Origin of the sequence: Paracidovorax citrulli (genome assembly GCF_900100305.1) — a bacterium.
In the GTDB taxonomy this organism is placed as follows: Bacteria; Pseudomonadota; Gammaproteobacteria; order Burkholderiales; family Burkholderiaceae_C; genus Paracidovorax; species Paracidovorax citrulli.
The window spans coordinates 1-55,766 of sequence record NZ_FNEY01000017.1 but is presented as its reverse complement, the minus strand read 5'-3'; the positions used below and the strand labels follow the sequence as shown (position 1 = coordinate 55,766).

At 69.5% G+C, this 55,766-nt stretch carries 52 protein-coding genes (1 of these 52 running past the window's edge); 33 read left to right on the top strand and 19 right to left on the bottom strand.

What is annotated here, in order from left to right; genetic code table 11:
- Positions 1 to 1,255, bottom strand: the 5' portion of a protein-coding gene (locus BLR99_RS12935; protein WP_048857587.1) for an aldehyde dehydrogenase family protein. 218 nt of this gene lie to the left of the window's left edge; only the first 1,255 of its 1,473 coding nucleotides appear in the window; the start codon lies at positions 1,253 to 1,255; the stop codon falls past the left edge of the window.
- Positions 1,256 to 1,547: 292 nt separating this feature from the next.
- On the opposite strand from BLR99_RS12935, the gene BLR99_RS12930 reads away from it, so the two are divergent.
- On the top strand, positions 1,548 to 2,501 hold the full coding sequence (locus tag BLR99_RS12930; protein WP_017439979.1) for an AEC family transporter: 954 nt from the start codon (positions 1,548 to 1,550) through the stop codon (positions 2,499 to 2,501).
- A gap of 66 nt (positions 2,502 to 2,567) precedes the next feature.
- On the opposite strand, the gene pdxH is transcribed toward BLR99_RS12930, so the two are convergent.
- From pdxH to BLR99_RS12915, 3 genes are all read right to left on the bottom strand, one after another.
- Entirely contained in the window at positions 2,568 to 3,245 is a 678-nt protein-coding gene (gene pdxH / locus BLR99_RS12925) for a pyridoxamine 5'-phosphate oxidase (RefSeq protein WP_017439341.1), read from the bottom strand.
- Between the two features lie 41 nt (positions 3,246 to 3,286).
- On the bottom strand, positions 3,287 to 5,470 hold the full coding sequence (locus BLR99_RS12920; protein ID WP_011795891.1) for a hypothetical protein: 2,184 nt from the start codon (positions 5,468 to 5,470) through the stop codon (positions 3,287 to 3,289).
- Between the two features lie 184 nt (positions 5,471 to 5,654).
- Positions 5,655 to 6,305 carry a gamma-glutamylcyclotransferase gene (locus BLR99_RS12915; protein ID WP_017439925.1) on the bottom strand — a complete coding sequence of 217 codons (651 nt, stop codon included), beginning with the start codon at positions 6,303 to 6,305 and terminating at the stop codon, positions 5,655 to 5,657.
- An 18-nt stretch (positions 6,306 to 6,323) separates the two neighbouring features.
- On the opposite strand from BLR99_RS12915, the gene BLR99_RS12910 reads away from it, so the two are divergent.
- Complete coding sequence (locus BLR99_RS12910; RefSeq protein WP_011795889.1) at positions 6,324 to 6,857, top strand: OmpA family protein; 534 nt, start codon at positions 6,324 to 6,326, stop codon at positions 6,855 to 6,857.
- Between the two features lie 32 nt (positions 6,858 to 6,889).
- Positions 6,890 to 7,381, top strand: coding sequence for a DUF2165 family protein (locus BLR99_RS12905; RefSeq protein WP_011795888.1), 492 nt, complete (start codon positions 6,890 to 6,892; stop codon positions 7,379 to 7,381).
- Positions 7,382 to 7,465: 84 nt separating this feature from the next.
- On the opposite strand, the gene gntR is transcribed toward BLR99_RS12905, so the two are convergent.
- Positions 7,466 to 8,506, bottom strand: a complete 1,041-nt coding sequence (gene gntR, locus BLR99_RS12900; RefSeq protein ID WP_011795887.1) for an HTH-type transcriptional regulator GntR — start codon at positions 8,504 to 8,506, stop codon at positions 7,466 to 7,468.
- Between the two features lie 144 nt (positions 8,507 to 8,650).
- Between gntR and BLR99_RS12895 the strand changes: the two genes are divergently transcribed.
- The 7 genes from BLR99_RS12895 to BLR99_RS12865 all read left to right on the top strand — a co-directional run bounded on the left by BLR99_RS12895 (position 8,651) and on the right by BLR99_RS12865 (position 15,210).
- Complete coding sequence (locus BLR99_RS12895) at positions 8,651 to 9,280, top strand: gluconokinase (protein ID WP_046059533.1); 630 nt, start codon at positions 8,651 to 8,653, stop codon at positions 9,278 to 9,280.
- Positions 9,277 to 9,783, top strand: a complete 507-nt coding sequence (locus BLR99_RS12890; RefSeq protein ID WP_011795885.1) for a TRAP transporter small permease — start codon at positions 9,277 to 9,279, stop codon at positions 9,781 to 9,783. Before BLR99_RS12895 ends, BLR99_RS12890 begins: the two co-directional genes overlap by 4 nt.
- Positions 9,784 to 9,793: 10 nt before the next feature.
- Positions 9,794 to 11,074 carry a TRAP transporter large permease gene (locus BLR99_RS12885; RefSeq protein WP_011795884.1) on the top strand — a complete coding sequence of 427 codons (1,281 nt, stop codon included), beginning with the start codon at positions 9,794 to 9,796 and terminating at the stop codon, positions 11,072 to 11,074.
- Between the two features lie 85 nt (positions 11,075 to 11,159).
- Entirely contained in the window at positions 11,160 to 12,176 is a 1,017-nt protein-coding gene (locus tag BLR99_RS12880; RefSeq protein WP_011795883.1) for a TRAP transporter substrate-binding protein, read from the top strand.
- A gap of 273 nt (positions 12,177 to 12,449) precedes the next feature.
- Positions 12,450 to 14,303 (top strand): phosphogluconate dehydratase, encoded by a 1,854-nt coding sequence (gene edd, locus BLR99_RS12875; protein ID WP_011795882.1) that lies wholly within the window; start codon positions 12,450 to 12,452, stop codon positions 14,301 to 14,303.
- Positions 14,294 to 14,947, top strand: a complete 654-nt coding sequence (eda, locus tag BLR99_RS12870) for a bifunctional 4-hydroxy-2-oxoglutarate aldolase/2-dehydro-3-deoxy-phosphogluconate aldolase (protein ID WP_011795881.1) — start codon at positions 14,294 to 14,296, stop codon at positions 14,945 to 14,947. The genes edd and eda overlap by 10 nt, the downstream gene beginning before the upstream one ends.
- A 50-nt stretch (positions 14,948 to 14,997) precedes the next feature.
- Entirely contained in the window at positions 14,998 to 15,210 is a 213-nt protein-coding gene (locus tag BLR99_RS12865) for a hypothetical protein (protein WP_041827473.1), read from the top strand.
- A gap of 28 nt (positions 15,211 to 15,238) precedes the next feature.
- Here BLR99_RS12865 and gloA read toward each other — a convergent pair whose 3' ends face one another.
- Both gloA and BLR99_RS12855 read right to left on the bottom strand, forming a co-directional pair.
- A complete protein-coding gene (gloA, locus tag BLR99_RS12860) occupies positions 15,239 to 15,655 on the bottom strand; it encodes a lactoylglutathione lyase (RefSeq protein WP_011795880.1) in 417 nt (138 codons plus the stop codon).
- 36 nt (positions 15,656 to 15,691) lie between these two features.
- The gene (locus tag BLR99_RS12855) at positions 15,692 to 16,501 is read right to left on the bottom strand and encodes an SDR family NAD(P)-dependent oxidoreductase (RefSeq protein WP_011795879.1); all 810 of its coding nucleotides are present in this window, start codon (positions 16,499 to 16,501) and stop codon (positions 15,692 to 15,694) included.
- A gap of 199 nt (positions 16,502 to 16,700) precedes the next feature.
- Here BLR99_RS12855 and BLR99_RS23130 point away from each other — a divergent pair, with 199 nt between their 5' ends.
- The 6 genes from BLR99_RS23130 to BLR99_RS12830 all read left to right on the top strand — a co-directional run bounded on the left by BLR99_RS23130 (position 16,701) and on the right by BLR99_RS12830 (position 22,160).
- Complete coding sequence (locus tag BLR99_RS23130; protein ID WP_017438123.1) at positions 16,701 to 16,868, top strand: hypothetical protein; 168 nt, start codon at positions 16,701 to 16,703, stop codon at positions 16,866 to 16,868.
- 51 nt (positions 16,869 to 16,919) lie between these two features.
- On the top strand, positions 16,920 to 17,735 hold the full coding sequence (locus BLR99_RS12850) for an ABC transporter permease (RefSeq protein ID WP_228194005.1): 816 nt from the start codon (positions 16,920 to 16,922) through the stop codon (positions 17,733 to 17,735).
- A gap of 246 nt (positions 17,736 to 17,981) precedes the next feature.
- Positions 17,982 to 18,674 carry an SDR family NAD(P)-dependent oxidoreductase gene (locus tag BLR99_RS12845; RefSeq protein ID WP_011795877.1) on the top strand — a complete coding sequence of 231 codons (693 nt, stop codon included), beginning with the start codon at positions 17,982 to 17,984 and terminating at the stop codon, positions 18,672 to 18,674.
- A gap of 9 nt (positions 18,675 to 18,683) precedes the next feature.
- A complete protein-coding gene (locus BLR99_RS12840; protein WP_011795876.1) occupies positions 18,684 to 20,315 on the top strand; it encodes a B12-binding domain-containing radical SAM protein in 1,632 nt (543 codons plus the stop codon).
- Entirely contained in the window at positions 20,302 to 21,066 is a 765-nt protein-coding gene (locus tag BLR99_RS12835; protein ID WP_011795875.1) for a class I SAM-dependent methyltransferase, read from the top strand. Before BLR99_RS12840 ends, BLR99_RS12835 begins: the two co-directional genes overlap by 14 nt.
- A 35-nt stretch (positions 21,067 to 21,101) precedes the next feature.
- On the top strand, positions 21,102 to 22,160 hold the full coding sequence (locus tag BLR99_RS12830; RefSeq protein ID WP_011795874.1) for a class II aldolase/adducin family protein: 1,059 nt from the start codon (positions 21,102 to 21,104) through the stop codon (positions 22,158 to 22,160).
- Between the two features lie 21 nt (positions 22,161 to 22,181).
- Here BLR99_RS12830 and BLR99_RS12825 read toward each other — a convergent pair whose 3' ends face one another.
- A complete protein-coding gene (locus BLR99_RS12825) occupies positions 22,182 to 23,246 on the bottom strand; it encodes a M14 family metallopeptidase (RefSeq protein WP_228194007.1) in 1,065 nt (354 codons plus the stop codon).
- Here BLR99_RS12825 and BLR99_RS12820 point away from each other — a divergent pair.
- Positions 23,245 to 23,979 (top strand): ABC transporter ATP-binding protein, encoded by a 735-nt coding sequence (locus BLR99_RS12820; RefSeq protein ID WP_011795872.1) that lies wholly within the window; start codon positions 23,245 to 23,247, stop codon positions 23,977 to 23,979. The two genes, BLR99_RS12825 and BLR99_RS12820, sit on opposite strands and share 2 nt — an antisense overlap.
- A gap of 181 nt (positions 23,980 to 24,160) precedes the next feature.
- Here BLR99_RS12820 and BLR99_RS12815 read toward each other — a convergent pair whose 3' ends face one another.
- Positions 24,161 to 25,075 (bottom strand): LysR family transcriptional regulator, encoded by a 915-nt coding sequence (locus BLR99_RS12815; RefSeq protein WP_017438128.1) that lies wholly within the window; start codon positions 25,073 to 25,075, stop codon positions 24,161 to 24,163.
- A gap of 99 nt (positions 25,076 to 25,174) precedes the next feature.
- Here BLR99_RS12815 and msuE point away from each other — a divergent pair, with 99 nt between their 5' ends.
- From msuE to BLR99_RS12800, 3 genes are read left to right on the top strand one after another with little or no spacing between them, the layout of a single operon-like run.
- The gene (gene msuE, locus BLR99_RS12810) at positions 25,175 to 25,756 is read left to right on the top strand and encodes an FMN reductase (protein WP_011795870.1); all 582 of its coding nucleotides are present in this window, start codon (positions 25,175 to 25,177) and stop codon (positions 25,754 to 25,756) included.
- 46 nt (positions 25,757 to 25,802) lie between these two features.
- Positions 25,803 to 26,786, top strand: coding sequence for a DUF1852 domain-containing protein (locus tag BLR99_RS12805; protein WP_011795869.1), 984 nt, complete (start codon positions 25,803 to 25,805; stop codon positions 26,784 to 26,786).
- Positions 26,787 to 26,829: 43 nt separating this feature from the next.
- Entirely contained in the window at positions 26,830 to 27,855 is a 1,026-nt protein-coding gene (locus tag BLR99_RS12800; RefSeq protein ID WP_011795868.1) for a methionine synthase, read from the top strand.
- A 78-nt stretch (positions 27,856 to 27,933) separates the two neighbouring features.
- On the opposite strand, the gene BLR99_RS12795 is transcribed toward BLR99_RS12800, so the two are convergent.
- From BLR99_RS12795 to BLR99_RS12785, 3 genes are all read right to left on the bottom strand, one after another.
- Positions 27,934 to 28,596, bottom strand: coding sequence for a phosphohydrolase (locus BLR99_RS12795; RefSeq protein WP_011795867.1), 663 nt, complete (start codon positions 28,594 to 28,596; stop codon positions 27,934 to 27,936).
- A gap of 161 nt (positions 28,597 to 28,757) precedes the next feature.
- Positions 28,758 to 31,262, bottom strand: a complete 2,505-nt coding sequence (locus BLR99_RS12790) for a discoidin domain-containing protein (RefSeq protein ID WP_011795770.1) — start codon at positions 31,260 to 31,262, stop codon at positions 28,758 to 28,760.
- Positions 31,263 to 31,548: 286 nt separating this feature from the next.
- The gene (locus tag BLR99_RS12785) at positions 31,549 to 32,472 is read right to left on the bottom strand and encodes a pseudouridine synthase (protein WP_011795769.1); all 924 of its coding nucleotides are present in this window, start codon (positions 32,470 to 32,472) and stop codon (positions 31,549 to 31,551) included.
- Between the two features lie 154 nt (positions 32,473 to 32,626).
- On the opposite strand from BLR99_RS12785, the gene BLR99_RS12780 reads away from it, so the two are divergent.
- A complete protein-coding gene (locus BLR99_RS12780) occupies positions 32,627 to 34,915 on the top strand; it encodes an AsmA family protein (protein ID WP_011795768.1) in 2,289 nt (762 codons plus the stop codon).
- 1 nt (position 34,916) lies between these two features.
- On the opposite strand, the gene BLR99_RS12775 is transcribed toward BLR99_RS12780, so the two are convergent.
- The 4 genes from BLR99_RS12775 to ppa all read right to left on the bottom strand — a co-directional run bounded on the left by BLR99_RS12775 (position 34,917) and on the right by ppa (position 41,148).
- Positions 34,917 to 38,147: an error-prone DNA polymerase gene (locus tag BLR99_RS12775; protein ID WP_011795767.1), complete on the bottom strand. Its 3,231-nt coding sequence runs from the start codon at positions 38,145 to 38,147 to the stop codon at positions 34,917 to 34,919.
- Positions 38,144 to 39,574 (bottom strand): DNA polymerase Y subunit UmuC family protein, encoded by a 1,431-nt coding sequence (locus BLR99_RS12770; protein WP_041827440.1) that lies wholly within the window; start codon positions 39,572 to 39,574, stop codon positions 38,144 to 38,146. The genes BLR99_RS12775 and BLR99_RS12770 overlap by 4 nt, the downstream gene beginning before the upstream one ends.
- Positions 39,540 to 40,400, bottom strand: a complete 861-nt coding sequence (gene imuA, locus BLR99_RS12765; protein ID WP_011795765.1) for a translesion DNA synthesis-associated protein ImuA — start codon at positions 40,398 to 40,400, stop codon at positions 39,540 to 39,542. Before imuA ends, BLR99_RS12770 begins: the two co-directional genes overlap by 35 nt.
- A gap of 211 nt (positions 40,401 to 40,611) precedes the next feature.
- On the bottom strand, positions 40,612 to 41,148 hold the full coding sequence (gene ppa, locus BLR99_RS12760; protein WP_011795764.1) for an inorganic diphosphatase: 537 nt from the start codon (positions 41,146 to 41,148) through the stop codon (positions 40,612 to 40,614).
- Positions 41,149 to 41,385: 237 nt separating this feature from the next.
- Here ppa and BLR99_RS12755 point away from each other — a divergent pair, with 237 nt between their 5' ends.
- Together BLR99_RS12755 and BLR99_RS12750 are read left to right on the top strand one after the other, a co-directional pair.
- Positions 41,386 to 43,467 (top strand): sodium-translocating pyrophosphatase, encoded by a 2,082-nt coding sequence (locus BLR99_RS12755; RefSeq protein ID WP_011795763.1) that lies wholly within the window; start codon positions 41,386 to 41,388, stop codon positions 43,465 to 43,467.
- A 151-nt stretch (positions 43,468 to 43,618) separates the two neighbouring features.
- Positions 43,619 to 45,004, top strand: coding sequence for a M20/M25/M40 family metallo-hydrolase (locus tag BLR99_RS12750; RefSeq protein ID WP_011795762.1), 1,386 nt, complete (start codon positions 43,619 to 43,621; stop codon positions 45,002 to 45,004).
- A gap of 15 nt (positions 45,005 to 45,019) precedes the next feature.
- Here the strand turns inward: BLR99_RS12750 and BLR99_RS12745 are convergent, their stop codons facing one another.
- Positions 45,020 to 45,556: an Mpo1 family 2-hydroxy fatty acid dioxygenase gene (locus BLR99_RS12745; RefSeq protein ID WP_011795761.1), complete on the bottom strand. Its 537-nt coding sequence runs from the start codon at positions 45,554 to 45,556 to the stop codon at positions 45,020 to 45,022.
- A gap of 124 nt (positions 45,557 to 45,680) precedes the next feature.
- On the opposite strand from BLR99_RS12745, the gene BLR99_RS12740 reads away from it, so the two are divergent.
- Together BLR99_RS12740 and BLR99_RS12735 are read left to right on the top strand one after the other, a co-directional pair.
- Complete coding sequence (locus BLR99_RS12740) at positions 45,681 to 46,400, top strand: Crp/Fnr family transcriptional regulator (RefSeq protein WP_011795760.1); 720 nt, start codon at positions 45,681 to 45,683, stop codon at positions 46,398 to 46,400.
- A gap of 33 nt (positions 46,401 to 46,433) precedes the next feature.
- The gene (locus BLR99_RS12735; protein ID WP_074687265.1) at positions 46,434 to 47,867 is read left to right on the top strand and encodes an aldehyde dehydrogenase family protein; all 1,434 of its coding nucleotides are present in this window, start codon (positions 46,434 to 46,436) and stop codon (positions 47,865 to 47,867) included.
- Between the two features lie 36 nt (positions 47,868 to 47,903).
- Here the strand turns inward: BLR99_RS12735 and BLR99_RS12730 are convergent, their stop codons facing one another.
- Together BLR99_RS12730 and BLR99_RS12725 are read right to left on the bottom strand one after the other, a co-directional pair.
- Complete coding sequence (locus tag BLR99_RS12730) at positions 47,904 to 48,806, bottom strand: ZIP family metal transporter (RefSeq protein WP_011795758.1); 903 nt, start codon at positions 48,804 to 48,806, stop codon at positions 47,904 to 47,906.
- 73 nt (positions 48,807 to 48,879) lie between these two features.
- Complete coding sequence (locus BLR99_RS12725; RefSeq protein WP_011795757.1) at positions 48,880 to 49,512, bottom strand: superoxide dismutase; 633 nt, start codon at positions 49,510 to 49,512, stop codon at positions 48,880 to 48,882.
- Between the two features lie 214 nt (positions 49,513 to 49,726).
- Here BLR99_RS12725 and BLR99_RS12720 point away from each other — a divergent pair, with 214 nt between their 5' ends.
- The 8 genes from BLR99_RS12720 to BLR99_RS12685 all read left to right on the top strand — a co-directional run.
- Complete coding sequence (locus BLR99_RS12720; RefSeq protein ID WP_011795756.1) at positions 49,727 to 50,203, top strand: hypothetical protein; 477 nt, start codon at positions 49,727 to 49,729, stop codon at positions 50,201 to 50,203.
- Positions 50,204 to 50,324: 121 nt separating this feature from the next.
- Positions 50,325 to 51,095: an SDR family oxidoreductase gene (locus BLR99_RS12715; protein WP_011795755.1), complete on the top strand. Its 771-nt coding sequence runs from the start codon at positions 50,325 to 50,327 to the stop codon at positions 51,093 to 51,095.
- Positions 51,096 to 51,244: 149 nt separating this feature from the next.
- Positions 51,245 to 52,387 (top strand): GTP 3',8-cyclase MoaA, encoded by a 1,143-nt coding sequence (gene moaA / locus BLR99_RS12710; RefSeq protein WP_041828005.1) that lies wholly within the window; start codon positions 51,245 to 51,247, stop codon positions 52,385 to 52,387.
- A 13-nt stretch (positions 52,388 to 52,400) separates the two neighbouring features.
- Positions 52,401 to 53,054, top strand: coding sequence for a molybdenum cofactor guanylyltransferase MobA (gene mobA / locus BLR99_RS12705; RefSeq protein WP_011795753.1), 654 nt, complete (start codon positions 52,401 to 52,403; stop codon positions 53,052 to 53,054).
- Entirely contained in the window at positions 53,051 to 53,638 is a 588-nt protein-coding gene (locus BLR99_RS12700) for a GNAT family N-acetyltransferase (RefSeq protein ID WP_017440091.1), read from the top strand. Before mobA ends, BLR99_RS12700 begins: the two co-directional genes overlap by 4 nt.
- A gap of 5 nt (positions 53,639 to 53,643) precedes the next feature.
- Positions 53,644 to 54,990 carry a molybdopterin molybdotransferase MoeA gene (moeA, locus tag BLR99_RS12695; RefSeq protein ID WP_011795751.1) on the top strand — a complete coding sequence of 449 codons (1,347 nt, stop codon included), beginning with the start codon at positions 53,644 to 53,646 and terminating at the stop codon, positions 54,988 to 54,990.
- A 59-nt stretch (positions 54,991 to 55,049) separates the two neighbouring features.
- On the top strand, positions 55,050 to 55,403 hold the full coding sequence (locus BLR99_RS12690; protein ID WP_011795750.1) for a thioredoxin family protein: 354 nt from the start codon (positions 55,050 to 55,052) through the stop codon (positions 55,401 to 55,403).
- Positions 55,404 to 55,520: 117 nt separating this feature from the next.
- Positions 55,521 to 55,766, top strand: a 246-nt coding sequence (locus tag BLR99_RS12685) for a leucine zipper domain-containing protein (RefSeq protein WP_139160163.1), incomplete at its 3' end; no start/stop codon positions are given.

The window sequence follows — 55,766 nt, the reverse complement described above, 5'->3', positions numbered from 1 at the left end:
CCAGGCCGTAGATCGTGTCGTTGGCGATGTCCACGGCTTCATCGACCGTGTCGTAGGGAATGAGGACGAGCACCGGCCCGAAGATTTCCTCCTGGGCGATCCGCATCCGCGGATGCACGTCGGAGAAGATGGTCGGACGGGCGTAGAAGCCGTGCTCCAGGCCCGCCGGACGGCCGGGGCCGCCGCAGACCAGGCGCGCGCCTTCCTCGACGCCGGCGGCGATCATTTCCTGCACGCGGTGGAACTGGGCCCGATTGGCCACCGGGCCGTGCGTGGTCCGCTCCGAACGGGGATCCCCGACGACCATGCGCGACACGGCCTCGGCCGCGAGGCGCTCGGCCTCGGCCAGCCGGGCGCGCGGCACGATCATGCGCGTCGGGGCACTGCAGGACTGGCCCACGTTGCGCATGCCCGCCGCCACGCCGGCCGGCACGGCCACGGAAAGATCGGCATCCGGAAGGATGACATTGGGGGACTTTCCGCCCAGTTCCTGGGCCACGCGCTTGACCGTCGGCGCGGCCGCCTGGGCCACGAGGACGCCGGCCCGCGTGGAGCCGGTGATCGAGACCATGTCCACGTCGGGATGCGACGCGAGCGCAGCCCCCACCTCGGGGCCTTCGCCGGCGACGAGATTGAACACCCCCGAGGGGATCCCGGCGTCCTGCACCGCCTCGGCGAAGAGCATCGCGCTGAACGGGGACAGTTCGCTGGGCTTGAGCACCACGGTGCATCCCGCGGCCAGCGCCGGCCCCACCTTGGCGGTGATCTGGTAGAGCGGCCAGTTCCAGGGCGTGATGAGGCCGCAGACGCCGATGGCCTCGCGCACGATGGCCGTGCCCTCGCGGTGGGTGACGAAGGGATAGCTGGCCGCCAGGTCGCGGGCCACGCGCAGGTGTTCCGCGGCAATCGGCACCTGCGCGCCGCGCGCCACGCCGATGGCGGATCCCATTTCCAGCGAGATCGCCTGGGCGAACGATTCCGCGCGCTCCAGGACCAGGGCATGCAGCCGGCCCAGGAGATCCGCGCGCTGCCGGGGCGTGGTCGCGGACCAGGCCGGGAAGGCGCGCCGGGCTGCGGCGATCGCAGCCGCGGCGTCCCGGGCGTCGCCCAGCGCGATGTCCGCCAGCGGCTGCTCCGTGGAAGGATCGGTAATGGTCGCCCGGGACGTCCCCTCCGGCCGCCGCCAGCCGCCGTCAATGAAGAGGCGATCCAGGCGGCCGTCCCGGGCCAGGCGTTCGATGATGGGAAAGGTCATGGAAACAGTCGTCCTGCCGGTTCCGGGCAGGCTCGGCAACGAGCTTCATTGCAGGCAATTGCACCATGCGCTGCCGCGCGGCCGGTTGGGAAAAACAGGGCGCATCGCGATGAAGCTGCGGTTTTGGGGGGGCTCGGCGGCATGCCGTGCGGCGCACCGGCAGGGGCCGGCCCGTACGGCAGGCGCCCGGCCAGGGCGGCGCAAGGATAATTCCGTGTCCGAGTCCGCCCTCTCTGCATGGCCGCATCACCGCTGTGGTGCACGGCCGTGCGCACCTGTGCCCCTCCCGCCCGTGAACTCCCCCGTCTTCTCCTCCCTCGTCCCGGTCATCCTCTGCATCTCCATCGGCTTCTTCGCGGCCCGCATCGGGTGGGTGCGGGCCGCCGCGATCAAGGACCTCTCCAACATCGTCTTCCTGGTGCTCACGCCGGCACTGCTGTTCCGCACCATGGGTGCGGTGCGGGTGCAGGACCTGAACTTCCAGCCGGTGGCGCTGTACTTCCTGGCGGCGGGCCTGGTGTTCACCGTCACCATGGCCTTCGCGGGCTTTTCCACCCGCTCGGCGGCACGCGGCCTGGCCAACATGTTCAGCAACAACATCATGATCGGCGTGCCGCTGGTCGGGCTGGTGTACGGCAAGGAAGGGCTGGTGACGCTCTTCACCCTGATCTCGCTGCACGCGCTCGTGCTGCTCACGGCCGCCACGGTCGTTTTCGAGCTGGCCGAGGCGCGCGAGAGCCAGCGCTCGGGCCGCAGCGCGCCGCGCCCGGTACTGCACACCGTGCTGCAGGCGGTGCGCAACGGCATCGTGCACCCGGTGCCGCTGCCCATCCTGGCGGGCCTGCTGTTCGGCCAGACGGGCCTCGTATTGCCGGAGGTGATCGACAAGCCGCTGCAGGTGCTGGGCACCGCGCTCGGCCCCATGGCGCTGCTGCTGGTGGGCGTGACGCTGGCCTACACCAAGGTCGGCCACCATGCGCGGGAGGCCCTGGGCATCGCGATGGTCAAGAACATCGCCCACCCGCTGCTGCTGTTCGCGCTGGCCTGGGGCATGGGCCTGTCGGGCCTTTCGGTGGCGGTGATGTTCACCGCCGCGGCACTGCCCGTGGGGGCCAACGTCTTCCTCTTCACCCAGCGCTACGGCACGATGCAGGACGAGGTGTCGGCCAGCATCGCGCTCTCGACCGCGCTGGCGCTGCTCACGGTGCCGTTGATGCTTCTGCTGGCCCAGCGGCTCTGGCACTGAGACGGCAGCGGCCGGCACGGCCCCGTCGCCGCAGGACCGCCGAGCCGGCGGGGCAGGAGAGGGCCGTCAGGGAGCGAGGCGCTCGCGCACCCAGGCGCCCGGCGTCTCTTCCCGGTAGCAGAGCCGGTCGTGCAGGCGGCTCTTGCGGCCCTGCCAGAATTCCCAGCGGTCGGGTTTCAGGCGGAAGCCGCCCCAGTGCGGCGGGCGGGGCGGCTGCAGCAGGAACTGTGCGCCGTACTTTGCCGCATTGGCCACGAGCACGCCGCGGCCGGAAATCACCTCGCTCTGCGGGCTCGCCCAGGCGCCGATGCGCGAATCCAGCGGCCGGCTCGCGAAATACGCGTCGCTCTCCGCATCGCTCACTTTCTCCACCCGGCCTTCGATGCGCACCACGCGTTCGAGCTCGACCCAGTGGAACTGCAGGGCCGCGAACGGGTTGCCCGCCAGTTGCCGGCCCTTGCGGCTCCCGTAGTTGGTGTACCAGACGATGCCGCGCTCGTCGTAGCCCTTGATGAGCACCACGCGGGTGCTGGGGCGCAGGTCCGCGCCCACGGTGGCCAGCGTCATGGCATTGGGCTCGGGCACCTGCGCTGCCACGGCTTCCTGCAGCCACTGGTCGAACTGGCGCAGCGGATCGGCATGCGATGCCTCCTCGCCGAGTTCGGCGCGCTCGTAGCTCTTGCGCAGGTCGGCGATGGAGGACGACAACGGGGAGGAGGGGGAAGACATGCCGCGATTGTGCATGCCTTCCGCCCGCCTCCGTGCCGCGGCAGCGCACGCCGGCGTCACACCGGCGCGGAATGGCGGCCCTGGTCCGCCATGCGCTGCATCAGTGCGTTCACGTCCACCTGCTCCCCGGGGCGCTCAGGGGGCACGCCGCGCAGCGCGCCCCAGCAGCGCGACACCATGTCTGCCACGCCGTTCATCGTGTTGACGATGGTCCGCCCGGCCGGGAAAGTGAGCGCCAGGGAGGGGTGCTCGATGGCCTGCAGCTCCGCCTCGGTGATCTCGATGCCCTGCGCCCCGCCCGACTGCGCCTGCCCGAGCCGCTCGACCGCCTTGTGGGCGATGAGTTCGATGATGCGGCGGTTCTTCTCGGCGTCCGTGGTGAGCTTGCCGCCGATGCCGCCGAGATGGTTGCCGGTCAGGATGCCGGCGCCCAGGCTGAGCACTTCCGTGGGCGTATTGACCATGATGGTGACGATCTTCTGCACCACGGTCGGCAGCACGTGGGCGCGGGCCATGGTGTCGAACGGCAGGAATCCCGTGAGCAGGCTGATGACCGAGCCGATGCCCATCGAGTTGATGGCCAGGCCGTGGCCAGGGGCCGCCTCCAGCGCGCCCTGCGTATCCGCCATGGCGTGGTCGGCCAGCGCGCGCCGGGCCTGGGCCTCGCTGGATCCGGCGGCCAGGGCCACGTCGGGGGGCGGAAAGAAGCCATCATTCTTGCGTTGCAGCACCCCCGTCGCCATTTCGCCATGGGCCGCCGCGACTTCCCGCGGGACCATGGCACCCGAGGTGGAGACCGCGATCTGGTTGGTGACCATGCTGACGGGCTCCATGGCCCAGCGCTGCGTCAGCCCGGCGACATTGTTCGGAATGGATCCGATGGCCGCGATGGTGCCGGAAATCGCTGAATCCTTCAGGTCGTCCATGAATTCCGCGAAGGTTTCCGGCAGCAGGGGCTCATTCTGGAACGTGCCGAGCAGGCGCTTGATGACGAGGGAGTCCACGGTTTCCGCGAACAGGGGCGTGAGCGACGCCAGCAGCACTTCCGTCATGCGGGTGGCGGGATGGTCCTCGCCGAGGGCCGCGGATACCTGGCCCATCACCGCGCCCCAGGCCACGACGTCCAGCGCATACGCCAGCCCGCCGCTGCCCACCAGGCTCGCCAGCATGCTCCATCCCAGTTCCGGCGAGAATTGCTTCTGGGTCAGCACGGCATTGACGGCCTGCGCGCCCATGCGCCCGCGAAGCTCGAGGGTGACGGGATCGCTGGCCCCCAGGCAGCGGTTGACCAGTGCCTGCAGGCCCTCATGGTCCGATTCGGCCCGGTAGCGCACGCCCTGCAGGAAGGCGAACGGGTGCTTTTCCGGGTTGCCCTCCAGCCCTGGAGCCGGCGTGAGGTGGGCGTCCTCGGCTTCGCTGGAGGGTTCCACGTCCTTGAGGCTGACCGGGCGCAGCCGGGCCTCCTCGCCGAAAGCCGCCGCTCCTTTCTTGATCGCTTCTCGCGCCGCATACGTGGAGAGGTCGATGTCGGCTTCCTCCGTGCCGCCGTCGGCCAGGTGAATTTCCCGTACCTTGCAGCCCGCGGAGAACTCCCAGGTGTTCAGGAGGATGTCGGCCTCCAGCGGCAGCCGCAGTTCGGTGGTGCCCTGCAGGTCGAGGCGAGCTGCCTCTTGCGGATGCTTCGCCTGTACGTAGTCCAGCACGGCCTGGATGGCCTTGTCCGGGGAGGCCAGGCGCTGGTCCGGTCCGCGGCCGACGGCGCCCTTGAGCGCCATGGGGTGCTGGAACTGGTCGGTGGAAATCACTTCCTTGAGCCGCGCGACGTAGGCGTCCCGCTGCACGCGGTTCAGCCGCACCTGCAGCACGGCCTGGCGCGCCAGCGTGGTCAGGTTCGCCTGCGTGCGAGCTTCGCGGCGGGCCTGCGTGCCGTGCAGCGCATCCGCCTGCGCGAGGCGCTGGCCCGCGCGGGTGCGTTCCGCGGCCAGCATCTGCCGCAGCACCGCGCCGCGCAGCCGCATATTACGATGTGGCGCGCTGGCCGGGGGGGGCGGAGGCGCCCCGTCCGGCTCTTCAGCCGGACGCTGGCGCAGCAACGGCTCGGTCAGGCCGCCGGAGGCATGCCGGCGGCTGCCGGTGCCGCTGGATGACGCTGGAGACTGCGGCGGCGAGGCCGCACCTGAAGACGAGGTTTCTCCGGCGGAGCTGCTGCGGCGGAGGGCGGGAAATTGCAGGAAGGTCATGGTTTTCTTTTCGGAAGGATCAGGCTGCGGGGCCGGCCTCGTACGAGGCGCCGGGAACGGCCGGACAGGCCGCCACAGCCTTCTGGATGGCCGTTTGCTGCAATCTATTCCGATAGATGAAATCACCCCGTCGCCCGGCGAAGCGATGGCCGACGGTGCGAACAGCGCCGGTGGCGCAGGCCGGTCAGTCCGGGGCCGAGTCCTGCGGGGAGAATTCCAGCAGCCGTGCCAGCGCGCGGTCCTCGATGCCCAGGCGGCGCAGGCCGTCGTAGGTGGCCCGGGCATATTGCAGCGTGGTGCCGTACCGGCCGCTCGCTTCCGAGAAGATGCGCCGGTACTCCGCTTCCGACAGCTCACCCGTGTGGTTCGGGCTGCTGCGCGAGAGCGTGAACGCCAGGGCCCGCACCGTGCCCAGGGGCGTGGAGCAGGGCAGCCAGCGCGGGTCGTACACGCCCGTGGGCATCTCGCGATGCCAGAGGTTGACCATCACCTGCCGCGCATGCGCGCGCTCCACGCGGAACACCATGCCCCGGCAGCTGCCCCCGGGGAACATGCCCAGCACCAGGCCCGGGCATTCGGGCGTGCCGCGGTTCACGCGGCTCCACATCTTCAGCGCGCGGTGCCAGCCGTGCACCCGCGCGAGGCGCTGCTCGGCGAACTCGAAATCGGGCCGCCAGATGAGCGAGCCGTACCCGAAGATCCAGAGGTCCTGCGTGCCGCCCCATTCGGCGAGGGCGCGCTCCAGCATGGGCGCCGGATCGCGCAGCGGCGAGGGGAGGGCGGCCGGGGCCGCGCCACTACAATTCGCGGTTTCGTCCATTCCACCATTATTCATCTACGGAGTTTTCCCATCATGGCCTTCAGTTCCTCCGACGACGACAGCCAGCAACGCTTCGCCCTCGGCTTCCTGTTCGCGATCATCGCGGTCGTGGTGTCCGCCGTGGTGGGCACCGTGGTGGTCCAGCGCGGCATCGCGCGCCCGGCGGCGGACCCTGCACCTGCAGCGGAAGTGGTGGCTCCCGCCGGCACGCTCGACATCGCCGGCAACGAGGTCGCGCGCGTGGTGGTGGACGGCAGCGTGGTGAAGTTCTACTTCGCATCCGGCCGCGCCGACCTCACGGCCGATGCCGCTCCGGCCATCGCCGACGTGGTGCGCGCGGTGAAGGACGGCAACCGCCGCGTGGTGATCTCGGGCTTCCACGACGCCACGGGCGACGCCGCTGCCAACGCAGGGCTGGCCAAGCAGCGCGCCCAGGCCGTGCGCGATGCGCTGGTGGCTGCCGGCGCACCCGAGGACCGCATCGAGCTGCGCAAGCCCGAACTCGCCCAGGGCGACGGCAATGCCGCCGAAGCCCGCCGCGTGGAAGTGACGCTGGCCGCGGCCTGACCAGTTCCGAGCCGGCGCGGGAAACGATCGCGATGACCGCCATCAGGGCATCCAAAGCGCTCCTGGTACTGCTGGTGGCGTTGTTCTGCCTGCTCGTCGGCTACAACAACATCGTCGATTACGGGTCGAACTTCGAGTTCACCCGGCATGTCCTGCTCATGGACACGACGTTCCCCGGCAACCGGCTCATGGGGCGCGCGATTTTCTCGCCGCTCCTGCACCATGCTGCCTACTGGCTCATCATCGCCGGGGAGCTGGTGACCGGAGCGTTGTGCCTGGCCGGTGCCATCGCACTTTTGCGGCAACTGCGCGGTGCACCCCCGGCCTTCGCCCGGGCCAAGACGCTCGCGGTCTGCGGCCTGACGCTCGGGCTGGTCGTCTGGTTCTTCGGCTTCATGACCGTCGCGGGCGAATGGTTCCTGATGTGGCAGTCGCCCCAGTGGAACGGCGTCGAATCCGCCTTCCGCTTCATCGTGTGTATTGGCGTGGTGCTCGTCTACGTTGCGCAGAACGAGAACGGCTAGCCAGCCGCTCCGCGGCCCCGGCGAAATCCTGCCCATCCCCGCCCGGTTCGCCGGGCTTTGTCTCAGGCAGCACGGACCGCGCCGTCAGGTGCTGCCACGCACGACCAGTTCGAAGTCCAGCGACACGCAGTGCCGTGCGGGCGGTGTCCCGTGCATCAGTCCCAGCAGCATCGCGGCGCCGGCGCGGCCGACCTCGCCGCGCGGGGTGCGCACGGTGGTGAGGGGCGGCACCATCTGGTCGCTGCCGGCCAGGTCGTTGAAGCCGGCCACGGCCACCCGTTCCGGCACCGGCACGCCACAGCGGCTCGCGGCCAGCAGGCCGCCCTGCGCGATGTCGTCGTTGCAGAAGAAGATCGCATCCACGTCCGGCGCGCGCCGCAACGTTTCCTCGAAGAGGCGCGCGCCCAGCGCGATGGAGGAGCCTTCGGGGCTCAGCATTTCCAGTTGCGGGTCGTACACCCCGGCCTCGCGCAGCGTGCGGCGGTAGCCCTCGGCGCGCTGCAGCGTGCGCGGGTCGAGCTGGGCGGCGCAGAACGCGATGCGCCGCCGGCCGCGCTCGAGCAGGTGGCGCGTGATGGCGGCGCCCGCCTCCAGCTGCGAAAACCCCACGCAGTACACGCCCGGCGCTTCGCTGGTCTCCATCAGGTGCACGCACGGCACGCCGCTGCGCGCGATCAGCTGGCGGGCGGCCTCGCTGCGGTCGAAGCCGGTCACGAGCAGGCCGGCGGGCCGGTGGGGCAGGTAGGTGCGCAGCAGCACCTCTTCCTCGGCCGCATCGTAGTGGGTCACGCCGATCAGCGGCAGGAAGCCCTGCGGGAACAGCGTGCGGTGCACGGCCTCGAGCAGGTCCACGAACAGCGTGTTCGACAGCATGGGCACCAGCACGAGCACCTGGGTGCTGCGCTGCGAGGCAAGGGCGCGCGCTGCCGGATCGGGCACGTAGCCCAGTTGCTGCGCGGCGGCCTGCACGCGCTCGGCCAGGGCCGGGTCCACGCTGCGCTCGCGACGCAGCGCGCGCGAGACGGTGATCGGGCTCACGCCCGCGAGCCGGGCCACGTCGTCCAGGGTGACGCGGCCGCTGGCGCGGCGGGCCCGTCGGGGGCGGGGCAGGGCGGAATCGTTCAAGGGTTAATCCGGATCGGTCTGGCCGCCATTGTGTTCTAGGATAGCGCTATCTTGCTCAGGGTTAACGACAGGGCAAGGCGATTGACCTCATTCATTCGACGGAGACGACGCGGCAGGCTTCCCCGGGAAGCGTCCGCGATTTTTATGAACTCAACGGATAGCGCTATCCAAGGCAGGCCACTGCCTGCGGTGGTCGTGATGGGCGTGTCAGGCTGCGGCAAATCCAGCGTCGCGGCCGCGGCCGCTGCGCTGCTGGGCTGGACCCTGCACGAAGGCGATGCCTACCATTCGCCCGAGAGCGTCGCCAAGATGCGCGCGGGCCAGCCGCTCACCGACGAGGACCGGGCCGGCTGGCTGGACCGGCTCGCCCATCTTCTGGCGCACGCCGTGCACCCCGCCGATGCTGTCGGGCAGGGGGGCATCGTGCTGACCTGCTCGGCGCTGCGCCGCCGCTACCGCGACCACCTGCGCGCCGCCGCGCCCGGGCTGCGCTTCGCGTTCCTGGAACTCGACTACGACGAAGCGCTCGCGCGCGTCAGCCACCGGCCGGGCCATTTCTTCTCGCCCACGCTGGTCGCCAACCAGTTCGCCACGCTGGAATCGCCGCGAGGCGAACCCGGCGTGCTCGCGCTGGACGCCACGCGGCCCATCCACGACCTGGGTGCCGCCATCGCGCATTGGCTGCACGGCGACGGCGGCGCAGAGGCTGCCGCGCCATTCCCCCACGCCCCAGGCGCCCCTTGCGCGCCGGCCCCTTCCGGAGACACCGCATGAACGACCACCCCGCGCGCGACAAACCCGCGCTCCAGCGCTTCGCGGAGCATTTCATGGTGCTGGCCCTGGCCGGCATGGTCGTGGCCGTGTTCGTGAACGTGGTGCTGCGCTATGCGTTCGGCACGAGCATCGTGTCGTACGAAGAGATCTCGCGCCTGCTGTTCGTCTGGCTGGTGGCCGTGGGCGCCATCGTGGCCGCGTTCGAGGGCAAGCACCTGGGTTTCGACATGCTCACCACGCGCCTTTCGGGTGCGCCGCGCAAGGCGCTGTTCTGGGTGAGCCAGACCCTCGTGGCGCTCTGCATGGTGCTGCTGCTCAAGGGATCGTGGGCGCAGGTGGTGGCCGGCATGGAGAGCTACAGCACCGTGCTGGGCTACCCGCTCGCGCTCGGCGCGGCGGCCACGCTGGTGCTGGCGGCGGGCCTGCTCGCGGCACTGGTGCTGGATCTGGTGCGCGGCCGGCCGGCCGGCGAGGATGCGGGCGGCGACGCCACCATCGAGTGAAGGAGCGGCCATGGTCGTGACCCTGATTTTTCTCGGCGTGCTGATCGGCGGCATGGCCATCGGCATGCCGATCGCCCAGTCGCTGATCCTCACCGGCGTCGCCCTGATGTGGCACCTGGACTTCTTCGATTCCCAGTTGCTCGCGCAGAACCTGCAGGCGGGCTTCGACAACTTCCCATTGCTGGCGGTGCCGTTCTTCATCCTGGCCGGCGAACTGATGAACGCCGGCGGGCTCTCGCGCCGCATCATCGACCTGGCGCGCGCCTTCGTCGGGCACATCCGCGGCGGCCTGGGCTTCGTGGCCATCGGCGCGGCGGTGCTGCTCGCGTCGATGAGCGGCTCGGCCATCGCCGACACGGCAGCGCTCGCCACCATCCTGCTGCCCATGATGCGCCAGCAGAACTATCCGTCCAGCTACAGCGCCGGCCTGCTGGCCTCGGGCGGCATCATCGCGCCGATCATTCCGCCCTCGATGCCGTTCGTGATCTACGGCGTGACCACCAACACCTCCATCAGCAAGCTGTTCCTGGCGGGCGTGTTCCCCGGGCTGATGATGGGCACCTTCCTCATCCTCGCCTGGTGGTGGATCGCGCGCAGGCACCGGCTGCCGGCCATGGAGCGCGTGGCCTGGGGCGCGCGGATGCGCGCGCTGCTGCACAGCTTCTGGGCCATGATGATGCCGGTCATCATCCTCGGCGGGCTCAAGGGCGGCATCTTCACGCCCACCGAGGCCGCCGTGGTGGCCGCCGTGTACGCGCTCATCGTCTCGATGTTCGTCTATCGCGAGATGACGTGGGGCCGGCTCTACGAAGTGTTCCTCGCCGCGGGCAAGACCACCGCGGTGGTGATGTTCCTCTGCGGCGCGGCCACCGTGACGGCCTACATGATCACCCTGGCGGACCTGCCCAACCTGCTGGCCGACAGCTTCGCGGGCGTCATGGGCAACCCCATGCTGTTCATGGCGCTGATGATGGTGTTCCTGCTGGTGGTCGGCACGGCCATGGATCTCACGCCCACCATCCTGATCTTCGGCCCCGTGTGCGTGCCGCTCGCCGTCAAGGCCGGCATCGATCCGGTGTACTTCGGCTTCATGTTCATCTACGTGGGCTGCGTGGGGCTCATCACGCCGCCCGTGGGCACGGTGCAGAACGTGGTGGCCGGCGTGGGCCGGCTGCGCATGGAGACCGTCATCCGCGGCACCACGCCGTTCCTGCTGGTGTACGTGCTGCTGCTGATCCTGTTCGTGATCTTCCCGCAGATGATCACCGCGCCGCTGGGCTGGCTGCATTGAGCCCGGCATGCCGTCCATCGTTCATGCCGATCCGCTTTCCCCTGTTTTTCGCTGCTTTCCCGTTTTATTCCAGGAGACAAACACCATGCGCATCCGTTTCGCCCTCGCCACCCTCGTGGCCGCCATCGCCGCCAGCGGCGCGTCCGTCGCCCAGGCCCAGGACTTCAAGCCGCGCATCGTGCGCTTCGGCTACGGCCTGGTGGACAACTCCAACCAGGGGCGCGCCGTGCGCTTCTTCGCCCAGGAAGTCGAGAAGGCCACGGGCGGCAAGATGAAGGTGCGCGCCATCGGCAACGCCTCGCTGGGTTCCGACACGCAGATGCAGCAGGCGCTCATCGGCGGCGCGCAGGAGATGATGGTCGGCTCCACCGCCACGCTGGTCGGCATCGTGCCCGAGATGGCCGTGTGGGACACCCCCTTCCTCTTCGCCAACGTGAAGGAAGCCGACACGGTGCTCGACGGCCACGTCGGCGAGAAGGTGAAGGCCAAGCTCGAACCCAAGGGCATGGTCGGCCTGGTCTATTGGGAGAACGGCTTCCGCAACCTCACCAACAGCAAGCGCCCCGTCACCAGGCTGGAAGACATGGGCGACATCAAGCTGCGCGTGATGCAGAACAACGTCTTCCTCGACAGCTTCAAGGCCCTGGGCGCCAACGCCGTGCCGCTGCCGTTCTCGGAGCTCTTCACCGCACTGGAGACGCGCGCCGTCGATGGCCAGGAGAACCCGTTCAACACCGTGGTGTCGAGCAAGTTCTACGAGGTGCAGAAGTACCTCACCGTCACCAACCATGTCTATAGCCCGTGGATCGTCACGGTGAGCAAGAAGTGGTGGGATACCCTCAGCCCGGCCGAGAAGAAGGTGCTGCAGGACGCCGCCGCGAAGAGCCGCGACTTCGAACGCAAGGACACGCGCGAGGAAGCCGCCAAGGCGCTGGCGGACCTGAAGACCAAGGGCATGCAGGTCAACGAACTGCCCGCGGCCGAGGCCAACCGCATGCGCGAGAAGCTCACGTCGGTGAACGCCGGCATCGCCAAGTCGGTGGGCCAGGAGACCTGGGACGCGGTGCAGGCCGCCGTCCAGCAGGCCCGCGGCGGCCAGTAAGGCGCGAAGGCAGAGGAGGCGCGTGCGCTGTCGGGGCAGCAGCGCACGCCAGGCGGCAGGACAGGGCCTCATTCGGCCGAACCCGACCGTACGCGTCCGCGGCCCTCGTCTCGGCCTACACTCCCAGGTCATACGGAAGGCGTACGATTTCCGTCATAGGCGCCGCGCTACCGGCCGGCACCGTGCTCCGGCCTGGCGGCCGCTCCAGCAGCCCGCGCGCCTTTTCCGCTCCTTTCCACGTCGATCCTGCAAGGCACCGCCCCACACACCGCCATGCCACTCCACGATACCGTCCATTCCGTCACCGAACGCATCCGCGAGCGCAGCGCGCCCACGCGTGCCGCCTACCTCGCCCAGCTCGATTTCCATGCGCAGCGCGACCGCGGCGCCGACCGCCTGGGCTGCGCCAACGTCGCCCACGCCTTCGCGGGCATGCCCGGCAACGACAAGTTCCGCGTCGTCGCCGAGCGCGCGCGCAACATCGGCATCGTCAATGCCTACAACGACATGCTCTCGGCCCATGCGCCGCTGCGCCATTACCCCGACATGATCAAGGAGGTGGCCCGCCAGCACGGTGCCACGGCCCAGGTGGCGGGCGGCGTGCCGGCCATGTGCGACGGCGTCACGCAGGGCACGCCGGGCATGGAGCTGTCGCTCTTCAGCCGCGACGTGATCGCGATGGCCACGGCCGTTTCGCTCTCGCACGACGTCTATGACGCCGCGCTCATGCTCGGCGTGTGCGACAAGATCGTGCCCGGCCTGCTGATCGGTGCACTGCACTTCGGCCACCTGCCGACCGTGTTCGTGCCGGCCGGGCCGATGACCTCGGGCCTTTCGAACAGCGCCAAGGCCAAGGTGCGCGAGCAGGCCGCGCAGGGCCTGGTCGGCCGCGACGAACTGCTGGCCGCCGAATCCGCCGCGTATCACAGCGAGGGCACCTGCACCTTCTACGGCACGGCCAACAGCAACCAGATGCTCATGGAAGCCATGGGCCTGCACGTGCCCGGCACCGCCTTCGTGAACCCCGGCGAGGCGCTGCGTACCGAACTCACGCGTGAGGCCGCCCGCACCGTGCTCGGCCAGCCGGGTGCGCCGTGCGCGCCCATCGGCCGCATCGTGGACGAGCGCTGCATCGTCAACGCCATGGCGGCGCTGCTCGCCACGGGCGGCTCCACGAACCACCTGATCCACTGGGTAGCCGTGGCCCGCGCCGCGGGCATCGCCATCGGCTGGGACGATTTCGCGGCGCTCTCGGCCGTGGTGCCGCTGCTCGCTCGCGTCTATCCCAACGGCAGCGCCGACGTGAACCAGTTCCAGGCGGCCGGCGGCCCCGGCTACGTGATCCGCGAACTGCTGGACGCCGGCCTGATGCACGAGGACGTACTCACCGTGCGGCCCGGCGGCCTGCGCGAATACACCCGGCTGCCGGTGGAGGATGCCGCGGCCCCCGGCACCGGCAAACTCTCCTGGGCACCCATCGGTGCCAGCGGCGACGACGGCGTGCTGCGCCCCGCGGATGCGCCGTTCAGCCCGGTCGGCGGGCTCAAGTTGCTCGAAGGCAACCTGGGCCGCAGCGTGATCAAGGTGTCCGCCGTACCCGAAGACCACCACGTGATCGAGGCGCCCGCGCGCGTCTTCGCCTCGCAGGCCGAACTGCAGCAGGCCTTCCAGGCCGGCGAGCTGGACCGGGCCTGCGAAGCCCACCCGTCGCACGGGCTGGTCTGCGTGGTGCGCTGGCAGGGCCCGCGCGCCAACGGCATGCCCGAGCTGCACAAGCTCACGCCGCCGCTGGCCGTGCTGCAGGGCAAGGGCTACCGCGTGGCGCTGGTCACGGACGGCCGCATGAGCGGCGCCTCCGGCAAGGTGCCGGCCGCCATCCACGTCTCGCCCGAGGCTCTGGCAGGCGGGCCGCTGGCGCGCGTGCAGAATGGCGACATCGTGCGGCTCGACGCCGTGGCGGGTACATTGAATGCCCTGGTGGAACCGGCGGAATGGGCGGCCCGCGTGCCGGCCAACCAGCCCGAGGAACTGGCCCGTGCCGACGGCCACGGCTGGGGCCGCGAACTGTTTGCCGGATTCCGGCGCAATGCGCTCAGCGCGGAAGAGGGAGCCTGCACATGGCTGTGAACGAACGCAATGCTTTGACCGCGCAGGACGTGATGCGCGACGCGCCGGTGATCCCGGTCATCGTGCTGACCGACGTGGCGCACGCCGTGCCCATGGCGCGCGCTCTGGTGGCCGGCGGCATCCGCATGCTGGAAGTGACGCTGCGCACGCCCCAGGCCCTGGCCTGCATGGAAGCCATCGCCAAGGACGTGCCCGAGGCCGTGGTCGGCGCCGGTACCGTGCGCAGCGCGGCCGATGCGCAGGCCGCCGCCCGGGCGGGCGCGCGTTTCGCCGTGAGCCCGGGCTTCACGCCCGCCGTGGGCCGCGCCTGCCGCGATCTCGGCCTGCCGCTGCTGCCCGGCGTGGCCACCGGCAGCGAGATCATGATGGCGCAGGAAGAGGGCTTCAACGCCCTGAAGTTCTTCCCCGCCGTTCAGGCCGGCGGCCTCGCCATGCTCAAGGCGTGGCAGGGCCCCTTCGGCGACGTGGTGTTCTGCCCCACGGGCGGCATCCAGCCGGGCAATGCGGCGGATTTCCTGGCGCTGGGCAACGTGGCCTGCGTGGGCGGCTCGTGGCTGGTGCCCGGCGACGCGCTGGCATCTGGCGACTGGGCGCGCATCACCGAACTGGCCCGGGCCGCCACGGCATTGCGTCCGGCACGCTGACGGCAGGAAAGGAAATATCGCCAACCTGCGGGGTTGGCGATACTGGCGCCATGAAAACCATCGACGAGATGCTGAACCTCGAGCTGCTTACCCCCGAGCAGCACCACCAGATCGACGCCTGGATCGCCCAGGCCGATTCGCCCGAAGATATCCTGCGCATGCCGGCGCCGCTCTGGCAGGCGGTCGAGCGCGCCAGCGAGGCGATGGGGGTCAATGCGGACCTGCTGCGGCCTCCGGCGGTGGACGCGGGATACGCACCGTGACACGCGCGGCCGGCCGCGCAAGTCCGCGTCAGCGCAGGCCGGTGCCCGCGCCCACGTCGTTCTTGCGTTCGATCAGCTCGATCTTGTAGCCGTCCGGGTCCGTCACGAAGGCGATCACCGTCGTGCCGCCCTTGACCGGGCCGGCCTCGCGCGTGACGTTGCCGCCAGCGGCCTTGATCTTCTCGCAGGCCGCGTAGGCGTCCGGCACGCCCAGGGCGATGTGGCCGTAGGCCGTGCCCATGTCGTAGCTCTCGGTGCCCCAGTTGTAGGTGAGTTCGATCTCGGCCTGGCCCGGGTTGCCGCCGTCGAAGCCCAGGAACGCCAGCGAGTACTTGTACTCGGGGTTCTCGGACGTGCGCAGCAGTTGCATGCCGAGCACCTGGGTGTAGAAATCAATCGAGCGCTGGAGATTGCCAACGCGCAGCATCGTGTGGAGGAATCGCATGCCGCCGATTGTGCCGCGAGATCGAAAACCCGGCGCTCAGCCACCCAAGGGCACGGTGTAGTTGAGCGTCATGCGCCCGCCGTCCACCGTGACGATCTCGCCCGTCACATAGCTGGCGGCATCGCTGGCCAGCCAGGCCACCACGTCGGCGATTTCCGCAGGCTCGCCCAGCCGGCCCATGGGCGTGCGGCTCATGATGCGGGCACGGGCGTCGTCGCTGGTGAGCACGGCCTGCGTGGCCAGCTCCGTCGCGATGGTGCCCGGCGCCACCGCATTCACCCGCACGCCGCGGCTGGCCAGCGCCAGGGCCATGACGCGCGTGAGCTGGTTGATGCCGCCCTTGCTCACGTTGTAGCTGGCGATCGTGGGAATGGCCAGCACGCCGTTCACCGAGCTCATGTTCACGATGGCCCCGCGGCCCGCCGCCACCATCGCACGGGCCACCGCCTGGCCCACCAGGAAGGAGCCTTTGAGGTTCACGCGCAGCACCGCGTCGAAGTCCTCCTCGCTCACTTCCAGGAAATCCGCCGACCGGAAGATGCCGGCGTTGTTCACCAGCACGTCGATGCGGCCGTGGGCCTCCAGCACGCGGGCGACCAGCGCATCCACCTGGGCCTTGTCGCCGACATCGCAGTGCACGTACAGCGCCTGCGGAAGCTCCGCCGCCAGGGCGCTGCCGCGCGCGTCGTCCACGTCGGCGACGACCACCCGTGCGCTTTCGCGGGCGAAGCGCCGCGCGCAGGCTTCGCCGATGCCCTGGGCGCCTCCGGTGACGATGCAGATGCGGTCGGCGTGGCCGAAGGAAACCGCGCCGGGAACGTGAGAGTGCGTATGAGCTTTGTGCATGGCGCGATGTTAGCGGGCGGCATCGCACTGCATGGTGCATCCCATGCCGGGCGGCGCCATCCGTTCCAGGTTCATCGAGATGGCGAATGGTATGCATAACGTTCGCTCTCAACACGACAGTAAGCGGGCGCCCTTTTCGTATCCATACTGGCCACGCCCCATTCATCGGGGTGTTTTTCCAACCGAAAGGAGCAAACGTATGAGCACTAGCTTGGTTTCCAAAGACGACCTGGTCGAGCGTGCCCTGCGCCGTGCGCTGGCTGCATCCGACGTAGCACAGGCCACCCAGCAGCTGCAGGCAGAACTGGACGCCCAGACGCGCCGCGAAGTCACCGACGTCTTCGTTGACGTCGTCACCGGGCCGTAAGCCTGCCGGGATGGGGGCCAACCCCATCCCTTTCATCCATCCACCACATCCGTGCAATCGACCATGCGCCCCCTGCAGGCATCGCTGATGCGCATCGCTGCCATCAGCGTGCGCCACCTGGTGGTGCTGCTGCGGTCCTGGCCACGATTGGTGGAGTCCGTGTACATGCCTACCGCCACGCTGATGCAGTGGGTCATCTTCAAGAACTACCTCAGCGCCCAGTCCCTGCCCACGTTGGGAAGCACTTTGCTCGTTTCCTACCTCATGTGGGAAATCATCTTCAGGTTCAAGCAGGGCACTGTCATGTCGTTGTTCACGGAGATGTGGGGCCGCGCTCTGCCGCAGCTCTTCACAACGCCCCTGACGCCGCTGGAAATGATGTTCGGATGTTTCATCGTGGGACTCGTGCGCGCGGTGCTCGGAATCGGCATTGCCGTGGCCGTCGCCCTGGGAGCAGGCTGGTCGGACTACATCGACCTGCGCGGCTCCGTGCTGGTGGTGACCGTATTCGCGTTGATGTCCTCGGCAGCCGTCTCCCTGATCATGTCCGGCGTCATCCTGCGCTGGGGCATCGCCGCAGAGATCCTTTCGTGGGCGCTGGTACTGACGCTTGCCCCGCTGTCCGGCGTCCTGTATCCCACCTCCGCGCTTCCCCTTGGGCTGCAATGGGTGTCCGCACTGCTGCCGACGACCTACGTTTTCGACTGCGTCAGAGAGCTGCTCGCCACGGGGTCCATCATGGGCGGCACCCTGTCCTTGGTCGCTGCCACCGCCAGTGCCTGGCTTGCCATCGGCCTGGCGCTCTTTCTCATGATGTTCGAGAACACCCGAAAAAGCGGATTGCTGGACGGAGGCCCCGTTGACTAGTTTCAGTCTGCACCATCCCGACCGGGCATGGGGCCTGTCCAGCGGTGGGCGGCGCGTGCGCTCCCTTGCCGAATCCTGCGACCGGCCGGATTTCGCATTTCGCCGACCGGTCCTGCTCGGCATCCGTGCCAGGAATTCCGCTCTGCGTACCGTACGGCACGAGACCAGCGAGTGGACTGCCATCTGCTCAGACGCACCGTCGAATCGAACGGCATGCCAATGCCACCCTGCGCGAGGCTTTGAAAAATGAAGACACCCCCTGACCGGAACAAGGTATTGATTCTCGGAGCATCCCGCGGCCTGGGCCGCAGCCTGCTGGGCGCCTTCGGCGCGGACGGCCATGCCGTGACCGCCGTCGCCAGGCGCTTCGACGGCAGCGAGGCCGAGCAGGCCGGACGCATCCTGACTGCAGATCTCACGCAGGAGGCGGGACTGGCGTCGGTGACCGCCGACATGCAGCGGGCCGACTATGACTGCATCATCTATGTGGCGGGCATCTGGGAGCAGCAAGGCTTCGAGCGCGCCTCGGAACAGGAGGTTCGCGGCATCGTCGCCACGAACATCACGGCACCGCTGATCATCGGCCAGCGGTTGCTCGCGCTGTGCGCTGCAACACCACCTCGCCGGCGCCACTATTTCCTTATCGGGTCAACCAGCGGCCTCGACAACTCCGGTAGCACGTCATGTGCATATGTCGCGTCCAAGTTCGCGTTGCGAGGCCTGACGCACTCGCTGCGCGAACAGGGAAGGCCGTTGCGCCTGCATGTCACCTGCCTTTCCCCGGGATCGATCCGCAGTGACCAGAGCGGCCAGTCGTCCCACCCGGCGCGCATACCGCCGGACGACATCTACCAATTGATCCGCTGCATTCTCTCGCTGGACGACCCGACCCTGGTGAAGGAGCTCGTCGTCCCGGCCATCGAGGACACCGACGTCTAGGAGGATTTCATGCCGAACATCGCCATCATCCGTCCACCGCACACCTATCGGTACAACGATCTCGACGTGCGGGAGGACGCCATCATCTCCTACTGGCTCGGCTACCTGGATGCGACGGGATGCGCGGCTCCCAGGGTTTACGATTTCCACATCGATCGCACGCTGAGCCTGCAGAAGATCATCGAAACCTCTGCCGCGACGCACTACGTCGTTTCCTGCCGGGAAACGGGCGACAACGTGTTCTATGCATTGAGGATCGCCAGCGGCCTGCTGGAGCAGACCGATGCGCAGGTCATCCTCTACGGGCAGACAGGGCGGCTTCCGGATAATGGAGAGTTCCAGCGTCTCGGCACCGCATTCGGGGACCGGCTCCGTACATCGATCCACGACGAGCGGTCGCTTGCCAGGATGCTCGGGATGCCTGATGACGGCCCGGCCTTCGACGGTGATCTCCAGCTCAGGCCGTATCTGCCCACCCAGGCGGTCCAACCCGACCATCTGCCTCGGGTCAAGGCCTCGATCGAGACAACACGGGGATGCCATTTCCCTTGCAAGTTCTGCTTCATCAACTCCGGTGTCAACTACCCGAAACGCTGGACGCGCAGGCCCGTCCCACACGTCCTGGCCGACATCCGGGCCTACTACGACCTCGGCGTTCGCCACTTCGTCTTCAACGACTCGGAGTTCTTCGGCGCCGATCAACGCGACTATCCGCGGATCTCCGAACTGCTGGAGAACATCGCGGCGAGCTTTCCTGCGATCGGCTTCAAGATCTATGCGAGAGCGGACACCTTGTCGAACTTCGGCGACTTCGCGTTGCTGAAGCGCGCGGGACTGGTGAGTGTCTTCATCGGTGTCGAATCGCTCCTCGACGAGGACCTCGCCGTGCTGAAGAAGAAGACCACCTCGGAGATTCTTCGCCGCACGATCCGCCACCTGGCCGACAGCGGGATCTACATGGACCTGAGCTTCATCCTGTTCAACCGGAACACAACACTCGAAAGCCTGGCCCTGAACCTCGATCGCATCGCCGAAATCTACGAGCGCAACCAGCGGTTCCTCGGCATGCCGTTCTTCTCGTTCAGTTTCGAAAGCAGTTGGAAGGCCGAGGATGCACGGCCGATGTCCCCGCGAACCTATGCGGCGCTGGACGTCGCCATCAAGGCGCCTGCCGCGCGCGGAGCGGTTTTCGATCCTGCGTTGGAACCACTCATGGAGATCTATCGACTGCTGGCTTACGAGTGGAGCGCAAAGGTCACGGCGCTCAATGGCCTGCGGCGGCATTGCACGCAGGGCGATCAGCAGCGCATCGAAGACTGGTTCAGCGTGTTGCCCTATTTCTGCCTGGAAGCGATGCAGCACTTCCTGCAGCAGGCACGGGCGCGGGAGCTCACGCTCGACACGCTCAACAGCGCCCGAGACGAACTCTTCGACCTCATCGGCGGCTTCTACCAACGGCTGCTGCCGGCTGCGCTGTGTGCCTTCGCCACCTATGAGGAACACGCGAGCCAACTGGACTACCGCCAGGAGGTACGGAAGCTCGAACCCGCCGAGTACTGGGACGATGTCATCCCGCCCATCCCTGCGGGCTACTGGACGGGACACACTCAAAAATCCATTCCGATCCATGCAGCCCATTGACATCAACGAACTGTACGGCGCCTTCGCCGATGCCTATGCCCGTTTCTCGAAAGACCGCGATTTCACGGCCCAGATCCGGCGCATCGTCGAGATGCACGGTGGCCGTGCGGGCAGCCTGCATGCCCTGGAGCTCTTCGCCGGGCCTGCCGAACATTCCCGGGCGTTCGTTGCCGAAGGCTTCGGAGCGGCGACCGCCATCGACAGCGCTCCCGCGATGGCCGAGCTGGCTGCCGGTGTCGCGCCTTTGCGGTACCTGATCTCACGCCTGCCTTCTCTGCCCGAGGAGGTCAGGGCGGGCTCCATGGACATCGTCATCGCGCCGCGGTATTCGCTGGGCTACCTTTCGAACGATGAAGCAGCGGCCCTGCTGCAGGCCTGCGCGAACGTCCTGCGCCCAGGCGGCCTCTTCGTCGCAGAGCTGCATGACCCCCGCAAATTCCTCAATCACCTGGATGACCTGGACATCAAGACCCGGCGTTTCCACACGGCTTCCGGTGCCCGGGGCAGCGTCGAGTGGCCGTTCGGGCCGGTCCGCCTCCGGCAAGAAGGCTGGATCGCGGAGATGGATGTCCGGCTGGAGGTGGATGACCACCCTGAGCCGCGGATCTTCACATCGGTGGAGCACCTGCATACGCAGGAGTCTCTGAGGTTCGCCTGCCGGGGCATGCCCCATGTCGCGTTCGCGGCGGCGCCTTTGACGGTCGAGGAGTTTCCCGGCTCGTTGCTCGCCGTCTTCAGAAAGATCGCCTGATCCCGCGATCCGTATCCACCACGAAGGAGGAAATCTTGCGATACCAATACGATAGGCCCCTGCATCGCAGCGAAGTCGTTGTTTGCGCGGCGTTCCCGGCCGACGGCAGCCGTGAGCAGTTGCGAAACAAGCTGTTCGAGAACTCCGACAAATACGGGTTCTCATTGTCCACCTGCCTGTTGGGGGAGGGCGGGCAGCCACCACCGCGCGACGTACGCCATTCGCTGGCCATCATCGTTGCCGACAGGCCGTTCGACACCACAGTCGAACCTGTCATCGCCCGCCACCTCGAAAGCTACATGCAGGTCAGCATCGCACTCGCCTACAGGGACGAGGCCGAGATGCTGTCGATACGCGACACGATCGAGGCGGCGAAGGTCAGGTACGCGGATCGCGTGAATTTTCTGCGGCCCGACCGCTTCGACGCATCGCGTGCCTGGGTGTCCGACCAGAAGATCGCGGACAACAGCGTATGCGACTCGGTCCGCATCAAGTATGTGGCGGAAAGGCAGCCCGGGAGCGTCGAACTCACCCCGCGCGAGCGCAGATTCTTCGAGCAGGCGTCCCGCATGTTCGACGAGCACCACCTCTACCACCGGTCGGCCTCGGACGGTTATTTCCTGGTGCGTCGCGGCGGGGGGTTCCTGATCACCGCCACCAAGACGTACAAGGATGGGCTGGATCTGCGGCGGATATCCTGGGTGACCGGCTATGACCGCGCCCGCAACGCCATCCGGTACGTCGGCGATTTCCTCCCGTCCTCCGATGCCGTCGAGGCAGCGGTGCTTCTGGAAAGACGGGCCGATGTGACCGCCGTCATCCACACGCATGCGAGCGACCGCTGGACACGCAATGCCGCATACGCCGAGTGGTGCCGGGTGCCGGAGATGCCTTATGGCGAACCGGCCCTGGGCGACGTCCTCTCCGAGCAGATCACGGCCGAGGGCGAAGGCTTCGTCATCATGGAAGAACACGGAGAAGTGTTCTGGGGCCGCGGCCCCGCAGCCGACACGCGGTTGCTGGACTTCCTCGCCCGCTGCTGCGAGCGGAGCGGGCCGCGCAAGCAGGATGGTCTGCCCAGGGAGGCGCCTTGAGCCGCGCAGTCCGTGAACGTCTCAGCGGTGCGTACCACTGGTGACGCAGATCGCCCTGTAAACGCCATCGGCCAGTTCACCGATCCGGGCGAGCGTGTCGCTTGCGAGCGGTTCGGCCATCACGTCCCGCTGCATCGGGATCTCCAGCACGATCGCGGGGCAGCCATGGGTTTCGTGGACGTGGTAGGCGCCCAGACCACGCGTGAGCCTGCCTGGAGCTTCGTCGTAGGTCGCGAGCGGTACACCACCGAGGGCACGTTCGAGCGCCAGCTTGAACGCGCGCTCGCGCTGCGCCGCCGGCGACGCAGGAGCCGCGTTCGCCGCTCCCAGGTGCAGGTAGGGCTGCGTGCACTGCTCATCGGCATGGACATCCAGGAAGAAGTGGCAGCCCAATTCCCTCATGCCATCGAGCAGGTGGCCTACCTCCCTCGGTTGCCCCGGCACGCCCCAGCACCGGTTCATGTCGATCCCTTGCCCGTTCAGCCGGGACGTGCCGAGGCGGCAGCCTTCCGGATTGGCCACGGGCACGACGGCCCATGTCCAGTGCGGCATGGGGCAGTCGGCTTGAATTCTTGCCTGCAATGCCTCCGCGAAGTGCGAAGCCAGCGTTTCCACGGGGTGCTGCCTGCAGACGATCCAATGGGTGGTCTCCGGCTGGCCGGCCACTCCGCGGAGCACGGAGATCCTTGGCAGGTCGGCTTCCTGCGGCCTGTCGAAAACCCACTGCCACGCCGTGGTGGCGGCAGCGGGCGCGGAGTAGGGGATCGAATGGGCGATCTCGACCTCGTTCGTCTCCTTGTCCAGAGTGAAAGCCAGACCGTCCTGGTCGATGGCCCGGCCGTCCAGGTTCCGCCATTCACCCGCAGGCAGACGTGCCACCACGGTCATGCGGGGTGTCGGTTCCGCAAGGAGCAGCTCGCCCGCGTTGGTCAGGACCACACGGTCGAAGCAGTGGTTGCTGGAAATTCTCCAGTGGAACCAGCGCCGGTCTGCCACGGGCAGGCTCTGCAGCCGGGCAAAGACGGTGCGGCCGTGCTGCGCCATGTGTGATGCGGTGCCATCGAAGCAAAGTCCATTGGAAACCATGACGATACGTCCTATTGTGTTGCGCGGACTCGGAAAGCGCTATGGAAACCACGTTGCCGTCCACGGTCTCGACCTGGAGGTCGATAGCGGCAGGTGCCTTGGACTGATCGGCCACAACGGCGCCGGGAAGACCACATCATTGTGCATGCTGGCGGGCCTGGTCGTGCCTACCTGCGGTACGGCAACGATCCTGGGAAAGAATATCGCGAAGCGGCCGAAGGACGTCCTGGCGAGAATCAATTTCATGTCCGCGTACATGGACCTGCCTGGCGGGCTGAAAGTCCGGGAGCTGCTGCTGCTCTTCGCGCGCCTGTACGGTCTGGATCGCGTCCGGGAGCGGGTGGAGCAAAGCATGAACGACTTCGGGATCGATCCGTCGCTCGGGGGCCGGTTCGTCAACACGCTGTCGGCCGGTCAACGGGCCAAGGTACTGCTTGCCAAGGGATTCGTGAACGCTCCACAGGTGGTGCTGCTGGACGAGCCCACCGCGGCGCTGGATCCGGTAAGTGCCAGATCCGTACGGGCGTCCATCGCCAACGCCAAGCGGATCGGCGGCACCACGATCGTGCTGGCCTCGCACAACATGCGCGACATCGGCGAGCTGTGCGACGAAGTGCTGTTCATCGCGCGAGGCCGCGTCGTCGCTTATGGCGCGCCCGAGGTGCTCAGGCAGCAATACCACTGCGCGGACCTGGACGAGCTCTACATAAGGCTGTCTGCCTCTGCGGCCTAGCCGGCGCCGATGGCGCGGGAGCCGCCCGTCGCAGCGGAGCCCGATGGAAAAGGCCTGGCGCGGCGAGCCGTAGCCGTACTGCCCGCGGGCCGGCGTCACCGCCGGCAAGGCCGACAACGACCTGCATTACCGGTGGCGTGGCGCAATCATAGGGATCCCGCACGCGCCCCTCAGCATCGTCTCATGGCCGCCAGGCTCTTCCCGCAGTGGCGGCCGCAGGCTGGCGCGCCAGCTCGATGAAGGCCCGCACGTAGTCGATGGCGGTGTCCGCCTCGCGCGCGCCCAGGAAGATCTGCTTGGCGATGCCGCGCGCACCCAGCCGCACGGGCACCACGTCCATCCGGGCGGCGTATTCCTCCACCAGCCACCGCGGCAGGGCGGCCACGCCGCGGCCGCTGGCCACCATCTGCAACATGATGTCGGTGGTCTCGATGGCCTTGTGGCGCCGGGGCGTGACGCCGGCCGGCAGGAGGAACTGGTTGTAGATGTCCAGGCGCTCGATGTCCACCGGGTAGCTGATGAGCACTTCCCCGGTCAGCTGCTGCGGCTTCACGTAGGCCGCCGAAGCCAGGGCGTGGCCCCCGGCCACGACCAGCACCTGCTCGTAGTCGAACACGGGCTCGAACTGCAGCCCGGGCTTGTACAGCGGATCGGGCGTGACCAGCAGGTCGATCTCGTAGCCGAAGAGGGCGCCGATCCCGCCGAACTGGAACTTCTGCTTGACGTCCACATCGACGTCGGGCCACGCGGTCAGGTAGGGCGAAACCACCTTGAGCAGCCATTGGTAGCACGGGTGGCATTCCATGCCGATCCGCAGCGCGCCGCGCTCGCCCTGCGCGAACTGGCCCAGCCGCTTCTCGGCCAGTTCCAGTTGCGGCAGCACGCGGTTGGCCACGGCCAGCAGGTACTGGCCCGCCTGCGTCAGGCGCAGGCTGCGGCCTTCGCGCAGCCAGACATCGGTGCCCAGTTGCTGCTCGAGCTTCTTCATGCTGTGGCTCAGGGCCGACTGGGTGAGGTTCAGCACGCCCGCGGCGGCCGTCAGCGAGCCTTGCTTCTCGACCTGCCGGACGATGCTGAGGTGGATGCGCTCCAGCATTTCAATGAGTCGTATTCATGAATGGTTGAAATAAAACCATTTTACTTCATTGATACCGCCCCATACCATCCGCCCGAACCATTGACACGAAGGAAAGAAATGACACGCCCACTTCGTCTGGCAGCGGTCTCCGGCGGGCTGCAATCTCCCTCCAGGACCGCCATCCTGGCAAAGCACCTGATGGACCTGATCGCCCATGCGCTGCCGTGCGAACGGCATCTGGTCGAACTGGGCCGGCTCGCGCCGCAGTTCGCGGGTGCAGTCCGCCGGTCCGAACTGCCCGATGCGGTGGAGCGGGAGCTCGCGGCCGTGGAGCAGGCCGATGCCCTGGTGGTGGCGACACCGGTGTACCGCGGCGCCTACAGCGGGCTGTTCAAGCACTTCTTCGATTTCATCCACCAGGACGCCCTGATCGACAAGCCGGTCCTGCTGGCCGCCACCGGCGGCAGCGAACGCCATGCGCTGGTGATCGACCACCAGCTGCGGCCGCTGTTCAGCTTCTTCCAGGCGCGCACGTTGCCGCTCGGCGTCTATGCGACCGACAAGGATGTCGTGGACTACCGGCTTCGCGACGAAGCCCTGATCGCGCGGGCCCGGCTGGCCGTCGAAAGGGCATTGCCGTTGCTGGAACTGGCGTGTTTCGCCAGGCCGCGTCCGGCCGAAGCACTGGCCGTGGCCTGAAGCACGGACCCGCCCATTCCCCAAGAACCCGGTTACTGGAACCGCGATGCACCAAGAACTCCATTTCACGCTCAAGAGCATCTGTTTCGATGAGGACTACCAGCCATCGGACAGCACGCGCATCACCACCAACTTCGCCAACCTGGCCCGGGGAGCGAACCGGCGGCGGAACCTGCGCAACACGCTGCGGATGATCGACAACCGCTTCAATGACCTCGCGCATTGGGACAACCCGGCGGGCGATCGCTACGCCGTCGCACTGGAGATCGTCTCCGTCGAAATGAACATCGACGCCACCGGCGGCAACGGTACCTTCCCGTTGATCGAGATCCTGAAAACCAGCATGTTCGACAGGCAGGCGAACCGGCGCATCGACGGCATCGCGGGGAACAATTTTTCCTCGTACGTCCGCGACTACGACTTCAGCGTCCTGCTGCCGGACTACAACGCCGGTCGCGCGGAATTCGGCACGCCGGACGACTTCGGGGACCTGCATGGAAAGCTGTTCAAGCAGTTCGTCCACTCGGACACCTACCGCGGGCAGTTCACGAAGCCGCCCGTCATCTGCATCAGCGTATCGACCAGCAGGACCTATCGGCGGACCGGCAACCGGCATCCCGTGCTGGGAGTGGAGTACCTGCAGGACGAGCTGTCCTCGACCGACCGGTACTTCGCCAAGATGGGGATGCAGGTCCGCTTCTTCATGCCGCCGGGCAGCGTGGCACCGCTGGCGTTCTACTTCCACGGAGACCTGCCGAACGACTACACGAACCTGGAGCTGATCGGCACCATCAGCACCATGGAGACATTCCAGAAGATCTACCGCCCGGAGATCTACAACGCCAATTCGGCCGCCGGGGCGATCTACCGACCGAGCCTGGAGCACCAGGACTACTCGCTGACGCAGATCGTCTATGACCGGGTCGAACGCAGCCAGTTGGCCGTCAAGCAGGGGAAGTTCGCGGAGGAGCACTTCATCAAGCCCTACAGGAACGTGCTGGACCGATGGGCGGCCGCCTGCCCGCTCTGAACGCAGCCCTGACCATTTCTCTTTACTTGAAAGGATTCCCCCGATGTTCCAAACCTCCATCGCCGGCAGCCTGCCCAAGCCCGCCTGGCTGGCCGAAACCCACAAGCTCTGGCCCCAGTGGAGGGCCGAGGGCGAGGCGCTGCGCCAGGCCAAGGCCGACGCGACCCTGCTGTGGATCAAGGCCCAGGAAGACGCGGGCCTGGACATCGTGTGCGACGGCGAGCAGTCGCGCCAGCATTTCGTGCACGGCTTCCTCGAGCAGGTCGAGGGCATCGACTTCGAACACAAGGTGAAGATGGGCATCCGCGACAACCGCTACGACGCGATGGTGCCGCAGGTCGTGTCTGCCCTGCGCCTGAAGGGCCGCGTGCATGCCTTCGAGGCGCAACTCGCGCGCGCCCACACGAAGAAGAAGCTGAAATTCACCCTGCCGGGCCCGATGACCATCGTCGATACCGTGGCGGACCGCTTCTACGGTGACAAGATGAAGATGGCCTTCGCGTTCGCGGAACTGCTCAACCAGGAAGCGCTCGCCCTGCAGGCCGACGGCGTGGACATCATCCAGTTCGACGAGCCCGCCTTCAATGTCTATATGAAAGACGCCGCCGACTGGGGCGTGCAGGCGCTCGAGCGCGCGGCGCAGGGCCTGACCTGCACGACGGCGGTGCACATCTGCTATGGCTACGGCATCCAGGCCAATACCGACTGGAAGAGCACCCTGGGCGACGAATGGCGCCAGTACGAGACGGTGTTCCCCGCGCTGGCCCGGAGCCGCATCGACCAGGTGAGCCTGGAATGCATCCACTCCCGCGTGCCGCCCGACCTGATGCAGCTGCTGGCCGGCAAGGACGTGATGGTCGGCGTGATCGACGTGGCCAGCGACGTGGTCGAGACCCCGGAGGAGGTGGCCGACACCATCGGCCGCGCGCTGCAGTTCGTGCCGAAGGAACGGCTGTTCCCCTGCACGAATTGCGGACTGGCACCGATGGGGCGCGACGTGGCGTGGCGCAAGCTGCAGGCGCTGGCGGAGGGCGCGAAGCTGGCGAAGGAGCGATTGGCCGCGGCGTGACCCGTGTTCGACGGGCTGTCCCGGCCGGACAGTCCGGGGCGGAAGAGGGGAGAAGGGCGAGGGAGGGGAGCCGCCCCGCTACGCCTCGTGGGACCGGGAAACGCCGGGCCAGGCCATGCGCCGCCGGGCCAGGGCATCCTCCAGGGCGTGCAAGAAGCGCTGCGCGGCCACGTCGAGTGGCCAGGGCTCCCAGGGAGTCCCGCCATGGCGGGCGGCCAGCGGATCCGTCGCGATGACGGGCGCATCGATGCGCAGGATGTCGCGCACTTCCGCTTGGGTCCAGCCCACGCAGTGCACGGCTTCGCTGGCGGCGGCCGCCAGGTCGGCCTGCTTGTGCAGCCTGTGGCCGTCCGCCGTCCAGGCCGGCAGCGCGTAGCGCTGCGCCACCGCCTGCATGAGGCGGTCGCCCACCGCGCGAAACGGCTCGCCCAGCACGGCCTTCAGCGGTGAGATGCAGTCGAACCCCAGAAAACCTTCCTCCGCGTCGTGCAGGATTTCCAGCAATTCCTCGTCCGGGCTCAGCGGACCCGGTGCGGCCGCGCGCCGCAATTCCAGCACGAGCAACGAGTGCTGCGCGACCGAGAGCGGCAGCGGCCAGGCCGACTCGCCGCCCCAGCGCGCCGTGCGGGACAGCCGTACTGCCAGGTCCATGTCCGTCCAGGCGCCGGGATCGGGATGGATCAGGTCTAGATGGGCGCCGGAGGGTAAGCGCATCCAGGCGCGGGGAAGGCTGGAAAGCATGGGTTGTGATGGGTCGCTGGATGGGAAGCCGGATCGTAGAGGCGGCCAGGATAGCCCATCGTGCGAACGTGATTTGACATAATATACATCGTATCTACTTAGGGAGCGTGGCCGGCACCGGTCGCTCCCGGGCTCCGGCCGCCGCTGTGACCGCCCCGTCACTACCTGCCGGAAGCCAGCAACCCCAGTTCCGAAAGATCCGTGAAGCCGCCGTCCCCGTTGTTGGCCGTGATGTCGAGCCGGTAATAGCGATAAGCGGCCGGCTGTGCGATCGGGTAGGTTTTCGCCTCATAGCGTTCGGCGAACGCCTGGCCGCGCCGCGTGTCCAGGGTCGTCCAGGTCGCTCCGTCGTTGGAGCCCTGGAAGTGCCAGTCCTTCGGATCGCGTTGGACCTTGTCGTTGGAACTGGTCACCACGTAGCGCTCCACGGCCTGCACGCGGCCGAGGTCGTACTGCAGCCAGCCGGTGGCGCCCGGATGGAACCATTGCGTGGCGGAGTTCCGGTCGAAGGCGCTCCTGGCGTTGGCGGCGTTGCCCGCGCTGTCCGACGCGGCTCCTCCGGTGGCGATGTTCGCCAGCGGGCGCGCCGGCGTGGCGCTGTCCGCCGGAGAGCTGGCGCTCGTGCCCGCGGAATTGGCCGCGGTGACGGTGTAGTGGTAGGTCACGCCATTGCTCACGGAGGTGTCCGTGTAGCTGCTGCCCACGACGCGCGGCGCGATGACCTCGTAGGGGCCGCTGCTGGAGGTCGCACGCCTGACCGCGTAGCTCGTGGCGCCGAAGGACGCCTGCCAGCGCAGCGGCACGGCGCCGTCGCCCGGCGAGGCGAGCAGCAGGGCCGGAGCTTCCGGAACGACCACCGGTGCGCCGCCGTCGCCTCCGGTGATCTGGACGTGATTGAACGTGGATCGGTTCAGCGTGCCATTGGCGCCCGAGGAAACGACCAGGCCCACGTAGATCGTCTCGGGCACCGGGGCCTCGATGCGGCCGACATCCGTCGCGGCCCAGTTGGTGCCGTCGGGAGACACGTAGCCGGTGATCATGTTGCCGATGCGCTCGAGCTTCACCCAGTAGGACGACGCCGGTCCGGGAAGGTCGTGGGCCTTGTTCGAGTAGTTCGTCCCGCCGTACACGGCGAGCTTCGTCATGTTCTGCTCGACCTGCTTCCTGTTGGTGACCGCCATCCAGGCACGCGGAGCGCCTGCCTCCAGGCTGGTGCGCATCATCACGCCCACCTTGGCGGCCTGGCCGGTGTTCTGAATCGACTCGACCTTCGCGATGATGGCGCTGTCGCCGGCGAGGGCCTTGTAGATGAAGTGACCGCTGTCGCTCGCGGCCCAGATGCCGGAACCCGCCCCCTGGACGGTCCACCGGCCGTTGGCATAGGTGGCCGTGCCGGGCGGATTGGCGCCACCGATATCCACGCTGCCGAAGCCGGACGTGACCGAGGCGGTGGCGGGAACGGGAAGTGCCGCCGCGGGCGCCGCCCTGGAGGTATCGACGTCCTTGAGGAACATGAAGCTGCTGCCGTCCACCGGCGTCCAGCGGCGCCTCTGCGCGATGAACGGCGCCTGCATGCCCTTGCGCAGCACGTAGGCGGCATGGATCAGCTCGAGCGCGATGTTGCCGCCATTGGCGCCGCGCCAGCCGTGTCCCGTGATGTCGGCGATGTAGTAGCGGTCCGTGGTGCCGAAAGGCAGGGCCGCCGTCGGGGCGAGCTCATTCACCCGCGCGAAATACTCACCCGCCGCGAGCAGGCGGCCATCGAGGTCGGAATAGACGTCGATGCCCTGCTTCCAGAGCGCCTCGGCGAGCATGGTGAGCGACAGGAGCTGGACATGGGCATGTCCCTGGTCCCGCAGGGAATCGCCGAGCATGCCGATGTCGTTGGAGTTTCTAAGCCCGATGTGCGCGAGCGTGCGGACCTGGCTGACGACCTTGTCCAGCGTTTCCGCGTCGTCGTTGAAAATCGCCATCAGCCCGAGGGAAACGAGGGCCAGCGCCCCCTTGTTGGCCGCCCCGAACTGGTTTTCCCCGTAGGGATTCGACGCCGGAATCAGGACGTCGCGGAAATATTTCTTCACCGCGGCGGTGTCGCCCTCCTTCCAGTTCGGCCACGTGCCGCGCAGGATCTCCGCCCCGCCCACGAACATATAGGCGTAGTCGCCCAGGTCGAGCATGGATTCGCGCCCCGAGAACTCGGTCTGGCGGGTGGCCCATGCCAGCAGTATCTCGCGCGCTTTCTGCGCATAGTCTTCGTTGCGGGTGAAGTGCCACATGCGCGACAGGTTCCAGATCGCGACCATGTCGTTGCGCCAGGCCCAGAGATTCTCGTTGGGGCCGCGGCTGACTTTCGCGAACGGGCCTGCCATGCGGTAGGTCAACTGGGCCTTGCCGTCTTTCGCCAGCAGGTCATAGGCGGATTTCCAGGGCTCCCGGCCTTGCTCGACGTACGACTTGAGCGTATCGAGATCCGCGCGGGTGAGCGGCGCGCCGGGGTGCACGAAAACGCGGGCCTGCGCGGCAGGGGCAGCGGCGGTGCTTTTCGACGCGACCTCCAGGGCGCCGGAAGAGCCGGCACTGGCGCTTTCCTGCCCACCGCCGCACCCCGTGAGCAAGGCCGAACACAGCAGCAGAAACGCAGTGGTAACTTGGGTTCCTTGAAACATGGGGCCCTTGTGAATGCGTGTGGATTTTCAGGTTTCCCAGCCATGCAAACTTCCATCGAGGTTTCCATGGATCGCGAGGGGGCATATTCTGGCATCGTTATTGGTGGAAATATCCGTTCGATCCCTTATGCACAGGGAACTTGATTCAAATTATCAAAACGATATTTCAATAAATTCCGGCAATAAAACGCTTCCCTCGCAAATCGATAGGAAAAAATCCGCCCTGCGCGCTGGGCCGGTACCACCGGGCCACCGCCGAGCGCCGGGCGCTCCTCGTGCCCTGGCTTCAGGCGCGGTCCGCCACCGGCCATTCCAGTTGCCGGCCGCTCTCGAACCGGCGCTCCCGGCCCGTGACCGGATCGGTGAAGGCGATCGCCCGCGCCAGCAACTGCAATGGCCGCGAGAAATCGCCCTCCGGCGGATCGTTCACCTCCGGATAGAAGGCGTCGCCCCGCAGCGGCAGGCCCAGGGCCGCCATGTGGACCCGCAGTTGGTGGCGCCGCCCCGTCACCGGGGACAGGCGGTAGCGGGCCCAGGCGCCGTCCACGTCCAGCACCTCCATGCGGGTGAGGCTGTTCGCCTCGCCCGGCACCTCGTGCATGCGGAAGAACTGCGGGCTTTCCTCGATCCGGCTGGCCCGCTCCCGGGGGAAGGCCACGTCCACCCGCCAGGGAGCGACAGCCTCGTAGGTTTTGTCCACCGCCCGGTCGCGGAACAGCGCCTGGTAGCGCCCCCGCGTGGCGCGCTGCACCGAAAACAGCACCAGTCCCGCCGTGTCGCGGTCGATCCGGTGCACGGGCGACAGCTCGTCCAGGCCCAGGCGGCGCTTGAGCCGCACCAGCAGCGTGTGCTGCAGGTAGCGCCCGGTGGGCACCACGGGGAGGAAGTGCGGCTTGTCGGCCACCACCAGGTGCTCGTCCTGGTAGAGCACCGCCTCCTCGAAGGGGATGACCGCCTCGCTCGCCAGCTCCCGGTAGTAATAGATGCGCAGGCCCGGAACGAAGGGGCGAACGGGGGTGACCGGGCTCGCGTGCTCGTCCATGACCTCGCCGCGCTCCATGCGCTGCAACCATTCCTCCCGCTCGACCACGGGCAGCCGCCCGGCCAGGAAGTCGATCAGCAGGCCGCCGCCCTGGCTGGGCGTGACCACGCAACTGGGGCTGACGCCCTCGCGCACCGGCAGAACGCGTGGATCGTGGGAGTTGTGCATGGGCGCGCATTCTAGGCAGGCCCCCGCCTTCCGCCATCGCCGTGTAGGACAGGGGCGCGTGGCACATGGGATGCCTGCCGTCGCAGGGGCGGCCCGGCGCACACTAGGATCGGACGCAGCTGTTGCCATCCCGATCCACGCTCCGTTGCCATCCATGCGCCCTTCCGCCCTGCTCCCCTCCCACCGTTTCCACGCGGCACGCCGGCAGCACGGGCGCGCCCTCAACTGGCTGCTGGGCCTGCTGGGCGCACTGGTCGTCCTGGCGCTGATCGCCCTCGTGATCCTGCTCACCTTCGACTGGAACCGCGCCCGCCCCTGGATCAACGAGCGCGTGAGCGCGGCGACCGGGCGGCATTTCGCGATCGAGGGCGATCTCTCGGCCCGCTGGCACTGGCCGCAGCCGGTGGACATGGAAACCGGCTGGCGGCGCTGGGTGCCCGGCCTCACCGTGCAGGCGGATCGCATGGTGCTGGGCAACCGTACGGATTTCGGGCGCTATGGCGCGGTGGGCATGGACGCGGACAATGCCGACGCCCGGGTGGTGGAACGCCGCGCTGCCGCGGCTTCTGCGGCTGCATCGGCCCCCGGGGTGCCTGCTTCGCCCTCGGCAGCGCCCGCATCGGTGCCAGCGTCGGCAGCCAGCGCTCCCGAGGCCGCCCGGGGCGCCGGGTCCGGGTCCGCGCCCCCTCCTCCCATGGCCACGGTGGGCAGTGCTACGGCGTCCCTCAAGCTGCTGCCGCTGCTGGTGCGGCATGTGTCCGTCGGTACGCTGTCCATCCAGGCACCCGACGTGGCGCTCGCGCGGCGTGCAGACGGCAGCAACAACTGGACCTTCGACCGCCCTGCTCCCGACGGCAGCGCCAGCCCTAACCCCTGGACGGTGAACGTGGCCCGGCTGGTGGTCAACGATGGCCGGCTGGCGATGGCGGACGCCCAGAAGGACCTGGCTTTCGTCGCGCACCTGGCGACCCAAAGCCAGCCCGGCCCCTACGGCGTGCGCTTCGATGTGCGCGGGCGCTATGCCAGGGCCCGCATCGAAGGCAGCGGCCAGGCGGGCAACGCACTGTCGCTGCGGCAGCAGGACGTGCAGTACCCCCTGCAGTTCAAGGCACGCGCCGGCACGGTGCGGGCCGAGGTGGAGGGCACGCTGGCCAACCCGCTGGCGCTCGCCGGCATGGACCTGCAGGTGCTGCTGCAGGCCGAGAGCATGGCCGACCTGTATCCGCTCACCGGCATCGTGCTGCCGAATACGCCCCCCTTCCGCACCAAGGGCCACCTGGTCGGCAGCCTGGAGCCGGGCCGCGCGGTGTGGGATTACCGGGACTTCACCGGCACGGTGGGCCAGAGCGACCTGCGCGGCCAGCTCACCTACACCTCCGGCCAGCCGCGCCCGCGCCTCACGGGCGAGATGGCGTCGCGGCAGTTGCGCCTGGCCGACCTGGGGCCGGTGGTCGGCGCGCCGTCCGGCGAGCGGCCGCAGGAGAAAGGCACGTCCAGGCGCGCGGGCAAGGTGCTGCCCGACGCCGCCTTCGCCACCGACCGCTGGAACGCCATGGACCTGGACCTGAAGTTCAAGGGCGAGCGCATCGTGCGCGACGAAAGCCTGCCCATCGAGAACCTGGACGTGCATGCCCGCATGGACAACGCGCAGCTCACGCTCTCGCCCCTGCGCTTCGGCGTGGCACAGGGCAAGATCGATTCCAACGTGGTGCTCGACGGCCGCGAGGCGCCGCTCAAGGCCCGGCTGCGCGGCAGCGTGGACGGACTGCGCCTGTCGGCCCTCTTCCCCAAGGTCGAGCTCATGGAAAAGAGCTTCGGCCGGCTCGACGGCGCCATGGCGGTGAACGGCACGGGCAATTCGATCGCGAAGATGCTGGGCACCAGCAACGGCGAGGCGCGCGTCTATATCCGCGACGGCCGTTTCAGCAAGCAGATGCTGGATCTGGCGGCGCTCAACGTGGGCAGCGTGGTCGTGGCCAAGCTCTTCGGCGAGAACAAGGAAGTGCAGCTGCGCTGCGCCGTGGCGGATTTCGGCATCAAGGACGGGATCGCGCAGACGCGCTCGGTGAAGCTCAACACCGAAGAGGCCGTGGTGGAGGCCATGGGCACGATCGACCTGGGCCGCGAGTACATGGACCTCTACATCAAGCCCGAGTCACTGAAATGGAAGTTTTTCTCGCTGCGCACGCCGCTCTACGTGCGCGGCCATTTCGCGGACCCGAAGGTCGGCGTGGAAGCCGGCCCGCTGCTGTTGCGCGCGGGCGCCGCTGTCGCCGCCGCGGCCGTGGCCCCGGTGGCGCTGGCCCTGGTGCCGGTCACCGTGCCGGCCGCGGAGGACGACGAGAACTGCGCCGCCCTGCTCTCCCATGCCGACCGCGACGTGCAGGCCGGCAAGGCGGGGGCAACGCCCAGGCCGGCGGCATCGGCTCCTGCCCGGCGCTGATCTAGTGGAAATCCCGGCTGCCCTCCAGCGCGGGGGCGAGCCGGCCGAGCAGCGGGGTCAGGTCCTTGCAGCGCTGCAGCACCAGGTGGCGCACCACGGCGGCGCCCGGGTCGGCGCCATCGGGGCGGTGGCACTGCCAGAGGCCCTCCACGGCCAGCAGGCGCGAGCGCAGCAGCGGATTGCGCCAGGTTTCGACGAGCGCGGGCCAGACGATGACGTTCACCGTGCCGGTCTCGTCCTCCAGCGTGACGAACATCGTGCCCTTGGCCGATCCCGGCCGCTGGCGCACGGTGACGATGCCGCAGGCGCGCACGCGCCGCCCGTGCGGCACGGCCTGCAGCGCCTGCGCGGCCTGGATGCGCCAGCCGGCCATGCGTTCGCGCAGCAGCGCCATGGGATGGCGGCGCAGCGTGAGGCCGGTCGCGGCATAGTCGAAGACGATCTCCTCGCCCTCGGGCGCCTCGGGCAGGGCCAGCGGGGCTTCATGCACCGGGGCCTCCTGCAGCAGCGCCGGCGCGCGCCGCTGCGCGGCCGCATCCCACATCTGCTGGCGCCGGTGCCCCGCCAGGGAGCGCAGCGCATCGGCCGCGGCCAGCGCCTGCAGGTCCTGCCGGTCCTGGCGCGCGCGCAAGGCCAGGTCCTGCACGCCGGCGAAGGGGCTTGCGGCCCGTGCGCGCATGAGCCTGGCGGCCGCCTCGGGCCCGTACCCGGCCACCAGGCGCAGGCCCAGCCGCACCGCGGGCTGCGCCTGCTGCAGGCCGGGCAACGGCACAGCGGGCCCTTCGAGGGTGCTGTCCCAGTCGCTGTGCGCGGCATCGGCGGGCAGCACGCGCAGCCCGTGGCGGCGGGCATCATGCACGAGCTGGGAGGGCGTGTAGAAACCCATGGGCTGCGAATTGAGGAGGGCCGCCAGGAAACAGGCGGGCTCGTGGCGCTTGAACCAGCTGCTTGCATAGGCCAGCAGCGCGAAGCTGTAGGCATGGCTTTCGGGAAAGCCGTATTCGCCGAAACCCAGCATCTGCTGGTAGATGCGCTGGGCGAAATCGTCGGAATACCCGTTATTGCGCATGCCCTCCATCAGCGCCTGCTCGAAGCGGTGCACGCCGCCGCGCCGCTTCCAGGCGGCCATGGAGCGGCGCAGGTCGTCGGCCATGCCGGGCGTGAAATCCGCCGCGATCATCGCGATCTGCATGACCTGCTCCTGGAAGATGGGCACGCCCAGCGTGCGCTCCAGTGCGGGCCCCAGTTTCTTGTGCTCCAGCACGAAACCGTCTCCCCGGGCCATCCTTTCCCTTGCCTGCAGGTACGGATGCACCATGCCCCCCTGGATCGGCCCGGGCCGCACGATGGCCACCTCCACCACGAGGTCGTACAGCTCGCGGGGTTTCAGGCGCGGCAGCATGCTCATCTGCGCGCGGCTCTCGATCTGGAAGACGCCCACGGTGTCGGCGGCGCAGATCATGTCGTAGGTGGCGGGATCCTCGCGCGGGATGTCCGCCAGCTCCCAAGCCTGGCCGCGCAGCGCGGCGCGCAGGTCGAGCGCGCGGCGCAGCGCGCTCAGCATCCCCAGGGCCAGCACGTCCACCTTCATGAGGTGCATGTCGTCCAGGTCGTCCTTGTCCCACTGGATGATGGAGCGCCCGTCCATGCTCGCGGGCTCCACGGGCACGAGGCGCGTGAGCTTGCCCTCGGTGAGCACGAAGCCGCCCACGTGCTGGCTCAGGTGGCGCGGGAAGCCGCGCAGTTCGTGGGCCAGTTCCAGCCACAGCGCGGCCGTGTGCGCCGCGATCGGGGCGCCCAGGCCGGCGGCGAGTTCCTGCAGGCGCTCGGCGGCGATGTCCTCGTCGAACCAGTGGTGGTCCTTGGCGAAGGCATCGACCACGGCCGGCGCCACGCCCAGGGCCTTGCCCACGTCGCGCAGCGCGCTGCGCGTGCGGTAGGTGATGACCACGGCCGCGATGGCCGCGCGCTCGCGGCCATACTTGCGGTAGATGTACTGGATGACCTCCTCGCGCCGGTCGTGCTCGAAGTCCACGTCGATATCAGGCGGCTCGTCGCGCTCCTTGCTGATGAAGCGCTCGAACAGCAATTGCGTCTTGGTCGGATCGACCGCCGTGATGCCGAGGCAGAAGCACACCGCCGAATTGGCCGCCGAGCCGCGCCCCTGGCAGAGGATGCCCCGCCGGCGCGCCTCCCGCACGATGTCGTGCACCGTGAGGAAGTACATCTCGTAGCGGCAATGGGCGATGAGTTCCAGCTCTTTCGCGATCTGCGCGCGCACCTCCGGGGGCACGCCCTGCGGATAGCGCTCCCGCGCACCGGCTTCCGTGTAGGCCGCCAATGCCTCGCCCGGCGTCATTCCATCGGGCACGTTCTCGCGCGGATAGCGATAACGGATCTCGTCGAGGCTGAAGGTGCAGCGCGCGGCCACCTCCAGCGTCGCCGCAAGCAGCGCGGGCGGGTAGATGCCCGCCAGGCGCATGCGCGGCCGCAGCCGGCGCTCGCCGTGGGCCTGCAGCGCGAAGCCGCATTCGGACACCGGGCGGCCCAGCCGCACGGCGGTGACCACGTCCTGCAGCGGCTTGCGCTGCAGCACATGCATGTGGACATCGCCGGCGGCCACCAGGGGCAGGTCCAGCGCCCGCCCCGCGCGCTCCAGCGCCTCGAGCCAGGCGGCATCGTCCGGCGCCGTGTGCAGCTCCACCGCCACCCAGGGGTGGATGCCTTGCGCGCGCAGCGGCGCGCAGGCTTGCGCCACCGCCAGCCCGACGCCGCGCGGCTCCAGCGCGGAGAGACGATCCCGGCGCGGGGCGACCAGCACCTCGCAGCCCCGCAGGCGGGCAAAGTCGCTGCCCGCATGGACACGGTATTCACCCTTGGGAGCGATGCGCCGCGCATCGCTGATGAATTCGCACAGGTTGCCCCAGCCGGTCTCGTCGCGCGCCAGGGCCACGAGCCGCACGTCACCGCAGGCGAACTCGCTGCCCACGATGAGCTTCAGGCCGCACCGGCGGGCCGCCGTGTGCGCGCGCACCACGCCGGCCACGGAGCATTCGTCCGTCAAAGCCAGCGCCGCATAGCCGAGCTCGGCCGCGCGCTCCACGAGTTCGATGGGGTGCGAGGCCCCCCGCTGGAAGCTGAAATTGCTCAGGCAGTGCAGTTCGGCATAGCCGGGCAGGCCGGATGCCGCGGCGGCGCCCTCCGCAGGTTCTGGAAGCGGCTCCGCACTCATGCATACACCCCGTGCCAGAACCATTGCAGGTGCCCGCTCGCGCCGTCCCCCTGCCATTGCCGGTAGATCCAGACCGTACCCACGGCGGCGTTCGACGCCACGAAATAATCCCGCCGCTCCATGCCGCCATCCCACCAGCCGCCTTCGAACCGGTGGGGCCCGGCCAGCAGGCGCAGCGGCCCCTGCAGGCAGGGGCGGTCGCCCTGCAGGGCCAGGGGCCGGGGCGGATGCACCAGCCAGCCCGGCCAGAAGGCGGCGTCGGCGGAGGTGCCCGCGGCCTCGCAGGGCGCGGCGGCGGGGCCTGCACCCTGGCGGCGATCCGCCGGCTGACCCCGCGGGCGCCGCGGCAGGTTCCGCGCGGCGGCTTCCCACCGCTGCATGCGCTCGGGCCGGTGGTCGGCCTGCAGCACGGGCACGCGCACCTGCCCGGCCCCCCAGCGGGCGGACATCCGCTCCACCCACTGGTGCCAGCCCTCGCCCTCCCCGCCTTCTTCGGTGCCCGGCGGCAGCAGGCTCTCGCTGGCCTGCGGCAAGGCCGCCGTATCGGCAGCGCGCAGCACGAGTCGGTTCACCGGCGCCGCCAGGGGCCGGCGCGCCAGGTGTTCGGCCAGCAGGCGGCGCAGGTGGGCGAGGTCCTGCGTCGCCTCGGCCGTGCGCACCGCCAGATGGTCGCCCGGCGGAAGATCCTGGCCGTCGAGCCGGCGCAGGTCGTGGCGCCACGACAGTTCCAGCGCGAGCACGCCCCGGTGGCGCGCCTGCAGCCAGTCGCGCAGCGCACCCAGCAGGCGGTTCGCGGTCCAGAGCAGTTGTTCGGCCGACGTGGCCGGCGCGGGCAGTTCGGCCGGCAGCTCGAAGTGCTCGGGCAGTTCCAGCCACGGCAGAAGATGGGGCACGTCGCCCCAGGCCTGGTCCAGCGCCCGCAGCGGCTCGGCGCCGAACCGCCGGGCCGCGCCGTCGCGCGGCAGCGCGCGCACGGCGCCCCAGGTGCGGCAGCCCATGCGCTCCAGGCTGGCGGCATGCGGCCGCAGGGCGGTGAGCGTGGCAAGCGGCAGGCCGTGCGGCATGCGGCGCGGCAGCGGCCGGCCCGCAGCCTGCAGCCGCAACAAAGCCAGGGCCTGCAGGGCCGTGGGGGCCTGGGCCATGGGGGCCTCATCCGCACAAGGAGGTTCTTCGCCCGGGGCCGGGCCTCCGTCGGCCGGTGCTCCACGCGGAGCCGAAGGTGGAGAGGCTCCATGTCCCTGCCGCAGCACGGTCAGCAGAAGGTCGCGGCCGCCCCAGAGCCGCTCGGTGCAGGACACCTCCAGCAGCACGGCTTCGTCCAGCAGCGCCACGCGCGGCGTGAAGCGCAGCGCCCACCAGCCGGCCGCCGCCGCGGGCATGCCCGGCGGCAGCTCATCCTGCCGCGACGGCAGTGCGATCCAGTGCATGGCCGGCCTCCGGTTGCTCTCCGCGCACCCGCAGGCGCGATGGCGCGTTGCGCGCCGCCATCCCTTCCCGCCAGGCGGACAGATGCCGCCGCTTCGCCGCGCTCGCGGCCGCCAGGGCCGTGGCGAGGGCGGTGCCGTGGGCGGGGACGTCCATCGGCGACAGCAGCGGCGCGCCGCGGCGCTTGAGCACGTGCACCTGCAAGGCGCCCTCGCCCTCCCCCGGCCGCACCCAGAGCCGCAGCGGAGCGGGCGATGCCTGCTGCCGCCGGGACTCGGGACGGAAAACCCACAGCAGCGGGCCGTGCTGCGCAGCCGCCAGCTGCAGGCGCCTCAGCATGTCGGGGCGTGCGGCCGGCAGCCAGGCCAGCACGGCCAGCACATCCCGGCAGCGCAGCGCCTGCTCGCAGGCCCAGGCGGCCGCGGCATCGCGGCCATCCGCGGGCGGCGCCACCCAGCACAGGCGCGCCGCCGGCAGGCCCGCCGCATGCAGCACGGGCACGAAAGGCTCGAGCGGCGGGGCCACCAGCACCACCTGCCCCGGGCGCGCCGCCGCACCGGCCAGCGCCGGCAGCAGCAGCGGCCATTCGGACCGGCCCTGGCCCGCCAGCAGCACTTCCGACATCGCGCCCCGCGGCCAGCCGCCGCCGGGCAGTTGCGCATCGAGTGCCGGATGGCCCGAAGGCTGCACGCGTGCTCCTGCGGCCTTATCGACGGGACGCAGGGAATCGCCCCGCCACACGCCCGGCACGTCCACCCATGCCGGGCCCGCCCCAGGGCGGGAATGGGCCTGCGAAGCCGGCGGGACAATGGGAAGAGGTACGGCCATGGCGTCTTGCTGAATACTGTTCAAATATACAGCATTTATTCCGCTGCACCTGTCGGCCGTGATCGGTGCCGTTGTCCATGCCCGCCCCGAGATACGGCGCCATGGCGGCCCCCCCGCGGGCGCAAAAAAAGCCTGCGGGCGCACAGCCGGCAGGCTTTTCCAGGGTACCGGCCGCGCGCCGGCAAGGGGCGGGGCCACCCGCCCCGGGGCATCAGCCCTGGGACTTCTGGTAATTGGCGACGCCGTCGGTGATTTCCTTGTGGGCGGCATCGACGCCTTCCCAGCCCAGCACCTTGACCCACTTGCCCTCTTCCAGGTCCTTGTAGTGCTCGAAGAAATGGCTGATGGCCTTCAGGCGCACGGGGTTCACGTCGTCCACCGTCTTCCAGCCTTCGTACATCTTGAGGATCTTGGTGGTGGGCACGGCCAGCACCTTGCCGTCCACGCCGGCTTCGTCTTCCATCTTCAGGATGCCGAGCGCGCGGCAGGGCACGACCACGCCGGGGTGCAGCGGGTACGGCGTGATCACCAGCACGTCCACCGGGTCGCCGTCGCCGGACAGCGTCTGGGGCACATAGCCGTAGTTGCAGGGGTAGTACATGGCCGTGGTCAGGAAGCGGTCCACGAAGACCGCGCCGGATTCCTTGTCCACTTCGTACTTGATCGGGTCGGATTCCGCGGGAATCTCGATGACCACGTTGAAGTTTTCGGGAAGCTTCTTGCCAGGGGTGACGTTGTTGAGGGACATGGTTGGGATGGTGATGGAATGCAGGGGCGCATTCTAGAGCGGCGGATGCGCGCCTCCCGGTCCGCGCGTGGCGCATCGCTTGCGGCGGCGCGCCTGCAGGCGTACATTGCGGGCGTTGGCCAATCGTCTCCACCCGCCCTCGCGGGCCGATGGGCACGAGGAAGCAACGCAGCGGAAACACCCGCGATGCGTTGCGTGTTTCCTTTTCGTGCACCCCTTTGACAGGAGACGACGAGCATGGCTGCATCCCCCCTCTTCCCCCCCGCACTCTGGCTGGCGTTCCTCTGCGGCGCGGCCGCCGTGGCCTACGGACTCTGGGCGCGCCGCTGGATCCTGGCCCAGGACGCCGGCAGCGAGCGCATGCAGGCCATCGCCGCCGCGATCCAGGCCGGCGCGGCCGCCTACCTCACTCGGCAGTACCGCACCATCGCCGTGGCGGGGGCCGTACTGGCGGTGCTCATCGGCTTCTTCCTGGACCTGCGCACGGCCGCCGGCTTCGCGCTGGGCGCGGCGCTATCGGGCGCCTGCGGCTTCATCGGCATGAACATCTCGGTGCGCGCCAACGTGCGCACCGCGCAGGCGGCGGCACGGGGCATCGGCCCGGCGCTGCAGGTGGCGTTCCGCGGCGGCGCGATCACGGGCATGCTGGTGGTGGGCCTCGGGCTGCTGGGCGTGGCCGGCTTCGGCGCCTTCCTGCTGCATGCGGGACCGGCGGCGCCGGGGTCCGGTGCGGGCATGGCGGCGCAGTTGCATCCGCTCATCGGATTCGCCTTCGGCGCATCGCTGATTTCCATCTTCGCACGGCTGGGCGGCGGCATCTTCACCAAGGGCGCGGACGTGGGGGCGGACCTGGTGGGCAAGGTGGAGGCCGGCATCCCCGAGGACGACCCGCGCAACCCGGCCGTGATCGCCGACAACGTGGGCGACAACGTCGGCGACTGCGCCGGCATGGCGGCCGACCTGTTCGAGACCTACGCGGTGACCCTGATCGCCGCCATGGTGCTGGGCACGCTGCTCGGCATCCCGCCCGCACTGGCCGTGGCCTACCCGCTGGCGCTGGGCGGCGTGTCGATCCTGGCCTCGATCGCGGGCTGCACCTTCGTCAAGGCGTCGCCGGGCATGACCAACGTGATGCCTGCGCTCTACCGGGGCCTGGCCGTGGCCGGCGGGCTGTCGCTGGCGGCTTTCGCGCTGGTCACGTTCTGGCTGTTCCCCGATGCCGCGCTCTTTCCGCAGGCCACCGCCGGGCGGCTCTTCGGCGCCTGCGCCACGGGCCTGGCGCTCACCGCCGCGCTGGTCTGGATCACCGAGTACTACACGGGCACGCAGTACGCACCCGTGCGCCACATCGCGCAGGCCTCCACCACCGGGCACGGCACGAACATCATCGCGGGGCTGGGCGTGTCGATGCGCTCCACCGCCTGGCCGGTGGTGTTCGTGTGCATGGCGATCCTGGTCTCCTACACCCTCGCGGGCATCTACGGCGTGGCGGTGGCCGCGACGGCGATGCTCAGCATGGCCGGCATCGTGGTCGCGCTGGACGCCTACGGCCCCATCACCGACAACGCAGGAGGCATCGCGGAGATGGCAGAACTGCCGGCCAGCGTGCGCGCCGTGACCGATCCGCTCGACGCCGTGGGCAACACCACCAAGGCCGTCACCAAGGGCTACGCCATCGGCTCGGCCGGCCTGGCCGCGCTGGTGCTGTTCGCCGACTACACGCACCAGCTCGGCGTGCAGGGGCAGGCGCTGCGCTTCGACCTGTCGGATCCGCTGGTGATCGTGGGCCTGTTCATCGGCGGCCTGGTGCCCTACCTGTTCGGCGCCATGGCCATGGAGGCCGTGGGCCGCGCGGCGGGCGCCGTGGTGGTGGAAGTGCGGCGGCAGTTCTCCACCATCGTCGGCATCATGGAAGGCCGCGCCCAGCCCGAGTACGGCCGCGCGGTGGACATGCTCACGGCAGCCGCGATCCGCGAAATGGTGGTGCCCAGCCTGCTGCCGGTGGCCGTGCCCATCGCGGTGGGCCTGCTGCTCGGGCCGCGCGCACTGGGCGGCCTGCTCATGGGCACCATCGTCACCGGACTGTTCGTGGCCACCAGCATGTGCACCGGCGGCGGCGCCTGGGACAACGCCAAGAAGTACATCGAGGACGGCCACCACGGCGGCAAGGGCAGCGAGGCGCACAAGGCCGCCGTCACCGGCGATACCGTGGGCGACCCCTACAAGGACACGGCCGGGCCGGCCGTGAACCCGCTCATCAAGATCATCAACATCGTGGCGCTGCTCATCGTGCCGCTGGTGGCACGGCTGCACGGCTGAGGCTGAGCCGACGGCCCTGCGCCGCGCGACCATAGCTGCCGGCCCTGGGAGCCCGGAGACCATGGGGATGGGCCGCCCGCAGGTGACAAGCCAGGGGCCTGGCCCGGGGTAAGGTGGCCCTCTCCCCGGTCCTCCCAAGAAAGGCTGTCCGATGCCACTGCACGCATCCCCTCGATCCCTCCCCGCTTTCCGCCAGCCGCCCGCCGGCTGGAAGCCCGTCCTGGCGGCCGTGCTGGCGCTCGGCGCGCTCGCCGCCGGCCCGGCCTCCGCCCAGGCCACCGCACCGCAGCCCGGCGCCAGCCCGGCCGTGCAGCGTGCGCTGCAGGCCGTGCGTTCGGCCCCCGCCGTGCAGCAGGTACTGGACGGCGTGCGCGCAGACCATGACCGCGCCATCGCCGAACTGCGCCAGTTGGTACAGATTCCCGCGCCGCCCTTCAAGGAACAGCGCCGCGCCGAATACGTGGTGAAGCGTTTCCAGGAACTGGGCCTGGCCGATGCCGCCATCGACCGGGAAGGCAATGCCGTGGGCATCCGCAAGGGCACGGGCAACGGCCCCAGGCTGGTGGTGTCGGCGCACCTCGATACCGTGTTCCCCGAGGGCACCGACCTCACCGTGCGCGAGGAAGGCGGCCGGCTGTACGCCCCCGGCATTTCGGACGACACGCGCGGCGTCACGGTGCTGCTCTCCTGGCTCAAGGCGCTCAACGAACGCCAGCTGCAGACGGTGGGCGACATCGTCTTCGTGGCGAATGTGGGCGAGGAGGAACTGGGCAACCTGCGCGGCATGAAGGCCCTGTTCCGCGAGCATGCGGACATCGACGGCATGGTCGGCCTGGAGCCCGGCGAGGGCGACGGCATCCTCAACCAGGGCACGGGCAGCCACCGCTACGAAGTCGCTTTCAAGGGGCCGGGCGGCCACAGCTTCGCGGCCTTCGGACAGGTGCCGAGCGCGATCCATGCGATGGGCCGCGCGATCGCGCACATCGGCGACGTGCAGGTGCCGGCCGATCCCAAGACCACCTTCACCGTGGGCAAGGTGGGCGGCGGCACCTCCGTGAACACCATCGCGGGCGACGCCACGATGGCCGTGGACATCCGCTCCAACGCCCTGCCCGCGCTGCTGCAGGCGGAAAAAGACATCATGGCCGCCATCCAGCGCGGCGTTCAGGAAGAAAACCGCCGCTGGAACACCGCCGCACGGATCACGGCCGAGCCGAAGATGATCGGCGACCGCCCGGCGGGCGCCACCGCCGCCGGCGAGCCCATCGTGCAGGCCGCCGTGGCCTCGGTCATCGCCTCGGGCGGCAAGCCCACGCTGCGCGCGGCCAGCACCGACGCCAACGTGCCCATGGGGCTGGGCATCCCCGCCATCATCCTGGGCAGCGGCGGCAAGACCGGCGGCTTCCACGCGCTGGGCGAGTGGTTCGACCCGGCCGATGCCTGGAAGGGCGCGCAGACCGGGCTCGCCACGGTACTGACACTGGTGGGCGTGCAGGGCGTGAGCGAGCCGGTCCTGGCACGCCGCCCGCGCCGCTGAGGGAAAGGACCCGGGTCAGGCCCGCGCCGGCCGGCCCGGCCGCTCGTTCAGGCGCACCGGGCCCGAGCGCGCCTCGACCGCCGCCTGCACCTCGCGACGCAGCCCGAGCGCGAAGCCGATCTCGGCCGCCACGAAAAGCGGCCCGACGATCAGGCCCACGAGGTCGTCCACGAAGGCGGGCTTGCGGCCCTCGTAATAGTGGCCCACGAACTGGATCACCCAGCCGACCACGAACAGGCCCAGGCCCGCACCCAGCCACAGCGCGGTACCCTGCCCCGCCAGCCACTGGCCCACGGCCAGCATGGCGGCCAGCACCGTGGCCATCGCGAGCCCGTAGCGCGCATCGAGCCGGAAATAGAACAGGCTGGCGGCCAGCGCCGCAACGAGGGCGGGCGACACCGGCAGCAGGCCGGCGGCCTGCCACGCCGGACGCGACAGCAGCACCGTGACGGCCAGCATGATCATGGGCACACCGACGAAATGGGTCTGGATATTGCGCGGATCGCGGTGGTAGTCCGCGTACTGCGACAGATGGTCGATCAGGGTTTTCATGGAGCGTCTCCTGCGTGGCGGCCCTCTCGGTCGGGGTGCCTGGAGCGAATAATCCGCGGTGGCCGCCGCACCGTCTGTCGGCCAGCCGACACAACCCACCGGAGCGGCGCCCCGGTCCCCCCGCATGCCCGACGCCCTGACCTCCCCCGCGGACCATCTCGCCACGCTCGCCTCGGGCCGGTGGTTCGCCGCCCTGCCCCCCGAGCTGGCCGGTGCGCTCGCCGGCATGGCGCACATGCGCGCGCTGCAGCCCGGGCAGGCGCTCTTCCTGCGGGGCGATCCGCCGTGCGGGCTGTATGCCGTCGTGCGCGGCGCGATCGACATCTCCGGCGTGGGCGGCCCCGATCCGCAGCCACGCGCCGCCCTGCTCACGCGGCTGGAGCCACCCGCCTGGTTCGGCGAGATCGCGGTCTTCGACCGCGCCGCGCGCACGCACGACGCGCATGCGGCCGAGCCCGGCACGCTGCTGCTGCACGTGCCGCAGGCGCCCCTGCTGGCCTGGCTGGCGCGGCATCCGGCCCATTGGCACGCCCTGGGCATGCTGCTGGCCGACAAGCTGCGCACCGCCTTCGTCGCGCTGGAAGAGCTCGCGCTGCTGCCCGCGCCCCAGCGCCTCGCGCGGCGGCTGGTGCTCATGGCCGAGGGCTACGGGCAGTGGGCCGGCGAAGGGCGCACGCGCCGCCTGCTCTCGCTGTCGCAGGAGCAACTGGCGCTGATGCTCGCGCTCTCGCGCCAGACCACCAACCAGATCCTGCGCGACCTGCAGGGCCGCGGCCTGCTGCGCATGCACCGCGGCGGCGTCGAGATCCTGGACCTGGACGGCCTGCGCGCGGCCTGCGGCTGACCGGCAGGACGCGCGTGTCGCACAATGGCCCGCATGCAGTACCACCACATTGCCAATGCCGCGGTACCCTCCACCGGCGGCCGCACCCTGCCGGTGATCGACCCCTCCGACGGCCAGCCCTACGACGAGATCCAGCGCGGCACGGCCGAGGACATCGACGCGGCCGTGCGCGCGGCGCGGCACTGTCACGACACCGCGTGGCGCACGCTCGCACCGGCCGAGCGCGGCCGGCTGCTGACGCGCCTGTCGCAAGTGGTGGCGCACCATGCGGAGGAACTGGCGGACATCGAACGGCGCGACTGCGGCAAGCCCACCCGGCAGGCGCGTGCCGATGCCGTCGCGCTGGCGCGCTATTTCGAGTTCTATGCCGGTGCCTGCGACAAGCTCCACGGCGACACCATCCCCTACATGGACGGCTACAGCGTGCTCACCTGGCGCGAGCCGCACGGCGTGACGGGGCACATCGTGCCCTGGAACTACCCCATGCAGATCTTCGGACGCTGCGTGGGCGGCGCGCTGGCGGCGGGCAACACCTGCGTGGTCAAGCCGTCGGAGGACGCCTGCCTCTCGCTGCTGCGGGTCGCGCAGCTGGCCGCCGAGGCGGGTTTTCCGCCGGGCGCGATCAACATCGTGACGGGCTACGGGCACGAGGTGGGCGAGGCGCTCGCGCGCCACCCCGGCATCGACCACATCAGTTTCACCGGCAGCCCGCGCATCGGCACGCTGATCCAGCAGGCCGCGGCCGAGCGGCACTGCCCGGTCACGCTGGAGCTGGGCGGCAAGAGCCCGCAGATCCTGTTCGCGGATGCCGACCTGGACGCCGCCCTGCCCGCGGTCGTCAACGCCATCGTGCAGAACGCGGGCCAGACCTGCTCGGCCGGTTCGCGGATGTTGATCGATGCGCTCATCTACGAACGGGTGCTGGAGCGGCTGGCCGGCCTGTTCGAGGCGCTGCGCGTCGGGCCCGCGGCCATGGACCTCGACCTGGGGCCGCTGATCCGCCAGAGCCAGCAGCAGCGCGTGTGGGATTTCCTCTCCGACGCGCAGGTGGCCGGCATCCCCGTCATGGCCCAGGGCACCGTGGTGGACGGCGCGCCGCAGACGGGCTTCTACCAGGCGCCCACGCTGCTGCGCGACGTGCCACCGGACCATCGCCTCGCGCAGGAGGAAATCTTCGGCCCCGTGCTCTCGGCCATGCCCTTCGAGGACGAGGACCACGCCGCGCAGTTGGCCAACGCCACGCGCTTCGGCCTCGTGGCCGGCGTGTGGACGCGCGACGGCGGGCGCCAGTTCCGCATGGCCCGGCGCATCGCCAGCGGCCAGGTGTTCATCAACAACTACGGCGCCGCCGGCGGCGTGGAACTGCCTTTCGGCGGAGTGAAGTCCAGCGGCCATGGCCGCGAAAAGGGCCTGGAGGCGCTGCACGGCTTCACCACGCTCAAGACCGTGGCCATCCGGCACGGATGAGCCGCAGCGGCGGGCGGCGATCCGTGCGCGGACACGTCAGCCCAGCGCGGTATCGAGCAGCATCATCAGCACGAAGCCGATCATGAGCCCGCCGGTGGCCCAGGACTCGTGCCCCTTGCGATGCGACTCGGGAATGATCTCGTGGCTGATGACGAACAGCATCGCCCCGGCAGCGAAGCCCAGGCCCCAGGGCAGCAGCCCGGCCGACAGGCCGATGACCGAGGCGCCGAGCACCGCGCCCAGCGGCTCCACCAGGCCCGAGGCCATGCCCAGCAGCACGGCCAGCCAGCGCCGGTAGCCCGCCGCGAGCAGCGCCATCGCCACCACCAGGCCCTCGGGCACGTCCTGGATGGCGATGCCGGCCGTGAGCGTGCCGGCCTGCAGCGGGCTGGCGCCGCCGTAGGCCACGCCGATCGCCAGCCCCTCGGGCAGGTTGTGCAACGCGATCGCGAAGACGAACAGCCAGGTGCGCCGCAGCGTGCGCGGCGAGGGGCCGCCCTCCACCCCCTTGATGAAATGCTCGTGCGGCAGCACGCGCTCCATGGCGAGCAGCGCCAGCCCTCCCAGCAGGATGGACGCGCCGACGATGCCCCCGGCCGCCCATGACCCGGCGCCGTTGGTTTTCGCGGCCTCCAGGCCCGGGATGATGAGCGAGAAGGAACTGGCCGCCAGCATCACGCCGGCCCCGAAGCCGAAGAGCGTGTCCTGCACGCGTTCCGACAGGCGCTGCGAGAACACCACGGGCAGCGTGCCCAGCGCCGTCGCCAGCGCCGCGACGAGGCCGCCCTGCCAGGCCTGGGCCACGCGCGGATTCGCCTGGAGGAACTGCGTGAACTGCAGCGCCAGCACCACGGCGCCCGCCACGGCGATGGCCAGGCCCAGCCAGCGGCGGGGGCCCCAGATGGGGCGGCGCAGTGAAAGCGTGTTCTGGGCGGGCATGGACGGAGGCTCCGGCGGGTTTTCCACGATGAAGATCCCGGGCGTTCGGGGACGGGCGGGGACGTCGGCGGAGTCAGCCGCGGGCCTTCGCGTACCGGCGCGCCACCTCGTCCCAACGGATCACACGATAGAACGCGGCGATGTATTCAGGGCGCCGGTTCTGGTACTGAAGGTAGTAGGCGTGCTCCCACACATCGAGTCCGAGGATCGGCGTGTGCCCGGACAGCAGCCCGGCCATGAGCGGGCTGTCCTGGTTGCCGCTGCTCTCGACCGCGAGCCGGCCGGCACCATCGACCACCAGCCAGGCCCAGCCGCTGCCGAAGCGGGTGAGCGCCGCCTTGGTGAAAGCCTCCTTGAACGCATCGAAACCGCCCAGGTCCCGGTCGATCGCCTCGCCGAGCGCACCGCCCGGCTGTCCGCCGCCGCCCTGCCCTTCGGGAGCCATGACGGTCCAGAACAGGCTGTGGTTGGCATGGCCTCCGCCGTTGTTGCGCACGGCCGTCTGCAGTGATTCCGGCAAGGACCGAAGGCCCGCGACGAGTTGATCCACCGGGGTGTCGGCATGCGGCGTGCCTTCCAGCGCGGCGTTCAGATTGTTGACGTAGGTCTGGTGGTGCTTGGTGTGGTGGATCTCCATGGTGCGCGCATCGATGTGCGGCTCCAGGGCATCGTAGGCGTAAGGCAAGGCGGGCAGCGTGTGCGGCATGGGGGTCACCTTCTGGCTGGGTCGAATGAAAAAGAATCGATGAAATCAAATGATAATTATTTTTATTCTCAACCATGTCAAGTAGGACATGGTCCTTCCCTGCCCCGCCAACATCCGGCTGGCATGTCGGGACTCGCAAGACTTAAAAAAGAAAGGGTGCAGAACCACTACCATGCATCCCACACCGAGAAAACGACAAGGCCGGGAGGGCACCATGAACGATTCACAAAAGCCGAACCGTCGGGCGGCCTGCCTTGCCACGGCGGCCCTGCTCGGTCTGGCGTCCCTGGGCGCCACCGCGCAGCAGGCCGTCTACCGCTGCGAACAGGGTGGGAAGGTCGGCTATTCCCACGAGCCCTGCCTGGGCGGCAAGGTGATCGATGCCACGCCGACGCAGGGCATGGACAAGATGTCCGGGGTGAGCCGCAAGGGGGCGGACGTTCAGCGCGACGAGTACCGCAAGCTCGTGGACGATGCCCTGCGCCCGCTCACGGGCCTGTCGCACGAGCGGATGAACGTCGAGCGTCGCCGCCTCCAGCTCTCGCCCGACGACAAGCAGCAGTGCCGTATGCTGGACGGCCGATTGCCGTCCCTGGAGCAGCGCGCCGCCCACGCCACGGGAGAAGCCCGGGCTGCGGCCGACGCGGAGCTCCACCGCGCGCGCCGGGAGTTCTACTGGCTCAAGTGCTGACGTCAGCCGCAGGCAGGGCGGCCTGGCGCCTTACACTGCCACACACCTCTTCACCGGCCACCACGCGCTCGCCGGGCGCCACCGGCCGGCCCCCCCGTTGCGGCATCACAGGACATCACCCATGCGCGTCCAGGGCAAATCCACCATCGTCACCGGCGCCGGCGGCGGCATCGGCGAAGGCATCGCACGGCGGCTGGCGGCCGAAGGCGCCCTCCTCATCGTGAACGACATCCGGCCCGACGCCGCCGAACGCGTGGCGGCCGCCATCAGCGGCGACGGGGGCACCGCCCACGCCTTCGCGGCGGACGTCACGCGGTCGGACGAAGTACGGGCCCTGGTGGCCGAGGCGGTGTCCCGCCACGGATCGCTCGACGTGATGGTCAACAACGCCGGCTGGACCCACCGCAACCGCCCCATGCTCGAAGTGACCGAGGAAGAATTCGACCGCGTGTACGCGGTCAACGTCAAAAGCATCTACCTGTCGGCGCTGCACGCGGTGCCCGCGATGCGCGGCAACCCGCGGCGGCGCGGCGGCTGCATCATCAACATCGCATCCACCGCCGGGCTGCGGCCGCGGCCGGGGCTGACCTGGTACAACGGATCGAAGGGCGCGGTGATCGTGACCAGCAAGTCCATGGCGGCCGAGCTCGGCCCGGACAACATCCGGGTGAACTGCATCAACCCGGTGTTCAACCCGGATACCGGCCTGGCGGCGGAGTTCGCGGGCGGAGAGCTCGACGATGCCCGGCGGGCGAAGTTCCTGGCCACGATCCCGCTCGGCCGCTTTTCCACCGCACTGGACGTGGCGAACGCGGCGCTCTACCTGGCGAGCGACGAGGCCGCCTTCGTGAGCGGCGCCTGCATCGAGGTGGACGGGGCCCGCTGCGTCTGACCCGGTCAGGCGAAGGTGCCGCCGCCAGGGCCTTTCGCACCGAAGGTTCGGGCCGGCAGGAGGCTCCACGGAAGCCGGGGAAATTGACGGGCATCAATATTCCGCCGTCCGCCCATACCCCTACTGCGGCCATGCGGCAGAATCCAGCCATGGCCGAACGTGTGATTCCGCTCGTGGACCAGCGCATCGCCGCGCTGCGGCCCCGCATGCCCGAAGGCCCTTTCGCAGGGCCTGCAGGATGGCTCGCCGATGCGCTGGGCCGGCCCTTGCGCGACCTGCGCATCAGCGTCACCGACCGCTGCAACTTCCGCTGCAGCTACTGCATGCCCAAGGAAGTCTTCGGCAAGGACTATCCCTACCTCTCCCACGGCGACCTGCTCAGCTTCGAGGAGATCACGCGCCTGGCGCGGGTCTTCCTGGCCCATGGCGTGCGCAAGATCCGGCTCACGGGCGGGGAACCGCTGCTGCGGCGGCACCTGGAGAACCTGGTGGAGCAGCTCGCCGGGCTGCGCACCGCCGAGGGCCGCGTGCCCGACCTGACGCTGACCACCAACGGCTCGCTGCTCGCCCGCAAGGCCCGGGCCCTGCGCGACGCGGGGCTGGCGCGGCTCACCGTCAGCCTGGACAGCCTGCAGGACAGCGTCTTCCGCCGCATGAACGACGTGGACTTTCCCGTGGCGGAGGTGCTCTCTGGCATCGAGGCCGCCCAGGCGGCCGGGTTCGAGCGCATCAAGGTCAACATGGTGGTCAAGCGCGGCACCAACGACCACGAGATCGTGCCCATGGCCCGCCATTTCCGGGGCACCGGCATCACGCTGCGCTTCATCGAATACATGGACGTGGGCGCCACGAACGGGTGGCGCATGGACGAGGTGCTACCGTCGGCGCAGGTGATCGACCGGCTCCGGCAGGAACTGCCCCTGGTGCAGCTGCCTCCCGCGGCCCCCGGAGAAACCGCCGAGCGCTGGGGTTATGCCGACGCACAGGGCCGGCACGACCCCGCCCTGGGAGAAGTGGGAACGATCAGCAGCGTCACCCGCGCGTTCTGCGGCGATTGCAACCGCGCCCGGCTGTCGATGGAAGGCCGGCTCTACCTGTGCCTCTTCGCCACGCAGGGCTGGGACCTGCGCGCGCTGCTGCGCGGCGGGGCCGCCGACCCCGATCTGGCCGCGGCCATCGCCGGCATCTGGCAGGGCCGCACCGACCGCTATTCCGAACTGCGGGGCAGCCTGCCGCCGGCCACCGGCGCGCCGGCCGCGCGGCGCGTCGAGATGAGCTACATCGGCGGATGAGGCGCGGGGGGCCATGGTGATCGGCCGCGCGGACATCGCCGGCATGGTCCTGGCCGGCGGCCAGGGCTCGCGCATGGGCGGGCTGGACAAGGGGCTGCAGCCCTTCCGGGGCCGGCCGCTCGCCGCGGTCGCGCTGGAGCGGCTGCGTCCGCAGGCCGCACCGGGCAAGCTCTCGGTCAGCGCCAACCGCCACCTGGACCGTTACGCTGCGCTCGGCGTTCCCGTGCTGGGTGACGCCCTGCCCGGCCATCCCGGCCCGCTGGCCGGCATCCTGGCGGGCCTGCAATGGTGCGGCACACCCTGGCTGCTGGCCGTGCCCTGCGATACGCCCCGCTTCCCGCCCGACCTCGGCGCCCGGCTGGCCGAGGCCGCCATGGCGGCCGGCGCGGACATCGCCATCGCGGCCGCCCCCGAAGCCGTGCCGGCCGGCCTTCCCGCCCCCGGGCCGGCACCGCTGCGCCGGCACCCGGTGGCCTGCCTGCTGCGCGCGGGCCTGCAGGACGACCTGCGGCGCTATCTGGACGGGGGCGGGCGCAAGGTGCTGGACTGGATGGGCCGACATGCCCTGGCCACGGCCGCTTTCGACCGGCCGGGAGACGACCCGCACGCCTTCCGCAATGCCAACACCCTGGACGAGCTGCACCGCCTGGAAACCGACACTGTATGAACCCGACCGCCCCCGCCCCTTCCGTGTCCGGCGGCCCCTCCGGACCACCAGGGATGCCGGCCGTGCGCATCGGCCTGCTGGACGCCTCCCATGCGGCCGCCTACAAGGCGTTGCGGGATGCGGCCCTGCTCGCCGCGCCGGAGGCCTTCACATCGGACTACGCCAGCGCGGTCGCCAGGCCGGCCGAATCCTATGCGGCAAGCTTCGGCACGCCAGGCTCGGGCCTCTTCTTTCTCGGTGCATTCGATGCAGATTCCGGCGAACTGCTGGGCAGCGTGGGTTGCGAGCGACAGGAGCGCCTGCAGCAGCGCCACTGCGCCCATGTGATCGCCATGATGGTCGCCACGCACGCCCAGCGGCGCGGCATCGGCCGGCAACTGCTGCGCGCCTGCATCGACTACGCCCTGCAGATGGACGGGCTCGAACTGCTGGAACTGTCGGTGACCGCCGTCAACGGGAACGCCGTGGGGCTCTACGAGAGCGAGGGCTTCCGCCCCTGGGGCCTGCTGCCGGGCGCCATCCGGGTGGCCGGCATCCCTTACGACAAGCTTCACATGTACCGCATGCTGCCCCGAGCCACATGAGCCCCATGACCTTTCGCCCAGGCCACCCGCCGCCCCCATCGACGCCGCCCGCCACGGCCCCCGCAGCCACCGTGGCGCACGACCTGCCCGTGGACGCCGTGCATGAGCGGCTCGCCGCACTCGCCGAACCGGTGCGCGGCATCGAACAGGTGGGCATCTTCGCCGCGCTCGACCGCATTCTGGCCGAGGATGTCGTCTCGCCCATGGACGTACCGCCGCACGACAACTCCGCCATGGACGGCTTCGCTTTCGACGGCGCGGCCCTGGTGGACGGGCAGCCGCTGACCCTGCAGGTGGCCGGCACCGTGCTCGCCGGCCACCGCTGGCAGGGGTGCCTCGGGCCGGGCCAGTGCCTGCGCATCATGACCGGCGCGGTGATGCCGCACGGAGCGGACACCGTGATTCCCCAGGAAGCCGCCCTCACCGCGTCCCCCGCGGGCGGGATGGAGCACATCACCATCCCCCCGGGCGCGGTCCGCCGGGGCGACCACCGCCGGTGCGCGGGCGAGGACCTTGCACGCGGCCGGACCGCCCTCGCCAGGGGAACCCGGCTCGCGCCGGCCGCGCTCGGGCTGCTGGCGAGCCTCGGGCAGGCCACGGTGCCCGTCGTCCGCCGCCTGCGGGTGGCGTTCTTCTCCACGGGGGACGAGATCCTCAGCCTGGGAACGCCCTGGCGCGAGGGGGCCGTGTACGACAGCAACCGCTACACCCTGTTCGGGCTGCTGGCACGCATGGGCGTGGAGCCCATCGACCTGGGCGCCGTCCCGGACGAGCCGCAGGCCCTGGAATCCACGCTGCGCGCGGCGGCGGCGCGTGCCGACGCCATCGTCACCAGCGGCGGCGTCAGCACGGGTGTCGCCGACCACACGCGCACGCTGCTCGACCACCTCGGCCAGGTGGAGTTCTGGCGCATCGCCATGCGGCCGGGCCGCCCGATGGCCGCGGGCCGCATCCCGCGCCCGGAGGGGGCCGCCAGCAGCGAAGCCGGAGCGGACGGAGCCGCCGTGCTGTTCGCGCTGCCCGGCAATCCCGTGGCGGCGATGGTGGCTTTTCTCGTCTTCGTGCGGCCGGCGCTGTGGCGGATGATGGGCTGCGAGCCCATGGCACCGCCCGCGTTGCGCGCCCTCGCGGCCGAACCGCTGCACAAGCGCCCCGGACGTACCGAATACCAGCGCGGCATCGTCTTCCAGGATGCGGACGGCGCCCTGCGCGTGCGCACCACCGGGCCACAGGGCTCCGGACTGCTGAGCTCCATGGTGCAGGCCCACGGGCTCATCCTGCTGCCGCACGCCCGTGGCCCCGTCGCCGTGGGCGAGCCGGTGGACGTGCTGTTGTTTGACGGCATGCTCTGACACGGGAATGCCCTGGCCGGGCGTACCCTTGCAACCATCCCCCACCGACCGGAAAGCCCATGCCCTATACCGCCCAGCACCTCGCCGAAGCCCCTGCACGGGAGGACATCGACCGCCTGCAGGGCGCGGCCGTCCTGGAGTTCGGCACGCCCTGGTGCGGCTACTGCCAGCGCGCGCAGCCGCTGATCGAAGCCGCCCTGAAGGACCACGACCACGTACAGCACATCAAGGTCGAGGACGGCCCGGGCCGCCCGCTCGGCCGCAGCTTCGGCGTGAAGCTCTGGCCCACCCTGGTTTTCCTGCGCGACGGCAAGGAGATCGACCGGGTGGTCCGTCCGCAGGACGCGACGGCCCTGCATCCGGGCATGCAGGCCATCGCCCACGCGCCGGCCATCAGCATCGGCCCGGCCTGACCCGGCGCCGCGGGCCGGGCAGGAGGCCTAGGTGTGATGTCTCAATAGGTTGTTCATCCAGGCCCGACCTGGGAAGCTGTGGTTACCAGGCCCCAGCAACTCAGGACAGGACACCGGATGAACAGTCATAAGCATGCGCGATTGACCCGCGCAGGTCGAGCCCTTCTGGTCGACAGAGTGCTCCAGCAGAACTGGACGATGCGCCAAGCCAGCGAAGCCGCAGGCGTGAGCCTGCGCACCGGCTACAAGTGGATGGCCCGCTTTCGCAACGAAGGCCCCGATGGCTTGCTCGACCGCAGCTCCCGCCCGCACCGCAGCCCCCAGGCCTGCCCACCCGAGCAGGTCCAGCTGTTCGAACAGCAG

Bases quoted from the DNA above. Each gene is read 5' to 3' on its own strand.
- pdxH (WP_017439341.1), bottom strand. From the start codon at position 3,245: ATGCACAATCGCGGCATGTCTTCCCCCTCCTCCCCGTTGTCGTCCTCC.
- BLR99_RS12920 (WP_011795891.1), bottom strand. From the start codon at position 5,470: ATGACCTTCCTGCAATTTCCCGCCCTCCGCCGCAGCAGCTCCGCCGGA.
- BLR99_RS12915 (WP_017439925.1), bottom strand. From the start codon at position 6,305: ATGAATAATGGTGGAATGGACGAAACCGCGAATTGTAGTGGCGCGGCC.
- BLR99_RS12910 (WP_011795889.1), top strand. From the start codon at position 6,324: ATGGCCTTCAGTTCCTCCGACGACGACAGCCAGCAACGCTTCGCCCTC.
- BLR99_RS12905 (WP_011795888.1), top strand. From the start codon at position 6,890: ATGACCGCCATCAGGGCATCCAAAGCGCTCCTGGTACTGCTGGTGGCG.
- BLR99_RS12895 (WP_046059533.1), top strand. From the start codon at position 8,651: ATGAACTCAACGGATAGCGCTATCCAAGGCAGGCCACTGCCTGCGGTG.
- BLR99_RS12890 (WP_011795885.1), top strand. From the start codon at position 9,277: ATGAACGACCACCCCGCGCGCGACAAACCCGCGCTCCAGCGCTTCGCG.
- BLR99_RS12885 (WP_011795884.1), top strand. From the start codon at position 9,794: ATGGTCGTGACCCTGATTTTTCTCGGCGTGCTGATCGGCGGCATGGCC.
- BLR99_RS12880 (WP_011795883.1), top strand. From the start codon at position 11,160: ATGCGCATCCGTTTCGCCCTCGCCACCCTCGTGGCCGCCATCGCCGCC.
- edd (WP_011795882.1), top strand. From the start codon at position 12,450: ATGCCACTCCACGATACCGTCCATTCCGTCACCGAACGCATCCGCGAG.
- eda (WP_011795881.1), top strand. From the start codon at position 14,294: ATGGCTGTGAACGAACGCAATGCTTTGACCGCGCAGGACGTGATGCGC.
- BLR99_RS12865 (WP_041827473.1), top strand. From the start codon at position 14,998: ATGAAAACCATCGACGAGATGCTGAACCTCGAGCTGCTTACCCCCGAG.
- gloA (WP_011795880.1), bottom strand. From the start codon at position 15,655: ATGCGATTCCTCCACACGATGCTGCGCGTTGGCAATCTCCAGCGCTCG.
- BLR99_RS12855 (WP_011795879.1), bottom strand. From the start codon at position 16,501: ATGCACAAAGCTCATACGCACTCTCACGTTCCCGGCGCGGTTTCCTTC.
- BLR99_RS23130 (WP_017438123.1), top strand. From the start codon at position 16,701: ATGAGCACTAGCTTGGTTTCCAAAGACGACCTGGTCGAGCGTGCCCTG.
- BLR99_RS12845 (WP_011795877.1), top strand. From the start codon at position 17,982: ATGAAGACACCCCCTGACCGGAACAAGGTATTGATTCTCGGAGCATCC.
- BLR99_RS12840 (WP_011795876.1), top strand. From the start codon at position 18,684: ATGCCGAACATCGCCATCATCCGTCCACCGCACACCTATCGGTACAAC.
- BLR99_RS12835 (WP_011795875.1), top strand. From the start codon at position 20,302: ATGCAGCCCATTGACATCAACGAACTGTACGGCGCCTTCGCCGATGCC.
- BLR99_RS12820 (WP_011795872.1), top strand. From the start codon at position 23,245: ATGACGATACGTCCTATTGTGTTGCGCGGACTCGGAAAGCGCTATGGA.
- BLR99_RS12825 (WP_228194007.1), bottom strand. From the start codon at position 23,246: ATGGTTTCCAATGGACTTTGCTTCGATGGCACCGCATCACACATGGCG.
- BLR99_RS12815 (WP_017438128.1), bottom strand. From the start codon at position 25,075: ATGCTGGAGCGCATCCACCTCAGCATCGTCCGGCAGGTCGAGAAGCAA.
- msuE (WP_011795870.1), top strand. From the start codon at position 25,175: ATGACACGCCCACTTCGTCTGGCAGCGGTCTCCGGCGGGCTGCAATCT.
- BLR99_RS12805 (WP_011795869.1), top strand. From the start codon at position 25,803: ATGCACCAAGAACTCCATTTCACGCTCAAGAGCATCTGTTTCGATGAG.
- BLR99_RS12800 (WP_011795868.1), top strand. From the start codon at position 26,830: ATGTTCCAAACCTCCATCGCCGGCAGCCTGCCCAAGCCCGCCTGGCTG.
- BLR99_RS12795 (WP_011795867.1), bottom strand. From the start codon at position 28,596: ATGCTTTCCAGCCTTCCCCGCGCCTGGATGCGCTTACCCTCCGGCGCC.
- BLR99_RS12790 (WP_011795770.1), bottom strand. From the start codon at position 31,262: ATGTTTCAAGGAACCCAAGTTACCACTGCGTTTCTGCTGCTGTGTTCG.
- BLR99_RS12785 (WP_011795769.1), bottom strand. From the start codon at position 32,472: ATGCACAACTCCCACGATCCACGCGTTCTGCCGGTGCGCGAGGGCGTC.
- BLR99_RS12780 (WP_011795768.1), top strand. From the start codon at position 32,627: ATGCGCCCTTCCGCCCTGCTCCCCTCCCACCGTTTCCACGCGGCACGC.
- BLR99_RS12775 (WP_011795767.1), bottom strand. From the start codon at position 38,147: ATGAGTGCGGAGCCGCTTCCAGAACCTGCGGAGGGCGCCGCCGCGGCA.
- BLR99_RS12770 (WP_041827440.1), bottom strand. From the start codon at position 39,574: ATGCACTGGATCGCACTGCCGTCGCGGCAGGATGAGCTGCCGCCGGGC.
- imuA (WP_011795765.1), bottom strand. From the start codon at position 40,400: ATGGCCGTACCTCTTCCCATTGTCCCGCCGGCTTCGCAGGCCCATTCC.
- ppa (WP_011795764.1), bottom strand. From the start codon at position 41,148: ATGTCCCTCAACAACGTCACCCCTGGCAAGAAGCTTCCCGAAAACTTC.
- BLR99_RS12755 (WP_011795763.1), top strand. From the start codon at position 41,386: ATGGCTGCATCCCCCCTCTTCCCCCCCGCACTCTGGCTGGCGTTCCTC.
- BLR99_RS12750 (WP_011795762.1), top strand. From the start codon at position 43,619: ATGCCACTGCACGCATCCCCTCGATCCCTCCCCGCTTTCCGCCAGCCG.
- BLR99_RS12745 (WP_011795761.1), bottom strand. From the start codon at position 45,556: ATGAAAACCCTGATCGACCATCTGTCGCAGTACGCGGACTACCACCGC.
- BLR99_RS12740 (WP_011795760.1), top strand. From the start codon at position 45,681: ATGCCCGACGCCCTGACCTCCCCCGCGGACCATCTCGCCACGCTCGCC.
- BLR99_RS12735 (WP_074687265.1), top strand. From the start codon at position 46,434: ATGCAGTACCACCACATTGCCAATGCCGCGGTACCCTCCACCGGCGGC.
- BLR99_RS12730 (WP_011795758.1), bottom strand. From the start codon at position 48,806: ATGCCCGCCCAGAACACGCTTTCACTGCGCCGCCCCATCTGGGGCCCC.
- BLR99_RS12725 (WP_011795757.1), bottom strand. From the start codon at position 49,512: ATGCCGCACACGCTGCCCGCCTTGCCTTACGCCTACGATGCCCTGGAG.
- BLR99_RS12720 (WP_011795756.1), top strand. From the start codon at position 49,727: ATGAACGATTCACAAAAGCCGAACCGTCGGGCGGCCTGCCTTGCCACG.
- BLR99_RS12715 (WP_011795755.1), top strand. From the start codon at position 50,325: ATGCGCGTCCAGGGCAAATCCACCATCGTCACCGGCGCCGGCGGCGGC.
- moaA (WP_041828005.1), top strand. From the start codon at position 51,245: ATGGCCGAACGTGTGATTCCGCTCGTGGACCAGCGCATCGCCGCGCTG.
- mobA (WP_011795753.1), top strand. From the start codon at position 52,401: ATGGTGATCGGCCGCGCGGACATCGCCGGCATGGTCCTGGCCGGCGGC.
- BLR99_RS12700 (WP_017440091.1), top strand. From the start codon at position 53,051: ATGAACCCGACCGCCCCCGCCCCTTCCGTGTCCGGCGGCCCCTCCGGA.
- moeA (WP_011795751.1), top strand. From the start codon at position 53,644: ATGACCTTTCGCCCAGGCCACCCGCCGCCCCCATCGACGCCGCCCGCC.
- BLR99_RS12690 (WP_011795750.1), top strand. From the start codon at position 55,050: ATGCCCTATACCGCCCAGCACCTCGCCGAAGCCCCTGCACGGGAGGAC.